Annotated in this window: 57 protein-coding genes, 1 tRNA gene and 3 pseudogenes (1 of these 61 only partly in view); 34 read left to right on the top strand and 27 right to left on the bottom strand. The window is 45.2% G+C overall.

Going from position 1 to position 56,352, the window contains the following annotated elements; genetic code table 11:
- The 20 genes and pseudogenes from rplE to JCM15548_RS09370 all read left to right on the top strand — a co-directional run.
- Nucleotides 1-536: the 3' portion of a 50S ribosomal protein L5 gene (rplE, locus tag JCM15548_RS09460; RefSeq protein WP_062124706.1), read on the top strand. The gene continues 22 nt to the left of window position 1, outside the view; 536 of the gene's 558 nt are visible here — the last part of the coding sequence; its start codon lies beyond the left edge, outside the window; the stop codon is at nucleotides 534-536.
- 4 nt (nucleotides 537-540) lie between these two features.
- Nucleotides 541-810, top strand: a complete 270-nt coding sequence (gene rpsN, locus JCM15548_RS09455; RefSeq protein WP_062124704.1) for a 30S ribosomal protein S14 — start codon at nucleotides 541-543, stop codon at nucleotides 808-810.
- Between the two features lie 63 nt (nucleotides 811-873).
- Nucleotides 874-1,269: a 30S ribosomal protein S8 gene (gene rpsH / locus JCM15548_RS09450; protein ID WP_062124702.1), complete on the top strand. Its 396-nt coding sequence runs from the start codon at nucleotides 874-876 to the stop codon at nucleotides 1,267-1,269.
- A gap of 14 nt (nucleotides 1,270-1,283) precedes the next feature.
- Nucleotides 1,284-1,835 carry a 50S ribosomal protein L6 gene (gene rplF, locus JCM15548_RS09445; protein ID WP_062124700.1) on the top strand — a complete coding sequence of 184 codons (552 nt, stop codon included), beginning with the start codon at nucleotides 1,284-1,286 and terminating at the stop codon, nucleotides 1,833-1,835.
- A 21-nt stretch (nucleotides 1,836-1,856) separates the two neighbouring features.
- Nucleotides 1,857-2,213 carry a 50S ribosomal protein L18 gene (gene rplR / locus JCM15548_RS09440; protein ID WP_062124698.1) on the top strand — a complete coding sequence of 119 codons (357 nt, stop codon included), beginning with the start codon at nucleotides 1,857-1,859 and terminating at the stop codon, nucleotides 2,211-2,213.
- A 6-nt stretch (nucleotides 2,214-2,219) separates the two neighbouring features.
- Nucleotides 2,220-2,738 carry a 30S ribosomal protein S5 gene (rpsE, locus tag JCM15548_RS09435; RefSeq protein WP_062124697.1) on the top strand — a complete coding sequence of 173 codons (519 nt, stop codon included), beginning with the start codon at nucleotides 2,220-2,222 and terminating at the stop codon, nucleotides 2,736-2,738.
- 11 nt (nucleotides 2,739-2,749) lie between these two features.
- The gene (gene rpmD, locus JCM15548_RS09430; protein WP_062124696.1) at nucleotides 2,750-2,926 is read left to right on the top strand and encodes a 50S ribosomal protein L30; all 177 of its coding nucleotides are present in this window, start codon (nucleotides 2,750-2,752) and stop codon (nucleotides 2,924-2,926) included.
- 30 nt (nucleotides 2,927-2,956) lie between these two features.
- Nucleotides 2,957-3,403, top strand: a complete 447-nt coding sequence (rplO, locus tag JCM15548_RS09425; RefSeq protein WP_062124695.1) for a 50S ribosomal protein L15 — start codon at nucleotides 2,957-2,959, stop codon at nucleotides 3,401-3,403.
- 120 nt (nucleotides 3,404-3,523) lie between these two features.
- A complete protein-coding gene (secY, locus tag JCM15548_RS09420; RefSeq protein WP_262486976.1) occupies nucleotides 3,524-4,801 on the top strand; it encodes a preprotein translocase subunit SecY in 1,278 nt (425 codons plus the stop codon).
- Nucleotides 4,802-4,818: 17 nt separating this feature from the next.
- The gene (gene map, locus JCM15548_RS09415; protein WP_062124692.1) at nucleotides 4,819-5,598 is read left to right on the top strand and encodes a type I methionyl aminopeptidase; all 780 of its coding nucleotides are present in this window, start codon (nucleotides 4,819-4,821) and stop codon (nucleotides 5,596-5,598) included.
- A 38-nt stretch (nucleotides 5,599-5,636) separates the two neighbouring features.
- Nucleotides 5,637-5,837, top strand: a complete 201-nt coding sequence (gene infA / locus JCM15548_RS09410; RefSeq protein WP_227625648.1) for a translation initiation factor IF-1 — start codon at nucleotides 5,637-5,639, stop codon at nucleotides 5,835-5,837.
- A 20-nt stretch (nucleotides 5,838-5,857) separates the two neighbouring features.
- Nucleotides 5,858-5,974: a type B 50S ribosomal protein L36 gene (ykgO, locus tag JCM15548_RS21075; RefSeq protein ID WP_015361145.1), complete on the top strand. Its 117-nt coding sequence runs from the start codon at nucleotides 5,858-5,860 to the stop codon at nucleotides 5,972-5,974.
- Nucleotides 5,975-5,984: 10 nt separating this feature from the next.
- Entirely contained in the window at nucleotides 5,985-6,362 is a 378-nt protein-coding gene (gene rpsM / locus JCM15548_RS09405) for a 30S ribosomal protein S13 (protein WP_062124688.1), read from the top strand.
- A 10-nt stretch (nucleotides 6,363-6,372) separates the two neighbouring features.
- On the top strand, nucleotides 6,373-6,762 hold the full coding sequence (rpsK, locus tag JCM15548_RS09400) for a 30S ribosomal protein S11 (RefSeq protein WP_062124686.1): 390 nt from the start codon (nucleotides 6,373-6,375) through the stop codon (nucleotides 6,760-6,762).
- A gap of 144 nt (nucleotides 6,763-6,906) precedes the next feature.
- Nucleotides 6,907-7,512, top strand: a complete 606-nt coding sequence (rpsD, locus tag JCM15548_RS09395) for a 30S ribosomal protein S4 (protein WP_062124684.1) — start codon at nucleotides 6,907-6,909, stop codon at nucleotides 7,510-7,512.
- A 9-nt stretch (nucleotides 7,513-7,521) separates the two neighbouring features.
- A complete protein-coding gene (locus JCM15548_RS09390; RefSeq protein WP_062124682.1) occupies nucleotides 7,522-8,514 on the top strand; it encodes a DNA-directed RNA polymerase subunit alpha in 993 nt (330 codons plus the stop codon).
- Between the two features lie 6 nt (nucleotides 8,515-8,520).
- Entirely contained in the window at nucleotides 8,521-9,069 is a 549-nt protein-coding gene (gene rplQ, locus JCM15548_RS26595) for a 50S ribosomal protein L17 (RefSeq protein WP_062124681.1), read from the top strand.
- Between the two features lie 119 nt (nucleotides 9,070-9,188).
- Nucleotides 9,189-10,492: pseudogene (eno, locus tag JCM15548_RS09380) on the top strand (phosphopyruvate hydratase).
- Nucleotides 10,493-10,723: 231 nt separating this feature from the next.
- Complete coding sequence (locus JCM15548_RS09375; RefSeq protein ID WP_062124742.1) at nucleotides 10,724-12,037, top strand: citrate (Si)-synthase; 1,314 nt, start codon at nucleotides 10,724-10,726, stop codon at nucleotides 12,035-12,037.
- A 210-nt stretch (nucleotides 12,038-12,247) separates the two neighbouring features.
- The gene (locus JCM15548_RS09370; RefSeq protein WP_062124679.1) at nucleotides 12,248-15,547 is read left to right on the top strand and encodes a ligand-binding sensor domain-containing protein; all 3,300 of its coding nucleotides are present in this window, start codon (nucleotides 12,248-12,250) and stop codon (nucleotides 15,545-15,547) included.
- Here JCM15548_RS09370 and JCM15548_RS09365 read toward each other — a convergent pair.
- The 3 genes from JCM15548_RS09365 to JCM15548_RS09360 form a co-directional block, all read right to left on the bottom strand.
- The gene (locus tag JCM15548_RS09365) at nucleotides 15,537-17,258 is read right to left on the bottom strand and encodes an ATP-binding response regulator (RefSeq protein ID WP_227625642.1); all 1,722 of its coding nucleotides are present in this window, start codon (nucleotides 17,256-17,258) and stop codon (nucleotides 15,537-15,539) included. The two genes, JCM15548_RS09370 and JCM15548_RS09365, sit on opposite strands and share 11 nt — an antisense overlap.
- Before the next feature lie 138 nt (nucleotides 17,259-17,396).
- Nucleotides 17,397-17,570, bottom strand: a complete 174-nt coding sequence (locus JCM15548_RS23580) for a hypothetical protein (protein ID WP_262486975.1) — start codon at nucleotides 17,568-17,570, stop codon at nucleotides 17,397-17,399.
- Nucleotides 17,510-19,465, bottom strand: a complete 1,956-nt coding sequence (locus tag JCM15548_RS09360) for an alpha-amylase family protein (protein WP_062124677.1) — start codon at nucleotides 19,463-19,465, stop codon at nucleotides 17,510-17,512. The genes JCM15548_RS23580 and JCM15548_RS09360 overlap by 61 nt, the downstream gene beginning before the upstream one ends.
- Before the next feature lie 319 nt (nucleotides 19,466-19,784).
- Here JCM15548_RS09360 and JCM15548_RS09355 point away from each other — a divergent pair, with 319 nt between their 5' ends.
- Nucleotides 19,785-20,507: a hypothetical protein gene (locus tag JCM15548_RS09355; RefSeq protein WP_227625641.1), complete on the top strand. Its 723-nt coding sequence runs from the start codon at nucleotides 19,785-19,787 to the stop codon at nucleotides 20,505-20,507.
- 114 nt (nucleotides 20,508-20,621) lie between these two features.
- Complete coding sequence (ettA, locus tag JCM15548_RS09350) at nucleotides 20,622-22,313, top strand: energy-dependent translational throttle protein EttA (RefSeq protein ID WP_062124675.1); 1,692 nt, start codon at nucleotides 20,622-20,624, stop codon at nucleotides 22,311-22,313.
- Nucleotides 22,314-22,389: 76 nt separating this feature from the next.
- On the opposite strand, the gene JCM15548_RS09345 is transcribed toward ettA, so the two are convergent.
- Nucleotides 22,390-23,319, bottom strand: a complete 930-nt coding sequence (locus JCM15548_RS09345) for an adenylate/guanylate cyclase domain-containing protein (protein ID WP_157482595.1) — start codon at nucleotides 23,317-23,319, stop codon at nucleotides 22,390-22,392.
- On the bottom strand, nucleotides 23,247-23,492 hold the full coding sequence (locus JCM15548_RS21605; RefSeq protein WP_157482593.1) for a hypothetical protein: 246 nt from the start codon (nucleotides 23,490-23,492) through the stop codon (nucleotides 23,247-23,249). Before JCM15548_RS21605 ends, JCM15548_RS09345 begins: the two co-directional genes overlap by 73 nt.
- Before the next feature lie 124 nt (nucleotides 23,493-23,616).
- Here JCM15548_RS21605 and JCM15548_RS09340 point away from each other — a divergent pair, with 124 nt between their 5' ends.
- Nucleotides 23,617-23,949: a DUF4870 domain-containing protein gene (locus tag JCM15548_RS09340; RefSeq protein WP_062124673.1), complete on the top strand. Its 333-nt coding sequence runs from the start codon at nucleotides 23,617-23,619 to the stop codon at nucleotides 23,947-23,949.
- Entirely contained in the window at nucleotides 23,946-24,428 is a 483-nt protein-coding gene (locus tag JCM15548_RS09335) for a WbuC family cupin fold metalloprotein (protein ID WP_062124671.1), read from the top strand. Before JCM15548_RS09340 ends, JCM15548_RS09335 begins: the two co-directional genes overlap by 4 nt.
- Here JCM15548_RS09335 and JCM15548_RS09330 read toward each other — a convergent pair.
- Genes JCM15548_RS09330 through JCM15548_RS09320 form a run of 3 tightly spaced genes read right to left on the bottom strand, consistent with a single transcriptional unit; the run spans nucleotide 24,397 to nucleotide 28,150 of the window.
- Complete coding sequence (locus JCM15548_RS09330; protein WP_062124669.1) at nucleotides 24,397-25,482, bottom strand: ABC transporter ATP-binding protein; 1,086 nt, start codon at nucleotides 25,480-25,482, stop codon at nucleotides 24,397-24,399. The two genes, JCM15548_RS09335 and JCM15548_RS09330, sit on opposite strands and share 32 nt — an antisense overlap.
- Nucleotides 25,479-27,137 (bottom strand): ABC transporter permease, encoded by a 1,659-nt coding sequence (locus JCM15548_RS09325; protein WP_083985068.1) that lies wholly within the window; start codon nucleotides 27,135-27,137, stop codon nucleotides 25,479-25,481. The genes JCM15548_RS09330 and JCM15548_RS09325 overlap by 4 nt, the downstream gene beginning before the upstream one ends.
- A complete protein-coding gene (locus tag JCM15548_RS09320) occupies nucleotides 27,128-28,150 on the bottom strand; it encodes a Fe(3+) ABC transporter substrate-binding protein (RefSeq protein ID WP_062124665.1) in 1,023 nt (340 codons plus the stop codon). The genes JCM15548_RS09325 and JCM15548_RS09320 overlap by 10 nt, the downstream gene beginning before the upstream one ends.
- Before the next feature lie 223 nt (nucleotides 28,151-28,373).
- Here JCM15548_RS09320 and hisS point away from each other — a divergent pair, with 223 nt between their 5' ends.
- Complete coding sequence (gene hisS / locus JCM15548_RS09315) at nucleotides 28,374-29,738, top strand: histidine--tRNA ligase (RefSeq protein WP_062124663.1); 1,365 nt, start codon at nucleotides 28,374-28,376, stop codon at nucleotides 29,736-29,738.
- Nucleotides 29,739-29,759: 21 nt separating this feature from the next.
- On the opposite strand, the gene JCM15548_RS09310 is transcribed toward hisS, so the two are convergent.
- The 3 genes from JCM15548_RS09310 to JCM15548_RS09300 form a co-directional block, all read right to left on the bottom strand.
- Nucleotides 29,760-30,242 carry a hypothetical protein gene (locus JCM15548_RS09310; RefSeq protein ID WP_062124661.1) on the bottom strand — a complete coding sequence of 161 codons (483 nt, stop codon included), beginning with the start codon at nucleotides 30,240-30,242 and terminating at the stop codon, nucleotides 29,760-29,762.
- Between the two features lie 27 nt (nucleotides 30,243-30,269).
- Nucleotides 30,270-30,599 (bottom strand): hypothetical protein, encoded by a 330-nt coding sequence (locus JCM15548_RS09305; protein WP_162198205.1) that lies wholly within the window; start codon nucleotides 30,597-30,599, stop codon nucleotides 30,270-30,272.
- A 163-nt stretch (nucleotides 30,600-30,762) separates the two neighbouring features.
- A complete protein-coding gene (locus tag JCM15548_RS09300) occupies nucleotides 30,763-31,314 on the bottom strand; it encodes an RNA polymerase sigma factor (protein ID WP_062124658.1) in 552 nt (183 codons plus the stop codon).
- 147 nt (nucleotides 31,315-31,461) lie between these two features.
- On the opposite strand from JCM15548_RS09300, the gene ychF reads away from it, so the two are divergent.
- The gene (gene ychF / locus JCM15548_RS09295; protein WP_062124656.1) at nucleotides 31,462-32,562 is read left to right on the top strand and encodes a redox-regulated ATPase YchF; all 1,101 of its coding nucleotides are present in this window, start codon (nucleotides 31,462-31,464) and stop codon (nucleotides 32,560-32,562) included.
- 480 nt (nucleotides 32,563-33,042) lie between these two features.
- Here the strand turns inward: ychF and JCM15548_RS09290 are convergent, their stop codons facing one another.
- The 8 genes and pseudogenes from JCM15548_RS09290 to amrB all read right to left on the bottom strand — a co-directional run bounded on the left by JCM15548_RS09290 (nucleotide 33,043) and on the right by amrB (nucleotide 43,801).
- Nucleotides 33,043-33,432: a DUF3859 domain-containing protein gene (locus tag JCM15548_RS09290; RefSeq protein ID WP_062124654.1), complete on the bottom strand. Its 390-nt coding sequence runs from the start codon at nucleotides 33,430-33,432 to the stop codon at nucleotides 33,043-33,045.
- 1 nt (nucleotide 33,433) lies between these two features.
- Nucleotides 33,434-35,638 (bottom strand): tetratricopeptide repeat protein, encoded by a 2,205-nt coding sequence (locus JCM15548_RS09285; RefSeq protein WP_062124652.1) that lies wholly within the window; start codon nucleotides 35,636-35,638, stop codon nucleotides 33,434-33,436.
- Nucleotides 35,639-35,642: 4 nt separating this feature from the next.
- Nucleotides 35,643-38,867 (bottom strand): translocation/assembly module TamB domain-containing protein, encoded by a 3,225-nt coding sequence (locus JCM15548_RS09280; protein WP_062124651.1) that lies wholly within the window; start codon nucleotides 38,865-38,867, stop codon nucleotides 35,643-35,645.
- Nucleotides 38,868-38,977: 110 nt separating this feature from the next.
- Nucleotides 38,978-39,496: a DUF748 domain-containing protein gene (locus JCM15548_RS09275; RefSeq protein ID WP_162198204.1), complete on the bottom strand. Its 519-nt coding sequence runs from the start codon at nucleotides 39,494-39,496 to the stop codon at nucleotides 38,978-38,980.
- Between the two features lie 10 nt (nucleotides 39,497-39,506).
- A complete protein-coding gene (locus JCM15548_RS09270; protein WP_227625645.1) occupies nucleotides 39,507-40,700 on the bottom strand; it encodes an autotransporter assembly complex protein TamA in 1,194 nt (397 codons plus the stop codon).
- A gap of 77 nt (nucleotides 40,701-40,777) precedes the next feature.
- Nucleotides 40,778-41,368, bottom strand: coding sequence for a POTRA domain-containing protein (locus JCM15548_RS09265; protein ID WP_062124645.1), 591 nt, complete (start codon nucleotides 41,366-41,368; stop codon nucleotides 40,778-40,780).
- A 42-nt stretch (nucleotides 41,369-41,410) separates the two neighbouring features.
- Entirely contained in the window at nucleotides 41,411-42,421 is a 1,011-nt protein-coding gene (amrS, locus tag JCM15548_RS09260; protein ID WP_083985067.1) for an AmmeMemoRadiSam system radical SAM enzyme, read from the bottom strand.
- Nucleotides 42,422-42,437: 16 nt separating this feature from the next.
- Nucleotides 42,438-43,801, bottom strand: a pseudogene (amrB, locus tag JCM15548_RS09255) (AmmeMemoRadiSam system protein B).
- A gap of 285 nt (nucleotides 43,802-44,086) precedes the next feature.
- Between amrB and JCM15548_RS09250 the strand changes: the two are divergent.
- A tRNA-Lys gene (locus JCM15548_RS09250) sits at nucleotides 44,087-44,162 on the top strand.
- A 96-nt stretch (nucleotides 44,163-44,258) separates the two neighbouring features.
- Nucleotides 44,259-44,393 carry a DJ-1/PfpI family protein gene (locus JCM15548_RS26265; RefSeq protein WP_157482597.1) on the top strand — a complete coding sequence of 45 codons (135 nt, stop codon included), beginning with the start codon at nucleotides 44,259-44,261 and terminating at the stop codon, nucleotides 44,391-44,393.
- A gap of 40 nt (nucleotides 44,394-44,433) precedes the next feature.
- Here the strand turns inward: JCM15548_RS26265 and JCM15548_RS09245 are convergent.
- From JCM15548_RS09245 to JCM15548_RS25305, 4 genes and pseudogenes are all read right to left on the bottom strand, one after another.
- Nucleotides 44,434-45,245: pseudogene (locus JCM15548_RS09245) on the bottom strand (family 1 encapsulin nanocompartment shell protein).
- 17 nt (nucleotides 45,246-45,262) lie between these two features.
- Entirely contained in the window at nucleotides 45,263-45,553 is a 291-nt protein-coding gene (locus JCM15548_RS09240; RefSeq protein ID WP_062124636.1) for an encapsulin-associated ferritin-like protein, read from the bottom strand.
- A 257-nt stretch (nucleotides 45,554-45,810) separates the two neighbouring features.
- A complete protein-coding gene (locus JCM15548_RS09235) occupies nucleotides 45,811-46,338 on the bottom strand; it encodes an HAD family hydrolase (RefSeq protein ID WP_262486971.1) in 528 nt (175 codons plus the stop codon).
- The gene (locus tag JCM15548_RS25305) at nucleotides 46,310-46,471 is read right to left on the bottom strand and encodes an HAD hydrolase-like protein (protein WP_262486970.1); all 162 of its coding nucleotides are present in this window, start codon (nucleotides 46,469-46,471) and stop codon (nucleotides 46,310-46,312) included. The genes JCM15548_RS09235 and JCM15548_RS25305 overlap by 29 nt, the downstream gene beginning before the upstream one ends.
- Nucleotides 46,472-46,669: 198 nt before the next feature.
- Between JCM15548_RS25305 and JCM15548_RS09230 the strand changes: the two genes are divergently transcribed.
- The 6 genes from JCM15548_RS09230 to JCM15548_RS09210 all read left to right on the top strand — a co-directional run bounded on the left by JCM15548_RS09230 (nucleotide 46,670) and on the right by JCM15548_RS09210 (nucleotide 53,651).
- Nucleotides 46,670-46,906 (top strand): putative signal transducing protein, encoded by a 237-nt coding sequence (locus JCM15548_RS09230; RefSeq protein ID WP_062124634.1) that lies wholly within the window; start codon nucleotides 46,670-46,672, stop codon nucleotides 46,904-46,906.
- A 35-nt stretch (nucleotides 46,907-46,941) separates the two neighbouring features.
- Nucleotides 46,942-47,460 carry a metallophosphoesterase family protein gene (locus JCM15548_RS23575; RefSeq protein WP_227625640.1) on the top strand — a complete coding sequence of 173 codons (519 nt, stop codon included), beginning with the start codon at nucleotides 46,942-46,944 and terminating at the stop codon, nucleotides 47,458-47,460.
- Nucleotides 47,461-47,533: 73 nt separating this feature from the next.
- Entirely contained in the window at nucleotides 47,534-48,160 is a 627-nt protein-coding gene (locus JCM15548_RS23570; RefSeq protein WP_227625639.1) for a metallophosphoesterase family protein, read from the top strand.
- Nucleotides 48,157-51,237, top strand: coding sequence for an AAA family ATPase (locus JCM15548_RS09220; protein WP_062124632.1), 3,081 nt, complete (start codon nucleotides 48,157-48,159; stop codon nucleotides 51,235-51,237). Before JCM15548_RS23570 ends, JCM15548_RS09220 begins: the two co-directional genes overlap by 4 nt.
- 75 nt (nucleotides 51,238-51,312) lie before the next feature.
- Complete coding sequence (locus tag JCM15548_RS09215; protein WP_062124630.1) at nucleotides 51,313-52,320, top strand: virulence RhuM family protein; 1,008 nt, start codon at nucleotides 51,313-51,315, stop codon at nucleotides 52,318-52,320.
- An 89-nt stretch (nucleotides 52,321-52,409) separates the two neighbouring features.
- Nucleotides 52,410-53,651 carry an APC family permease gene (locus JCM15548_RS09210; RefSeq protein ID WP_062124628.1) on the top strand — a complete coding sequence of 414 codons (1,242 nt, stop codon included), beginning with the start codon at nucleotides 52,410-52,412 and terminating at the stop codon, nucleotides 53,649-53,651.
- On the opposite strand, the gene JCM15548_RS25300 is transcribed toward JCM15548_RS09210, so the two are convergent.
- The 4 genes from JCM15548_RS25300 to JCM15548_RS09195 all read right to left on the bottom strand — a co-directional run bounded on the left by JCM15548_RS25300 (nucleotide 53,638) and on the right by JCM15548_RS09195 (nucleotide 56,330).
- A complete protein-coding gene (locus JCM15548_RS25300) occupies nucleotides 53,638-53,781 on the bottom strand; it encodes a HAMP domain-containing histidine kinase (protein ID WP_162198203.1) in 144 nt (47 codons plus the stop codon). The genes JCM15548_RS09210 and JCM15548_RS25300 overlap by 14 nt on opposite strands.
- Complete coding sequence (locus JCM15548_RS25295) at nucleotides 53,751-55,565, bottom strand: tetratricopeptide repeat-containing sensor histidine kinase (protein ID WP_062124626.1); 1,815 nt, start codon at nucleotides 55,563-55,565, stop codon at nucleotides 53,751-53,753. The genes JCM15548_RS25300 and JCM15548_RS25295 overlap by 31 nt, the downstream gene beginning before the upstream one ends.
- A 147-nt stretch (nucleotides 55,566-55,712) precedes the next feature.
- Entirely contained in the window at nucleotides 55,713-55,925 is a 213-nt protein-coding gene (locus tag JCM15548_RS09200; RefSeq protein WP_062124624.1) for a hypothetical protein, read from the bottom strand.
- A gap of 42 nt (nucleotides 55,926-55,967) precedes the next feature.
- On the bottom strand, nucleotides 55,968-56,330 hold the full coding sequence (locus tag JCM15548_RS09195) for a hypothetical protein (RefSeq protein WP_062124622.1): 363 nt from the start codon (nucleotides 56,328-56,330) through the stop codon (nucleotides 55,968-55,970).
- Nucleotides 56,331-56,352: the final 22 nt, after the last annotated feature.

The raw sequence follows: 56,352 nt of genomic DNA, 5'->3' as shown, positions 1-56,352 counted from the left end.
AAAGCAAGTACAATGACGAGATTGTAGCTAACCTCAAAAAGGAGTTTAGTTACAAAAGTGTCATGCAGGTGCCACGCTTAGAAAAGATTGTTATCAACCAAGGAGTTGGTGCAGCTGTGGCCGATAAAAAACTGATCGAAACATCCGTTAAGGAGCTGACAGGAATCACCGGACAGCAGGCGGTAGCTTGTTATTCAAAAAAGGATATTTCTAACTTTAAGTTAAGGAAGAAAATGCCTATTGGAGTGAAGGTTACCCTACGTCAGGAGAAGATGTATGAGTTCCTCGAAAGACTTGTGCGTGTGGCTTTGCCACGTATCCGTGACTTTAAAGGTATTGAAAGCAAATTGGACGGACGTGGAAATTACACTCTGGGTGTGACCGAGCAAATCATTTTTCCTGAAATAAATATCGATAATGTAAGCAAGATTATGGGTATGAATATTACCTTTGTGACCTCAGGAAAAACTGATGAGGAGGCGTTTGCCCTTCTGCGTGAGTTTGGATTACCGTTTAAGAACTTAAAAAAGAACTAGTTATATGGCAAAAGAATCAATGAAAGCCCGCGAAGTAAAACGGGCCAGGCTTGTTGCCAAATATGCTGAAAAACGCGCCAAGCTTAAAGCTGAAGGTGACTATGAAGGTTTACAAAAGCTTCCCAAGAATGCTTCTCCTGTGCGTATGCACAACCGATGCAAATTAACCGGAAGGCCTAAAGGTTACATGCGCCAATTCGGTATAAGCCGTATTTCATTCAGAGAAATGGCTGCAGCAGGTTTAATACCAGGAGTTAGAAAGGCCAGTTGGTAGAGACCAACTGGTAGTATTTAAATATTGTTCCGACTTGTCGGAATCAATTTAAACTATAGTAATATGACAGATCCTATTTCGGATTTCCTGACGCGTATCAGGAATGCCATCATGGCACGACACAAGGTTGTTGAGATACCAGCCTCCAACCTTAAGAGGGAAATGACCAAGATCCTTTTGGAAAAAGGTTATATCCTTAATTATAAATTTATGGATGACGGTAAGCAAGGCATCATTAAGATTGCCTTGAAATATGATCCCGTTACCAAAGTTCCCGCTATCAATAGCTTGAGCCGTATATCTTCTCCAGGATTGCGTAGATATACCGGTTACAGAAATGTCCCCAGGGTTTTAAATGGTCTTGGTGTGGCAATTCTTTCGACTTCCAAAGGCGTCATGACCGACAAGGAAGCCAGGAACGAGAAAGTGGGTGGCGAAGTATTGTGTTACGTTTATTAAAAAGGAGGTAAGTCATGTCTAGGATAGGAAAATCACCCGTAAACATACCAGCCGGCGTAAGCGTAACGGTTAAAGATAGTTTGGTCACCGTAAAGGGTGCCAAAGGAGAATTGGAACAAGCCATCCACCCTGATATTAAAGTTGAAGTTAAAGATGGTGAAGTTCAGTTGACAAGACCAACTGATGAGAAGAACCACCGCGCTATGCATGGTTTGTATCGATCACTGATCAATAATATGGTGATTGGTGTGTCAGAAGGCTACCAGAAAAAAATGGAATTGGTTGGTGTCGGTTATCGTGCCACATCTACTGGTCAGATTTTGGAATTGTCTCTGGGGTATTCACACGCTATACATATGCAGTTGCCTAAAGAAATTAAGGTGGAAGCAGTTACAGACCGGAAAAGTAATCCGATCATAACACTTGAATCCATTGACAAGCAACTCTTGGGGCAGGTTTGTGCCAAAATTCGCGAATTGCGTAAACCAGAGCCATATAAAGGTAAAGGTGTTCGCTTTAAAGGCGAAGTAGTAAGGCGTAAGGCCGGTAAGAGTGCAAAAGTTTAATTTGATTAATTAGTAAGTGTTATGGCTTTTTCGAAATTAGATAGGCGATTTAAAATAAAAAGACGCATCCGTAGCAAAGTCGAGGGCACAGCCGAACGACCACGGATGACCGTTTATAGAAGCAATAAGCAGATATCTGTTCAATTGATTGATGATAAATCAGGAAAAACACTGGTTTCCGTATCTTCGTTGTTGAAAGATATCGCTGCTGAGAAAGTTACCAAAACAGAACAAGCAGCCAAAGTTGGTAAACTCATTGCAGAAAAGGCCCAAGCGGCCGGTATTTCTGGAGTGGTTTTCGACAGAAATGGTTATTTGTATCATGGTAGAGTAAAACAATTAGCGGACGCTGCTCGTGAGGCAGGTCTTAAATTCTAAATAATTATGGCAGGAAATACAAATAGAGTCCGTACAACAAATGACCTCGAATTGAAGGACAGATTGGTAGCCATTAATCGCGTTACCAAAGTTACCAAGGGTGGTAGAACTTTCAGCTTCTCGGCCATTGTTGTTGTAGGTAATGAGAATGGTATCGTGGGCTGGGGCCTGGGAAAAGCCAATGAAGTGACCACCGCTATTGCCAAAGGAGTAGAAGCCGCTAAGAAAAATTTGGTGAAAGTTCCTATTGTCAATGGTACCATTCCACATGAGCAGATTGCCAAGTTTGGCGGAGCCCGTGTTTTTATGAAGCCCGCTTCTCATGGTACCGGTCTTGTAGCAGGTGGTGCGATGCGTGCCGTACTTGAAAGTGCTGGTGTGGTGGATGTATTGGCGAAGTCGAAAGGCTCAGCTAACCCGCACAACCTGGTTAAGGCTACGATTGAAGGATTGTGCGAAATGCGTGATGCTCATACAGTAGCTCAGCACCGGGGAGTAACTCTGGACAAAGTGTTTAATGGTTAAGCAATAAAGTTATGGCTAAAATAAAAGTAACTCAGGTTCGCAGTAAAATCAGGTGTACCAGTCGTCAGAAGAAGACTTTGGAATCACTTGGTTTGAGAAAGCTAAACGCCACCGTTGAACATGAGGAAAATCCTGTGATTATGGGAATGGTGGACAAAGTAAGACACCTTGTGAGTGTCTCAAAATAATTGTTTTAACGAAGTTTATCACGATAAGATATGAAACTTAATGAGTTAAAACCTGGTGAAGGCGCAACGCATCACGAAAAGAGGATCGGCCGGGGACAAGGTTCCGGACATGGCGGAACTTCTACACGTGGTCATAAGGGTGCAAAGTCCCGATCAGGTTATTCAAGAAAAATCGGATTTGAAGGTGGTCAAATGCCACTTCAAAGACGGGTTCCAAAGTTTGGTTTTAAGAATGTCAACCGTAAGGAGTATAAGTCAATCAACCTCAATGTTCTTCAGATTTTGGCTGAGAAGAACGGATGGAGTGTTATTGCCCCCGAGAATCTTATTGAGGCAGGATATGTCAATAAGAATGACCTGGTAAAAATACTGGGAAATGGTGCAATCAGCTCGAAAGTTGAAGTTAAGGCTCATGCTTTCTCAAAATCTGCTGAAGCAGCTATTGAAGCGGCTCAGGGAACTGTTGTGAAACTGTAATTTGAATCCTGTCCGCTCTGGCGGGCAGGATCAAATGACCTTATAAATCTAATTTAAGATATGAAACTTTTCGAAACCATCCGTAATATCTGGAAGATCGACGACCTCAGAAGCAGGATTATGACCACTTTGGGATTAATTCTGATTTATCGTCTGGGTTCTAAAGTCGTTTTACCGGGTATTGATCCAACTCAGTTAGCAAACCTTGCCGCCCAAACCGATCAGGGAGTTTTGGGATTGCTTAACATGTTTTCAGGGGGAGCATTTGCCAATGCTTCTATTATGGCATTAGGTATTATGCCTTATATCTCGGCTTCTATTGTTATCCAGTTATTGGGTATCGCCGTTCCTTATTTTCAGCGTTTACAACGTGAAGGAGAAAGTGGCCGTCGTAAAATCAATCAGATAACCAGGTATTTAACTGTGGTTATTCTGTTGTTTCAAGCCCCGGGCTACATCGCAAACCTTCACGCCCAATTGCCCGAATCTGCCTTTGTTAATGCCGGATGGAGTTTCACTGTCATGTCAACCATCATTCTCACAGCAGGAAGTATGTTTGTGATGTGGCTAGGCGAAAGAATTACGGACAAAGGTATTGGTAATGGTATTTCTTTGATCATCATGATTGGAATTATTGCCATGCTGCCCTTCTCCCTTTTCGCAGAATTTGTTTCCAGACTGGAAGAAGGAGGTGGTTTGGTGATGCTGCTGATTGAATTTGTTGTTCTGTTCTTTGTGTTTGAAGGTGCTATTTTGCTGGTGCAGGGAACACGCAGAGTGCCTGTTCAGTATGCCAAGAGAATTGTTGGTAATAAGCAGTATGGTGGTGTTCGCCAGTATATTCCTTTGAAGGTGAATGCAGCTGGAGTTATGCCTATCATTTTTGCTCAGGCGATTATGTTTATTCCAATTACTTTGGCCGGTTTTGTAGACAGCGAAGCTGCTACAGGATTTGCCGCTGTTTTTTCTAACTTTACAGGGTTTTGGTATAACTTCTCTTTCGCTTTCCTGATTATTTTATTCACCTATTTCTATACCGCTATCACTATTAATCCGACGCAAATGGCGGATGACATGAAGCGTAACGGTGGTTTTATTCCCGGCGTTAAACCTGGAAAGAAAACGGCAGAGTTTTTAGATTCTGTGATGTCTAAAATTACATTACCCGGGTCTTTCTTCCTTGCTTTTGTGGCTATTTTACCAGCTTTTGCCATGTTAGCAGGAATTGATCAGAATTTTGCTCAGTTTTATGGCGGAACCTCACTGTTGATTTTAGTGGGTGTTGTTTTGGATACTTTGCAACAGATTGAGAGCCATTTGCTGATGAGACATTATGATGGTCTGTTGAAATCAGGAAGAATCAAAGGCCGGACCGGTGGTGGTGCAGCTGCCTTTTAAATGATTTTTACACTGGCATGGTTTATTTAAAGACTGACGAAGAAATAGAGTTGTTAAGGGAGAGTAATCTTCTGGTAGGAAAAACACTGGGTGAAGTGGCTAAGGCTGTGAAACCTGGTGTGACTACACTTGACCTGGATAAGATAGCTGAGGAATTTATCAGAGATCATAAGGGTGTACCGGGTTTTTTGAACTATCAGGGATTTCCCAATTCATTGTGTACTTCTGTTAACGAACATGTGGTACATGGCATACCCAACAAAACACCCCTTAAAGAAGGGGATATTGTCTCTATTGATTGCGGGGTTTTATTGAATGGTTTTTTCGGGGATAGTGCCTATACTTTTGAAGTCGGGCAGGTTAATCCTGAAGTGAAAGCTTTATTGGAAGCCACCAAAGCCTCCTTGTATGCAGGCATTGAAGCCGCAGTGGAGGGCAATAGAATAGGGGATATTGGCTATGCCGTTCAGAATTATTGTGAGTCAAGAGGTTATTCTGTGGTACGTGAAATGGTGGGGCACGGAGTGGGCAGGCAACTGCACGAAGCGCCGGAGGTTCCGAACTATGGACGTAAGGGCAATGGCGTAAAACTGCGTAAAGGTATGGTTATTGCCATTGAACCAATGATTAATCTTGGGAAGCGCCAAATTATTTTGGAAGATGACCAATGGACCATTAGAACTGTTGATAGAAGTGTTTCAGCTCACTTTGAACACACAATTGCTGTGGGGAAAAGTAAATCTGATATACTTTCCAGTTTTAAATTTGTAGAAGAAGTGTTAACTTTGCAGTCTTAAAAAAATTAAAGTGATAGAGTTATGGCTAAACAAGCTCTATAGAACAAGACGGTACAATTATCGAAGCACTATCCAACGCCATGTTTCGCGTGGAGTTGGAAAACGGACATGTGATCACCGCACATATCTCCGGTAAAATGCGTATGCATTATATTAAAATTCTTCCGGGAGACAAGGTTAAGGTGGAAATGTCACCTTATGATTTGACCAAAGGCAGAATTAGTTACAGGTATAAATAACATACTCAATACTTAAGACAATGAAGGTAAGAGCATCAATTAAAAAGCGAAGTGCCGACTGCAAAATCGTACGGCGCAAGGGACGCTTGTATGTAATCAACAAGAAAAATCCCAAGTTTAAACAACGTCAAGGATAAATTATAGAATATGGCAAGAATTGCAGGAGTAGACATCCCGGCTAACAAAAGAGGCGAAATTGCTTTAACGTATATCTATGGCATCGGCCGTAGCAAAGCAACTTCACTGCTACAAGAGGCTGGTATTGATGTCAGTTTGAAAGTAAAAGAATGGAACGATGACCAGATAACTGCCGTTCGTGAGTTAATTGGTTCAACCATCAAAACCGAAGGTGAATTGCGTTCTGAAGTACAATTGAACATTAAGCGATTAATGGACATCGGTTGTTACAGAGGTATTCGTCACCGTATTGGTTTACCGGTTCGCGGTCAATCAACCAAGAACAATGCCCGTACCCGTAAAGGAAAGAAAAAGACGGTTGCGAACAAAAAGAAAGCTACTAAATAATCATTGAAACATGGCAAAAAAGGCAGGATCACAAAAGAAAAGAGTTGTGAAAGTGGATGCCTTGGGGCAAGCCCACATCCATTCATCATTCAATAACATCATCGTTAGCCTGACCAATTCAAACGGACAGGTGATTTCCTGGTCAAGTGCCGGCAAAATGGGGTTCAGAGGTTCTAAAAAGAACACCCCCTATGCCGCTCAGACAGCTGCAGCCGATTGTGCTAAAGTGGCTTATGACTTAGGCTTGAGGAAAGTGAAAGCATATGTAAAAGGACCGGGTAATGGTCGGGAATCAGCTATTCGTTCCATTCATGCCACCGGCATTGAAGTCAGCGAAATTGTTGATGTAACACCAATGCCTCACAACGGTTGTCGCCCTCCCAAAAGACGTAGGGTTTAAAATATTATAACTAGTTATTAACCATAAGTTTTTGGTTTTAATTTTGAATAATGGTAGGTTATAACACCAACCTTCCTTCTATAATCTTGCGGCTGTCATATTCAATCTTTAAAATCAAAAATTTAAAATCAAAAATTTAGTAGAATGGCTAGATACATAGGTCCAAAGACTAAAATTTCTCGTAAATTCGGTGAGCCCATTTATGGCCCCGATAAATATTTTGAAAAGAAGAATTATCCTCCCGGCCAGCATGGTAACAACCGTAGGAGAAAAACAAGCGAATACGGCGTTCAGCTTAAAGAAAAGCAGAAAGTAAAATATACTTACGGCGTTTTGGAAAAGCAATTTCGCAATTTGTTTGAAAAGGCCAACAGCCATCATGGTATTACCGGTGAGGTATTATTGATTCTTCTCGAATCGCGTTTAGATAACGTGGTTTACCGTATGGGATTGGCTCCTACCAGAGCTGGTGCCCGTCAATTGGTTTCTCACCGTCATATTACTGTTGATGGATCAATTGTTAACATTCCTTCTTACAGCTTAAAGGCTGGTCAGTTGGTAGGTGTTAGAGAAAAATCCAAATCGCTGGAGTCGATAAATGCTTCATTATCAAGTTCAAGTGTTCATAAGTTTTCCTGGTTGGAATGGGATCAGCAGAGCATGGTCGGTAAATTCCTAAATGCGCCTGAAAGGTCTGAAATTCCTGAGAACATCAAAGAACAGTTGATTGTAGAATTGTACTCTAAATAATTTATTCTTATGGCAATATTAGCGTTCCAAAAACCTGATAAAGTTATCATGCTTGATGCTGATGACAAGTTCGGTCGTTTCGAATTTCGTCCTCTTGAGCCAGGATATGGTATTACTGTTGGAAATGCCTTAAGAAGAATCTTGCTCTCTTCTTTAGAGGGCTTTGCAATAACTACTGTTAAGATTGAAGGTGTCGATCACGAGTTTTCCAGCATACCCGGTGTGGTAGATGATGTTACAGAAATAATTTTGAACCTGAAGCAGGTACGGTTGAAAAAAATCGTGGACGAAGCTGACAGCGAAAAAATCACTGTTAATATTTCCGGTAAGGAGACCTTAACCGCAAGTGATTTTAACAGTGTCATGTCTAATTTCAAGGTGTTGAATCCTGATTTAGTCATAGCTCGCATGAATCCTGAGGTTAACCTGCAAATGACACTTACAATTGGTAAGGGCAGAGGTTATGTACACGCCGAAGAGAATCGGACTACAGAGCTGGAATTTGGGACTATTGCTATAGATTCCATTTTTACGCCCATTCGAAATGTGAAATACGAAATTGAAAATTTTCGTGTAGAGCAAAAAACCGATTATGAGAAGTTGTTGTTTGAAATCTCCACCGATGGTTCAATTCATCCCAAGGATGCATTGAAAGAGGCTTCAAAGATTCTTATCTATCACTTTATGTTGTTTTCGGATGAAAAAATCACTCTGGATTCTGACGAAAAGTTTGGTAATGAAGAATTTGATGAAGAAGTGCTTCACATGCGTCAGTTGTTGAAAACTAAACTCGTTGATTTGGATCTGTCAGTTAGAGCACTCAACTGTCTCAAGGCTGCTGATGTAGAAACATTGGGCGAATTGGTGCAGTACAACCGGAACGATCTATTAAAGTTCAGGAATTTTGGTAAAAAGTCGCTCACTGAGCTAGATGATTTACTGGTTAATCTGAGCCTAAATTTCGGTATGGATATTCAGAAGTATAAATTAGACAAGGAATAAGTAACGATGAGACATAGAAAGAAATTCAACCACCTGGGCAGAACCAGTTCACATAGAAAAGCGATGCTTTCTAACATGGCTTCTTCACTAATCGTGCACAAAAGAATTAAAACGACCGTTGCCAAAGCCAAAGCGTTGCGAATGTATGTAGAGCCTTTGATCAATCGTTCAAAGGAAGATACCACGCATTCACGTCGTGTTGTATTCAGTTACCTGCAGAATAAGGATGCGGTATCTGAGCTTTTCCGTGAAGTTGCTCAAAAAGTAGCTACGCGTCCCGGAGGTTATACACGTATCCTGAAATTAGGAAACCGTTTGGGAGATGCCGCTGAAATGTGCTACATCGAATTGGTGGACTATAATGAGAACATGTTAGCCGCTTCTGGTGAAGCTGCCACTGGCGAGAAAAAGAAAACCACACGTCGTAGTCGTCGTGGCGGAAAGAAAACTGCTGAGGAGACTGTTGCTGCCGCTGAAACTGCAAAACCAGCTGCTGCTAAGGCTGAACCTAAAGAAGAGGATCAGGCCCCTGAAGCAGAGAAAACTGAAGAATAGACTAGAAGCAGATTAAAACTGTTTTTTAGATAATGTTCTTGAAAAAGGGGATAAAGACGTTATGGCTTTATCCTTTTTTTTTGCTGATTTTATTCATATTACTATAAACAATTATCATTATGGGATTAATTGCTAACATCCATGGACGTGAGATTCTAGACTCACGCGGTAACCCAACCATTGAGGTTGAGGTAACATTAGAAAGTGGAATTATGGGTCGCGCTGCTGTGCCTTCTGGCGCTTCAACCGGCGAAAACGAGGCGCTTGAGCTTCGTGATGGTGATAAAAGCAGATACCTGGGAAAAGGTGTTTTGAAAGCTGTCGATAACATCAACAATGTTATCGCTCCGGCTTTGATTGGTTTTAATTCATTGGATCAGGTAAGCATCGACCATAAAATGCTGGAGATGGACGGTACTAAAACCAAAAGTAAGTTGGGTGCCAACGCCATGTTGGGGGTTTCTCTGGCTGTGGCCAAAGCTGCTGCGGAATACTCTGGCATGCCGCTATATCGCTACATTGGAGGTACAAATGCCAAGACTTTACCTGTACCCATGATGAATATTATTAACGGAGGATCTCATTCTGATGCCCCTATTGCGTTTCAGGAGTTTATGATTCGTCCGGTAGGTGCTTCCAGCTTCCGTGAAGGTTTGCGTATGGGTGCTGAAATTTTCCATGCGCTTAAGAAAGTGTTACACGACCGCAACCTGAGCACTGCTGTTGGTGATGAAGGCGGTTTTGCCCCAGCGTTGGATGGCACTGAGGATGCCTTGAACAGCATTATTAAAGCCATTGAGCTGCTGGCTATAAGCCGGGCCGTCTGGCTGAAGGTGGTCAGGTTTCCATCGCGCTTGACTGTGCTGCTTCAGAATTCTTCAAGAATGGAATTTATGACTATTCATTGTTTGAAGGTGAGAAAGGCATCAAGAGAAATGGTGCTGAGCAGGTAGCTTACCTGACTGAATTGGTTGAGAAATTCCCCATTGACAGTATTGAAGATGGTTGTGACGAAGGCGACTGGGATGGCTGGGTTCTTTTGAACAAGGCTATTGGCGACAAGTGTCAGTTAGTCGGTGACGATTTGTTCGTAACCAATGTGGAGTATCTTAAAAAGGGTATCGAGTTGGACGCTGCCAATTCGATTCTTATTAAAGTGAACCAAATTGGTACGCTCACCGAAACTTTGGATGCCATTGAAATGGCCCACCGTGCCGGTTATACTTCCGTGACTTCTCACCGTTCAGGTGAAACGGAAGATGCTACCATTGCTGATATTGCTGTGGCAACCAACAGTGGTCAGATTAAAACTGGTTCATTGAGTCGTTCAGATCGTATGGCTAAGTACAATCAATTGCTTCGGATTGAAGAGGAGCTAGGAGCAGCTGCTATTTATGGCTATCAGAAAGTTATTAAGAAATAATTTTTAGATCACTTTCAAGTTTTTATAAAGCCACCCGATTGGGTGGCTTTTTTTGCTTTAAAATTAGTAGTTGTATTTAAAATTTCCGAAATTGATTGGTGTTGACCGCTGATAAGTGACTTTGTTCATGGTATGCTATGTGGCTTGTAGAACAAATAAGCCACTTTACTGTTTAAAATATGCCCTCGATGTTATGAAATGTTAAGTAAAATGTATAATCAGGATAAAATTATGGATCAAGTAAAACAGAGATTAAAGGAAGTTGGCGAAAAAAGAGCCAATGTGTTGAAAAAACTTGTTCGCGAGCATGGCGATAAAGTGATTCAGGAAGTAACCCTTGAGCAGGTTATTACCGGAATGAAAGGTATTGTCGCCTTGTTAACCGACACTTCCAAGCTCGATCCTGAGGAGGGTATTCGGTTTAGGGGTCATTCCATACCAGAGCTGCGGGAGAAATTGCCAAAAATGAATGAAGATGGGGAACCTTTGCCGGAAGGTCTGTTTTATTTGATGTTAATTGGAGAACTCCCTTCTCAGTCAGACGTAGAGTTTATATCGAAAGACTGGAGCAGACGGGCTCAGGGAATTCCTGAGCATGTTTTTGACGTTATCAACGGCTTACCCAAAAGTGCCCATCCAATGATTCAATTTAATACCGCTATCCTGGCTATGAGTACGGAGTCGCACTTTCGAAAGGCCTATATGGAGGGGATGGACAAAAAAGATTATTGGGATCCCATGTATGAAGGTGTTATGGACTTGATTAGTCGTCTTCCTGTCATTGCCGCCTATATTTACCGACGTGTTTTTCACGATGAAAAGTATATAGACATTGATCCATCGTTGGATTGGGCGGGAAATATGGCCCATATGATGGGTTTTGAAAGTGTCGAGGTCAAGCGTTTGATGCGCTTGTATATGGTGCTGCATGCCGATCATGAAGGAGGTAATGTTTCCGCTCACACTACACATCTCGTAGGAACAGCTCTTTCAAATCCTTATTACAGTTTTGCTGCCGGCATGAATGGGCTGGCTGGCCCGTTGCATGGTATGGCTAATCAGGAAGTTATGAGTTGGCTGGAGACCATGATACAAGAAATTGGTTCCGATAGGCCCAGTAAGGATCAAATTCGGGAATATGCCAGGAATACTTTGGCCAATGGTCGTGTTATTCCCGGTTACGGACATGCCGTTTTGAGGAAAACGGATCCTAGATTTACAGAGCAGTTGAATTTTGCGAACAAGTATATTCCGGATGCGCCTCTTATTGAGCTTATTAGGAATATTTATGAAGTTGTACCTGAGATTTTGCTGGCCACGGGTAAGGTTAAAAATCCCTGGCCGAACGTTGATGCCATATCCGGTAGCTTATTGTCCAGTTATGGGATAAAAGAGTATCGAATATATACCGTGCTTTTTGGTGTTTCCAGAGCACTTGGGGTGCTTTCTTCGCTCATATGGGATCGGATTTATGGACAGCCGCTTGAGCGGCCGACCTCACACACGTTGGAATGGTTTAAAGAGAAAGTTGGATTTAAGGAGTAAGTTATCCCGTTTTAGAGTAACTTATATGGACCTCTGCCGTTTATTTTACGTGCAGAGGTTTTTTTATGATGAGAATTTAAGGCTTTCTCTTATCTTTATATTTCATGAACAAAGATGCATTATAAGGGAGATATTTAAAACGTTTTTGAATAGATTACGTATAACTGCTCATCATTTACTTTTCTCCGCACATTTTAAACATTAGTTGTCGTGTACAAGCAGCATATAATAGCGATTTTAATATTCTTTTTTGTGTTTGGTAGCAAGGGTGATCTCTTGGGGGAAGTCTCTTCTGTGCAGCATTTTACCATTTCTCAGGGCTTGTCTAATCATTCGATTAATGTCGTGTTTCAGGATAGTCGCGGTTTTTTGTGGATAGGAACTGAGGATGGTCTAAACAGATACGATGGCTATTCCTTTGAAGTATTTAAATGTGGCGAAAATGGTCCACAAAATGTGAGTGGCAATAGGATTACCGCCTTAGCTGAAGATCGCAATGGAAACATATGGATTGGCACAAGAGAAAATGGAATTAGTGTGTTGCAGTATGATACCGGAAAGTTTATTCACTACCGGCATGAATCGGGAAACCTGAGGTCTTTGCCAGAAAACGCTGTCTATGGATTTTATCTGACCGCTTCAGGTGAAATGTGGGTTAAATTGGGGAATCATTTATCCCGTTATATGGAAGACTCCGATAGTTTTCAATCCTTTGGTCATTTTTCGAACGTCTTTAAACCATCTGATTATAAGGGTAACCCCATCGTTCAGGAGACTGACAGCACTTTTCTGGTGGGAACTAAGGATGGACTTAATCGGTTTTATATGGCAAATGGGGTTTATGAACGTTTGCATATTTATGAGGAGCAGGGGGTGGTTTTTCAGGAAGACGTCAATCAAATTCAGGAAGTGATAAAAAATCATTTTTTAGTGGCCACCCAAGGAGGCCTTTTTCTGTTTGAACCTGGAAAGAGCATTATGAAGGTGAGGGCCAATTTGAATTTTGGAGCGACCATTGCTGCCAATGCCATTAGTGAAGACAGGGACGGAAATATTTGGATTGGGACCAATCGGGGATTCGAGAAATTTGATCTCTCCACTGTCACCCATAGTGTTTACAGTTGGACTGATAGTGGATTAGAATCGATTATCCCCCATGAGATAACAGTTATGTTTGAAGATGCTTCCGGATTATTTTGGGTAGGCACCCGGTTCAATGGTCTTTTTAAAGTCAATCTGGACCCTTCAAAATTTTCTTTTATTGGTGAAAGTAAACAGGAGGAATGGCCCATGCGTTCCTACAATATAAGTTCCGTTTTTGCAGATCGTAATCACAATATCTGGCTGGGAACTTTGACTAGTGGTTTATACAGAATAAACCGATTCAACAATACCATCCGACATTTTATTCTTAATCAGGAAAACTATCGAAACGGCGATGATGCCGTTGAGGCATTGTTTGAGGACCCCAATGGGAATTTATGGATTGGCTCGAATAGCGGCATTTACTTTTTGGATATCAACAGACAAACAATCAGAGAGTTCCATTACACCTATGATACAAAGTATACCACCCTTTTACGGAAAAACAGGATCACCTGCATAACAGGCGATAGTGCTGATGGTATCTGGTTCGGTACCCGGTTTGGGTTGTATCGTTTTTCCGGGGGAAAGCTATTTAGCTTTTTTAAAGGAGCAGATGACAAGGGCTTGGTTTCGGATGAAATCACAGCTTTGTGTACCGATAGGAAGGATAATCTGTGGATTGGTACGACCAGTGGTATTAGTTATTATAACAGAGCTGAGGGCCAAATAAGCGCCATCGAAGAAATCGGACTAACCGGGCAGGTGGATAAACAGGTCTTGTCTATGGCCATAGATGCAGTCGGGAAGTTATGGGTGGGCACGCGATCGGGCCTGTATGTCATTACCCGTGAATCTCAAGACTCCCTCGTTTCGGAGCGCGTTAAAGGGCTGGAAGGTGAAATGATTACAGCCATACTGCCAGATGAAAAAAGGAGAATTTGGGTCAGTTCCAGCAAGGGCATATCCATGTATTCTCCGGAGGGAACCATTAGAAGTTTTGATGAGTTGGATGGATTGCCCGGACAGTTGTTTAATCCCGGAAGTGCTTTTCGGGCCGATGATGGCACCTTGTATTTTGGAAGCGTCAGTGGCCTGTGCTGGATACATCCGGATTCCATCAGCTATAACCTTTATCAGCCCAGAATTGCCATAACAGGCATCTCTCTTTGCCATCGTGGCGACTGCGAGGATGTGATGCAGAGTGCGCTTAACGAACTTACTTTTAAGTATAAGCCAGGTATCATGCTTGAAATTAATTATGCGGCACTTGAATTTACCCAGCCCAGCAAGAATAGCTACAAAGTCATGTTGGAGGGGTATGACGATGATTGGAGAGCAGTCACCAATGACAATAGTATTGGTTTCTCTAATTTAATGCCTGGTAAATACAAATTGCGCATAATGGCATCCAACAACGACTTTACTTGGAATAATAAGCCATTGGAGTTGCCAATAGTAATAACTCCGCCTTTATGGATGACCAAATATGCCTATGCCTTTTATTTGTTGTTGATTATCTTCACCATGCAATTATTGATCAATTACCGCATTCGCCATTATAAAAAAGCGAACCGTTCGCTGACTGAAAAAAATGTAGATAAGCAAAAACTTCAGGAACAAAGAGAAATATTGACCCGTATTAATCAAAACCTGACCGATAGTATTAACTATGCCACTCGCATACAGTCTGCCATGATTCCTACAGAAACCGTTTTTAGGAAGGTGTTGCCCCATTCTTTTGTGTACTTCAGGCCCCGTGATTTGGTAAGTGGCGATTTTTATTGGATGCATGAGCGTGATAACAAAATTTTTGTCGCCGCAGTTGACTGTACCGGACATGGTGTTCCGGGTGCGTTTATGTCAATTATTGGCATGGATTTGCTGAAAAATATTGTGGCGGGACAAATGGAAGATGACCCAGCCCGGATATTGGAAAAACTGAGTCAGGAGCTTGACCAGACCTTACGGAAAAATGACCAGACCTTTTTGGATGCAGAGTCCATCAAGGATGGCATGGATATGGCTATATGCGTGATTGATAAGGAGAACCATACATTGGGATTTTCCGGTGCCGTTAATGGTATTTATCTTGTAAAAGACAATGAACTACATAGTTTTAAAGGAGATCGTTTTTCAATTGGGCGAATTACTGGTGGGAAAATTCCGGAATATACCAAAAATATGATTCCGATAGGGGAGGATGATATGCTGTATCTCTTTACAGACGGTTATGTGGACCAATTTGGGGGGCCAGATCACAAGAAGTTTAAATACAGACGATTCAGGCACCTGTTATTGAATATTCACAAGTTGCATCCGGACGATCAAAAAGCCATCCTTCATCAAAAGATGGAAGAGTGGCGGGGAGAAGAAGAGCAGGTTGATGATATTTTAGTCCTTGGTTTTAAAGTGCTTAACTATTAAGGTGCTGTCTTATTTTTTCGAGCAACTCATCGGGTTGAAAAGGCTTACTTATATAGTCGTCCATGCCCGAAGCCAGACAACGGTCCTTATCTTCAGGGAAAGCGTTGGCTGTTACAGCAATAATTGGAACTCTTGTGTTGGTGCTTTTCTCTAATTCTCTAATTTTTTGGGTGGCCTTAAAACCATCCATAACGGGCATTTGAACATCCATTAGAATGAGGTCGTACTTGGCCATCCCAAATTTCTCAAGCGCCTCCTTACCATTAAAGGCCACATCAATTTTTCTTACATCATTTTTAATATAGAGATTGATGATTTGTTGATTGCTGAAATTATCTTCCACCAGTAGAATGGAAGCATCTTTTAGATCAATATTGCTTTTGAAGATGTTCTCGGACCGTTTTGTTTTTTGGGTGTCAGATGTCGCAATGAAACTAGAGGATGCGGTCGTATAGGAAGCCCCGAATTCAAATATCGTATGGTTCGGATGTGCTATGATGTTGAGGGTGTGGCCATCTATCTCAATCATTTTTTGGGTAATCCCCAGATCTAAAAAGCTGATTATTTTTCCGGCGTTGAGTTTTACCAGATCCTGATAGTTAAAAAATCCTTCCCTGGAATGCGGGTCGCTCTTAGAATTTTTATAAATAAAATCGCTGATAATGCGAAAGATCAATTCTATTTTTCCAGGCATGGATTCAAGCTTCTGGACTTCTATGGTGATGTGTTTATGATCCAGTTGATTCTGGCGAACAATGCTGTTGATAAGGTTCAGCAGTATTTGTTTAATCTTAATACTGTTGCCGGTGATTTGGCCGGGAATGTCAGGTGCCAGTGATAAGTTAAATCTCACCTGACTGTGTTCGTAAGGGAAAAGCCGAAGAACATTGTTCAGCGTGTTGTACAGATTAAAGTTGGAGATGTCCTGATTCTCATGCATGCCACTTTTGGAAGCCATCACCAGATTGTTGACGACACTGACCAAATTATTGGCAGAGGCATGTATGGTGTTGATGTAGTCCTTTTGTTCTTCGTTCAAGGGGGTTGCTTCCAGTATGTCAAGGATGCCCGTAATGTTGCTCAGCGGGGTTCTTATCTGGTGAGAAAGGCGCGATAGTAAATCCTCCTGAGCTTTGTTTTTATTCTGCGTGTCAAGAATGATTCGTTCTTTTTCGAGAAATACTTCCGATCGGATGAATTGAAATGCATAGGCCACGAGGATGGAAACCAGATAAATCACCAAAAGATAAACGCCCTGATTGGAATTGTAACTTTGAAAAAATGGTTTTAAATCCTGAAATAGGTACAGATGGATAACGATAACAATAGCCAGTGCCAGGGACCAGTATGTGCCGGTGTTACGGCCCCTTAGGGCCGTGGCGTAAAAGGGGAAAACAAAGGTCCAGACCATGCCTAATCCGGTATTGCCTCCAAACATAATAAAAAAGGCACAGGTGATGAAAAGGGCGCTTAGCAGATAGTTCTGGTGCAGAATGGTCGTGAATTTTCTTAGATAGAGATGACTGATGGCCAGAATAAAACTCAGGGACAAAAAGGGGATGGCCAGTTCCACGCGTTCAACCGCTAAAGACCAAATGCCTTCAGCCAGAACGATTAAAGTGAAAGAAAGGCTGGCCAGGTTTACCAACAGGGACTTTACTCTGGTATCCATATCTGCTTTTTCATCCTGTTCAGATATGAAGAGCGCCATTAGGCGATTTAAAAAGTCGGTTAACATATGATAGGTTAATAAGTTCAGAGAATTAAAGTGCAAAATAGTTAAAAATGTTGTTTAAATAAAAGAACCTAAGTTTTTTATTTAGATGTTGAGAGCGCGGTCAAAAGCCTGTTAACGCTTCGCAGGTTCAAATTCTTCTTGAAGGACATAAACAGAATAGCTTCTGGGTGGCGAATCCAGCCAGACGCGACCATCTTCATGGACTTTGGTGGTATGTGTGGGGTTCAGGGCATTGACCAGTTTCTTACCCGACCAGGAGGTCCATCCATCCGGGGACGCATCCACCCAGAGTCCTTTTGTTGAGTGGCTGTTGTTGATAACGACGATGGCCCCTTGCTTGGTCTCATTGCCTTCCGGCGTGCCACGTATACGTCAGATGCCTCTTCTGCGGGGTACGGGCGACCAACCTGACTTAGAACGGTGAGTGCCCCGTCGAGATAGGTGGATCGAATAAACAGAAGATCAAGCAGCTCTTTTTGCAGGGAAGGCGGAATGGCAACATGGTGGGCGGAATTTTGATTATCCTGAAGTTGGACACCATAAAGGTGCGGATAAAACAAGCATGGACGCCCCTCATGCGTCAGTATGTAGGCATAGCCCAAATGCCAGTCTTTGGTCACCCATTTGTCGTGTTCTTTGCCCGTGTCATGGTTTTCCAGAAAAGTAACCACTGCAGAGGATAGTATATGCAGGCCCTCATTGTTACGGACCAATCCAGCATGGTTCAGTTGGCGCATATCAAAATCTTCGCCCTTGTTACAAAGTTCTGTGAGGACGCTCTTTAGGGGAAAGTCGAAGGCGCTCGCCCTGGCGCCGTGGGCATCCAGAGTATGCACCCAATCTTGGATGCTTTGAGCAGATCCCCAATACTCACCAACAATAAATCGTTGCTGCGAATTTTTTGGCGGAAGACTGTTGATCCAGTCGGCGGCGTAACTTTCCTGAAAGCCCCGGACAAAATCCAGACGAAAACCATCAAATTTCATCCGCTCCACCAGCCAGACGCCCCAGGTGTTCATGCGCTGCTGCACTTCCTCTGAAAAAGTATTTAAATCATTCCCATAGCCTTTGGTGTTAGAAATGATCTCGTCCCCATTGCCCCAATTGCCCAACCAATCGTTGTGGTCAACCGGATGAAAATGGGAATAATTCCACTTCCAGTTTTGTTCAGACGGGCCGGTATGGACAGGGAATGTCAGGGAAGTGTTGGTGTGCGCCTCCAGTATAGAGACGGTCAGGTTGACACCGTTGTGCCAAATTTCAACGGGGTAATAACCTTTGGTTTGGTCGCCCCAGTTCCAATCACCGTTAGATTGTTCCCGGGAAGTCAATTTTATAATAATATTTTGGTCTCCGGGCGCGGTCACTTTGAATTCATCGACATCGCTTTTATTATCCATGAAAGCCCGGATCGATGCCCCGGAAGCGGGAAATGCATTGAATTGTCCGTCTCCGTTATTGGGTTCTTTTTCCCATGAAAATATTTCGTTAAAACCAGAATTCTGATAATCGATTTGAAGGTCATAGCCCCTGTTGTCAGCGGCTGTATCAAAGTTGAGACAGTAACCTTTGATTTTTATGAAATAATCGCCCGCCCTTGCATTGGGTAAAACCCAGGTTATTTCGTTGCTGGGATAGGGCGTGAACTGGGACCCATTTCGAAAAGCTTCATCAAACACATACTGTTTGACGGCGGGATTCGCTTCGGCGTTTTCATCTGATCCGTAAATGTGGTTCAGTATTATGTCGGCATACACTTCAATGGGGGCTTGATGGTTGGTGGTGTCCTGCATGCCGGCGATCATGATTTCCAGCTCAGAACGGCTGCCAAAACGCGTTTCAACGCTTCCCTTTTGATCGTAATCCCCCAAATCAAAATGGTCGTATATGCCATAGCCCATATCTGTAATTCCCCAATTTCCTTTTGCGGGAGAAGGCACCCAGATGGCCGTAATGCCCATGTTTTTTAATTCCTGTGCTTTACTGGTCAGATTGTCCCACCAAAAGCCATTTTTCATTTCCGTATCAACCGGAACGTCCCAATAGAAGGCCTGAAGCATGACATCCTTTTGTGCCATAGAATCAACTGTTCCATTGAAAAGGAGGACAAGAAAGAAGGGTTTAAGCCATTTTAGCGTTCCCAAACGGCGGGTGAATCGGTTCAAATAAATGGTAAACATTAGAGGGGGATTTTAATTGAAAATTAGATGTTCGTAAGTCTTTGCTAATTTAATAAAAATGAGGCATGTGTTGGCCAGAAATTACTACCGTTTAATTTTTCGGGTTTTTATGGGAGGCTTAACGCAACAATCTTTTAAAAAAAGGGTATAACTCTTGAACGTAGAAAAGACTTATATTTTGGACCTAAAGGATACAACTGATGAAAAAATTTCGTTTAATAACATGGATTTTCTGTCTGCCATTATTGGTAGCTGCTCAGCAACACATTCCGGAAATGGATGATTACCATCGGTTTTTGAAATCAAAAACATGGTGGTGATGGATGATGCTCTGATGAGCGAGTACAATATGATCATTCAGGAAGTGATGAAGCGGTCATGGACCATTACACCTTATGAAATCATTTCCTCTAAAGAGTTTGATGAAGTCAAGGACAATCCCGATTTGTCCTTTTTGATGACCACCATTGTCTCCTTTGCCAAGGATAAAACCAAGGCAAGATACAATTTTATCAGTCTCTTGATGGGCGAGCCCAAGGCAGATGTCCGTACCATGCCTGATTTGTGTTCTCTGCCACTTTCCTACACCCGTGTGGAAGAAGCCAGTTACCACTATAAACTGGAAGCTTTTGTGCTTTTTATTCAAAACCACGTTAAAAACGTACTTGAAAATGATAAGTTAATTGGGGAACGGGGGTTTCGACATTACAATAAGGACCAGGGATCGCTGCAAGGAAAAAAACTCTTATTGACCAAGGAGGATCTGGCCAAAGATCTGCAAACTCCGCAAGCCGTTAAGGCCATCTATCCTTACGATTTTGAAATTGTTTCCCGGGAAGACATTGCCGATGCCATCAAAAGACAGGATCCGGATGTCGTCTTTTTACATAAAGTCGGTCCGGAAGGCACCCGCATTCGTGCGCGCGTTTACAAACTGCTGGTGGGGGCTGCAGATTCCAAACTGTATTATTGGGACTATGGCATGATTAAGCATGTCAGTGACGATGCTTTTCAGGAAAAGGATTTGAAAAAATTGAAATAGATCTGAGCCATTTAGCTTCATTCCTTTTCGTCGTCCCAATGGCTTTGTCGTCTCTATATCTTTTTAGTTTCCGGTGCTTTTTGATAAATTTGCACAAATTTAATTTGGAAAAGCATGGCAGACGATAAAAAGATTATTTTTAGCATGGTGGGGGTCAGTAAGGTGTATCCACCACAAAAAAAAGTGCTTAACAATATTTACTTGTCCTTTTTCTACGGGGCAAAGATTGGCGTTATTGGTCTCAATGGCTCCGGTAAATCAACCTTGTTGAAAATTATTGCCGGATTGGAGAAGAACTATCAGGGAGAAGTGGCCTTCTCACCCGGTTATTCCGTCGGTTATCTGGAGCAGGAACCGCATTTGGATGAAAGCAAAACGGTGCGTCAGGTAGTTGAGGAAGGCGTTCAGGAAGTAGTGAATGTGCTGAGCGCCTACGAAGCTGTTAACGAACGCTTTGGTGACCCCGAAGTCTTGGAGAATCCTGATAAAATGCAGGCGTTGATGGATGAACAGGCCCAGTTGCAGGAAAAAATCGATCAGTTCGATGCCTGGAATCTTGATTCAAGGCTCGAACGCGCCATGGATGCCTTACGCTGCCCGCCAGAAGATCAGATTATTGCAGAGCTCTCGGGTGGTGAGCGCCGTCGGGTAGCCTTGTGCCGCTTATTGCTTCAGGAACCCGACATTTTGCTGTTGGATGAGCCCACCAACCATCTGGATGCTGAATCTGTTCAGTGGTTAGAGATGCACTTGCAACAATACAAAGGAACCGTTATTGGTATCACCCACGACCGTTACTTTTTAGATAACGTTGCGGGATGGATACTTGAACTGGACAGGGGAGAGGGGATTCCCTGGAAGGGCAATTATTCCTCCTGGCTGGATCAAAAATCCAAACGCCTTCAGCAGGAAGAGAAGCAGGCTTCTAAACGACGACTCACCCTTGAGCGGGAGTTGGAATGGGTCCGTATGGCTCCCAAAGCCCGTCAGGCCAAATCGAAAGCCAGATTGGCCGCTTACGAAAGTCTGCTCAAAGAGGATGTGAAGCAGAAGGAAGAGAAGCTGGAGATATTTATTCCTAACGGACCACGCCTTGGTGATAAGGTCATAGAAGCACATGGCGTCTCCAAAGCCTTTGGAGACCGGCTGTTGTTTGAAGGTTTGGAATTCACCCTTCCACCCAACGGAATTGTGGGGGTGATTGGCCCCAACGGGGCTGGTAAAACAACTTTGTTCCGCATGATTATGGGACAGGAAGGAATTGATAAGGGAACCTTTGAAGTGGGAGAGACGGTCAAGATTGGCTATGTCGATCAATCCCATGCCGGCATAGATAATAACAAGAGCGTTTATGAAGTGATTTCGGGTGGACAGGAAACCATTCGCTTGGGCGGCCGGGAAATTAATGCAAGAGCTTTCTTGTCCCGTTTCAACTTTGCCGGTGCCGACCAGGAGAAAAAATGTGGTATGCTTTCGGGAGGAGAGCGAAACCGACTTCATTTGGCCATGACTTTGAAAGAGGAGGCCAATGTATTGCTGTTGGATGAGCCAACCAATGATATAGATGTGAATACTTTGCGTGCACTGGAGGAAGGTCTGGATGATTTTGCCGGTTGTGCCGTTATTGTGTCTCACGACCGTTGGTTTCTGGATCGTGTGGCCACCCATATTCTGGCCTTTGAAGGTAATTCTACCGTTTATTATTTTGAAGGTGGATATTCTGATTATGAAGAGAACCGCAAAAAGCGACTGGGAAATGCCGGTCCCCAAAGAATCAAATACCGCAAACTGGTCAAAGACAGCTAGTCCATCACCCATACATTCCCAGGAAAGCCCGGAGGACATGTTCTTCGGGCTTTTTGTTCCTATTAACGTTAATCGTTTAAATTTCCGACAGGGGTTGTAGTTCCTTTACGCGACTGAGGCGGGACAAAACTGGCCGGTGCAGATAATACATATTCAAGGCCCCTTTTCCCTTCACTTTCCGGGAAATACGCTTGATCATGTAGTAATGGTCCCGTATTAAATCATAGGTGTTTTGCGATACATTGATTTGCATGGGGTTGGAGTAGCTCTGCATGCGGGAGGCTGTGTTAACCGTATCACCAAAGATGTCAAATGACAGATTACTGTCACTAACAATGCCGGCAACAATGTCCCCGGAATTAATGCCTATTCTTATTTCCCAGTCGATTTTGTGACGGTGGTTATGTTCAATGATGTATTGGCGCATGCGTTCGGCCATTTTGGCGGCCATCAATGCATGGTTGCTGGTGTTATTCCACATGCCACTCACAGCCAGATAAGCATCGCCAATGGTTTTGATGCGGGTACAATTGTATTTTTGGGTGATTTGATCGAAGGCCGAAAAAATGGTTTGCAATTCATGGAGCAGTCTTTTCGGCGACATTTTTTGCGATTTAATGGTAAAATCCACCAAATCGGTCATGATAACCGTTACATTGCGAAAGCGACGGGGCGCGATCTCGCCGGTAGATTTCATGGTTTGGAGAATTTCATTGGGCAGTAACCCCTTTAAGAGGTCGTTGCTTTTGAGCTGTTCGTTTTCCAGCTCTTTTTTTTGTTGACGAAGCTGGTGGAGTGTGTTGGCCAAGGTGATGGCCGTGCGCACACGGGCCAGCAATTCATCCGGTTCAATGGGCTTTTTAAGATAGTCAATGGCCCCTGCTTCCAAAGCCACTCTGACGTGATCGGGCTGCGTAAAGCCGGAGACCATGATCACCGGGATGTCTTTGGTCGCCTGGTGTGCCTGCAAAGTCTGGAGCGCATCCATACCTGAAAACTCGGGCATTTCCCAATCCAGTAAAATGAGATCGGGTTGCTTAGCATGGCCAGAGTAAATACTTCATAGCCATTGCGGGCCCTGAAATAGGTGGCGTCGGTCAACATCTTATCCAGATGGCTGATCATGTACTCCACCAGATAATCGACATCATCTGCTATTAGTATTTTTGGTGCGTTCATCTAATTTTCTAAGGCAGGCAAAATTAGTGTTTTTTATGTTTTTATTACAATATCTCTCAATCTTATACTTAAAAAATGGCTGTTTTGTTTTAAATTTAGCCTTTAATATCTAAAAGTATTTGTCATGAGTGATAATAATTGGGCATTGTTATGCCATTTGTCAGCTTTGGCCATGTTTGTTTTCCCCTTGGGAAACGTGGTTGGTCCATTGGTTGTTTGGTTACTTAAAAAAGATGAAATGCCCGTGGTGGATCGGGAAGGCAAGGAATCCCTCAATTTTCAGATAACCATAACCATTTTTGCGTTTGTGGCGGGACTGCTGAGTTTTATTCTTATTGGCATCCCCTTATTGGTCCTGATTGGCATTGCCGATCTGGTATTTATTGTGCTGGCCTCTTTGGAAGTCAGCAAGGGGCGTTCCTATACCTATCCTTTTAATCTGCGTTTGATCAAATGATGTTGATTCACGATGATTTATTGGACAGTCTTTCTCAGGAGGCAAAGGACCATCCACGGAAGCGCAGGAATCATAACTTTCACACCTCTTTGGCCGACCCCATTAACCGGATGCTGAATGCACTGGAACCGGAAAGTTACGTTTGCCCGCATAAGCACGAAGGGCCTGATAAACGCGAGGTCTTTATTCGCTTAAAAGGGCGACTGGCGGTCTTTTATTTCGATGATGCCGGAGCGGTAACGGACCAGGTGGTGTTGGGTTCTGATGAGGGCAATTATGGCGTTGAAATTCCGGCAGGCACCTGGCATACCATAGTCGCACTAGAATCAGGCACCATCGTTTATGAAATAAAGGATGGTCCCTACCACCCTGAGGATGATAAGCATTTTGCGCCATGGGCCCCCCGGGAGGGGAGCGCTGAGGCGTCCGTTTATCTGCAAAAGCTGCTTAGTCTTTTAGGCGCGGATGGCCATGTGTAGGCGATTCCGGAAGGAGATGAAGGTCCTTCTCTGATATTTGGATATAGGTGGTTTTGTTTGGAACGGGCTGGTTGGGGGGCACATGAAAAAGGAGGCGGGTTCCGGAAGCGACCAGCCTGCATTCTACTTCAGTGAACTCTCCCATAAAGCGCTGTCGCTCTATTTGAACGGGAATGGACTGCCCATCCTTTTCATTGGTGAGTGATATGTCTCCCGGACGAAGGGAGAACAGAACTGGCTGGTCCTCGGTCAGGCCCACCGGGGCGTCCATGGCCAATGGGCCAAGATCGGTTCGTATTTGTCCGTTGACCATGCGCCCTTCAATGAAGTTGGTGTTGCCAAAGAAGCCCGCCAGATAAGCGTTTCGGGGTGATTTAAAGACGGCTTGCGGTGTCCCCTGTTGCAATACCTGTCCCTCTTTCATGACAATCACTTGGTCGGCCATGGCCATCACATCCCGGGTATCATGTGTGACAAAAATAACGGTGGAACCGGTTTTCTTTAACAGACTGTGTAGTTCCTGCCGAATTTGGTTCTTTTTCACCGTGTCAATATTGGAAAAAGGCTCATCCATTAACAGAATTTTTGGTCGGGGCGCCATTGCGCGGGCCAAAGCCACCCGTTGTTGCTGACCTCCGGACAACTGATGGGGGTAGCGGTTGTCATAGCCTGCTAAGCCCACCAGATCCATCATCTCAGAAGCCAGTTTCCTTTGGTTTTTCCCACTTTTTTTATTCAGTCCGAAAGTGATGTTTTTCCACACCGTCAGGTGCGGAAAAAGGGCATAATCCTGAAAAATGATGCCGATATCCCTTTGGGTAGGATCTGTAAATTGCTTGTTGTTAAAAGCGATCTTGTTCTGAATGGTCAGCGTTCCATGGTCGGCTGTCTCAAAGCCGGCAAGAATTCGCAAGGCGGTGGTTTTTCCGCAGCCACTTTCTCCCAATAAGCCAACAATTTCTCCCGCTTGAATGTCCAGCGAGAATTGACTCAAGGCGGGAAAGCGCGATCCGGGGTAGGTTTTGGAAATATGGCGGGCACTTAAAATGGTCATCGGACTGGGTTTTTAGTGATTTTACTGAGCAGGTAAACAGCGAGCAATCCCATGAATATGATAATGAGTGCGGAGGGCGCAGCCTCCGGCACGCGCTCGTCCGTGGCATATTCATAGGAACGGATGGCCAGGGTGTCAAAATTGAAGGGGCGCAATATAAGCGTCAAGGGTAACTCTTTGAGCACATCAATGAAAACCAGTAATCCGGCCGCCAAAACTCCGGGGCGAATCAATGGTATTATGATCCGTACAAGCGTGGTTCGGTAGGAATGCCCCAGCGACCGGGCGGCTTCATCCAGAGAGGTGGAGGTTTTTGTGAGACTGCTTTCGATGTTATTGAAACCTACTGCCATGAATCTTACCAGATAGGCAAAGAGGAGGGTTAACCAGGTGCCGGTTAAAATCAATTGACGGCCATTTTGGGTCAACAGGTTGAGTTGCGTGTCCATCCATAAAAAGGGAACCATGATGCCTATAGCTAATACTGCTCCGGGAATGGCATAACCCATGTTGCTAAAGCGCACCAAAACCTGGATCCATTTGGAGGGAAAGGACCGAAGTGTGTAACTGGTCAGGATGGTGGCCAGAACCACAATGCCGGCGGCAGAAGCAGCCAGCATAAAGCTGTTGATGATCAAGGGCAGGAAAGAATAATCCATGACCAACGGGAGGGTCAGGATGGCCCAGTAAATGAGCATGGCAGCAGGGATGGCGAATCCTAAAAGAACTGGTAAGGCGATTAATAGGCTGGTGGCATAGGCCCGGAAACCTTTTAGTTTGGTTTTTTGGTAGGGCCGGTATTGACCTTTAAGTGTGTCATATCTTTTGTTTCCCCGTTGCATGCGTTCAACGATTAAAAGGGCAAAAACAAGTATCATCAGGTATCCGCTGAGCTTTATGGCAGAAATTTTACTGCCAAATGAAAACCAGGCCGTGAAGATTCCGGTGGTAAAGGTATCTACACCAAAGTAGCTGACAACGCCATAATCGTTAAGCACTTCCATCAACACCAGGGAAACACCGGCCACCATGGCCGGACGGGCCATAGGAATGGCCAATCGCCAAAATTGACTCAGGCGACTGTGGCCCAGAGAGGCAGCTGCCTCAAATACAGTGGCCGATTGATTGGAGAACCAGACATAGGCGGATAGATAGACGTAGGGGTATAAGGAAAGTGCCAGAATAACGATGGCTCCCGGCAGCGAAAGGATGTTGAAGAACAAATAGGGACCCGTTTCCACCCCCCATGTGTTTCTGACGAAAATAGAAACAGGGGAGGTGTAATCAAGCAGGCCTGCCCAGGTAAACCCCAGTATGTAGGCAGGCATGGCAATGGGGAGAATAAGCGCCCATTGCAGGATGTTTCGCCCGGGGAAATCAAAAACACTCAGGACCCAGGCTGAGCCAACCCCGATGATGAGCACCAGCAATGACACTCCCAGCATTAACAATAAGGTGTTATAAAGATATCCCGGAAGCAATTCTTCTGTTATGTGCTGCCAGGCCAAATCGCCTGCCGACAAAAAGCCGGAAAAAATGGAAATCAGCGGAAGGGCCACCGTTGCAGCCAATAGAAGACTGCCAGCTACCCAGCCGTTGAAGTGCCGGCGTCGGAAAGTCGGTGACATCCTGAAACGACCGGGTCTCACTCCCATCCCACTTTGTTAAATATCAGGAGTCCCTTATTCAGACTTTCGCCCAATTGAAAAAGCGGTAAAGTATCGCTTTTGAACGTTCCCCAGCTTTGTAAAAGTTTGGGCCATTTAACTTCCGGATGAACCGGATATTCATAATTGAGTGCTGTAAAGGTCCTTTGGGATTCTTCGGTGAGCATGAATTCTATCAGGCGTACGGCGTTGTCATAATGGGCAGCATGGGCGGTTATCCCAATACCGCTTATATTAACATGCGTTCCGCGGTCCTGCTGATTGGGAAAAAACAGGCCCATTTCACGGGCCACAGCTCTTTCTTCCTGATTGGCGGAATGGAGTAAAAGTCCCATATAATAAGTATTGATAATGGCGATATCGCCCAGCCCTGCAGAAATAGCCTTCACCTGATCCCGATCGTTGCCGGTGGGTTGGCGCGCCATGTTTTGCACCAATTGAGCCGCCCACGCGGTGGCCTCTTCTTCACCCAATGCCGCTACCATTGAGGCCATTAAAGTTTGATTGTAATGGCTTTGGGAAGATCGAACCAGCAGGCGCCCCTCCCATTTGGGATGGGCCAGATCTTCATAAGTAGACAACTCCGCCGGGTTGACTCTGTCCCTGTGATACACCACAATGCGGGCCCTTTGGGTAAAACCCGTCCAGTGGCCATCTTTATCGCGAAGATGGGATGGTACGATGTTTTCCACATTTGGGGATGGCATGGGCTGGAGCAGGCCTTTGTTTTGGGCGTGAATCAGGCGTCCGGCATCGGCCGTGATCAGTACGTCGGCCGGACTGAGCGGGCCTTCCATTTCTAATCGGTTGATCAATTGATCAGAGTTGGCTTTTACCAGGTTTACTTCAATGCCGGTTTCCTCGGTGAAGCGTTTGAAAACCGCTTCATCGGCACGGTAGTGACGACTGGAATAAACGTTAACGATGTCTGCGTTGTCCTGGCAAGCCGTCGTAAACAGGAGTATCAAAATACTGACAGATAGAAGTTTGTAAATTTTCATGGTTTTGCTTTAATGATTCCTGATTGGGCATCCGAGGGCTGTATTTTCTAGGGGCAAAGTTAATTAGAATGATTCTAAATAAAAAGCAGATTTTTGTTAATTGATGGAATGGGCGGCTGGGGCCTTAAAAAATGAGTTGTGCTCATTTTTTCCGATTCTTTTTTACCTTTGCAGCTTGTAAACAAGTTAACAGATAGCCTTCGGCTAACAAATATTTCTATACATGGCTCAGAAACCATCCATTCCAAAAGGAACACGCGACTTTTCACCTGCTGAAATGGTTCGGCGCAATTATATATTCGATACCATTAAGGACGTTTTTCAATTGTACGGCTTTATGCCCATTGAAACACCCGCCATGGAAAATCTGGATACCCTTTTAGGCAAGTATGGTGAAGAGGGAGATAAGCTTCTGTTTAAGATCCTTAACTCAGGCGACTTTTTGGCCAAGGCTGATAAAAGTTTGCTCGCTGCCGGAGATTCTAACCGGGTCACCGGGCAGATCAGTGAAAAGGGCCTGCGCTATGATTTAACTGTTCCCTTTGCGCGTTTTGTGGTGCAGCATCAAAATGAAATAACCTTCCCCTTTAAACGGTTTCAGATACAACCGGTTTGGCGGGCCGACCGGCCCCAAAAGGGCCGTTATCGTGAATTTTTTCAGTGCGATGTGGATGTGGTGGGCAGTGACAGCCTGCTGAATGAGGTGGAACTCATCCAGATTGTGGATGAGGTATTCCGCCGGTTAAATATCCGGGTAGTTATCAAGTTAAATAATCGCAAAGTGCTGGCCGGAATAGCTGAAATCATCGGCGAATCTGACCGGATGGTAGATATTACGGTGGCCATTGATAAACTGGAGAAAATAGGGCTGGAAAAGGTCAATGCAGAACTCCGTGAGCGGGGGCTAAGCGCAGAGGCCATTGAAAAACTACAGCCCATTCTCGCTTTATCCGGTAACAATGCCGAAAAGTTGTCCGCTTTGGCTGGAATACTCGCGTCTTCGGAAGTCGGCAGCAAGGGGGTGGAAGAGCTGAACAAGGTATTGGATTTGGTGAACGGCCTGGATTTGCCGACTGATGTTGAGGTGGACTTAACCCTGGCGCGTGGACTGAATTATTACACGGGAGCCATCTTTGAGGTAAAGGCTTTGGATGTGGAAATTGGAAGTATTACAGGAGGCGGACGGTACGATGACTTAACCGGTATATTTGGCATGAAGGGTGTTTCGGGGGTAGGTATTTCCTTTGGCGCCGATCGTATTTTTGATGTGATGAATCAGATGGATCTGTATCCGGATGATGTTACCGCCGCTACCCAATTGTTGTTTGTCAACTTTGGTGAGAAAGAGGCAGCGCACTGCCTCCGTCTGGCGGCCGGGTTGCGCCAAAAAGGTATCCGCACCGAGATTTATCCGGATGCGGCCAAAATGAAAAAGCAGATGAGCTACGCCGACAAAAAGGGGATCCGTTTTGTAGCCATGGTTGGGGAAGATGAAATGACAAAAGGACTCATCACCCTGAAAAATATGCAAACGGGTGAGCAATCCGCCTTTGGTTTGGATGAGGTGGCCGACGTTGTGGGAAGATAGTTCGCTTTGAGGATGAAGCTATCAGGATGTCCTGTTGTGGCCTTTATCCCCTGAATGCTCCGCTTTTATTTCCCTTATTTGACGAATGAGTCTCATTTTAAATTCATGTTCGGCATCGTAGAGTTTGATGACCTGGTCGATGGACAGTATTTTCTTAAACTTTTTATGGTAATCATATTCCATCTTTTCTTCTTCCCATTTTAATTGTATTTGCTTGTCAATAGACTTTTCTTTTTCGACGGCCGAAAGTTGGTCGAAGTCTTCCTTGAGTTGATTCCTTTCCCTCCAGCGCGCTTCGCCCAGGCTGTCTTTCTTTTCTGCATATTGATTATACACCGGCCAGAATATTTGGGCATCGGCACTGGAAAGTCCAATCTTTTCTGTTAAAAAGGCCACTTTCTGAGCTTTTAGTTGTTCAATTTTATCGTGTTTGGAGCGATCATCCTGCGCAATCATCAGTTGCGTAAGAACGGATAGGAGCAGTATGGTTATAAATCGGTTCATAGTGTGGTTGGTTTAGTTGTTTATGATTTACCGAATAGACGTCAGCATGACGATATCTTCTTCATCAATGCCTATGAAAAGCAGGCTGTCAGGGTAGAGCTCGAAGTTGCTGTGGGCTTCATTGGTCAGCAACTTCATCAATTCGAATTCATCCAGGTCGTCGGCCGTTGAAAATTCATAAATCAGCGCTGCTTCACTTTGGCCGACCATTTGATTGGTCATCATTTTTTGAGGAAGAAGCTGATAGATAAGGGCAATGATTAAAAAGGCGGCAGCCAGGCCAATCCAGGGGGCCACCACTTTGGATCTTTTGATCGATCGAAAGGGTGTGTTTTCATTTTGAATCTTTTGCATCATCCGCGATTCAAAATGATCAAAATAGCCATCAGGTACTCTGAAGTCATTTTGCCGTAGGTGTTTTTATGCGCTTTTGCCATATGTAGCAGTTTTTGTGGAGATTTTTGTTTTTAGACAAGGTTGAGTGTTAAAGGTTTAATTGGGTTATGGATGATTGTTATCATTAGAACAATTCTTGTTTTATAAGGGATTCAATTTTTCGTACCGCATGAAAATAGGAGGCTTTAAGTGCTCCCACAGAGGTGTCTAATATTTCAGCCATTTCTTCATATTTTATATCGTCAAAGTATTTCATGTTGAAAACCAGTCGTTGCTTATCCGGTAAAGAAAGAATGCTTTTTTGCAGTCTGCTTTGTATTTCATCGCCTGAAAACAACGGATCCATGTCCAGCTTGTCGGAGAGTAAGTATTCCAGGTCGTCCGGAGAATTAATCAATTCTGCTCTTTTTTTATTCAGGTGGTTGAGTGCCTCGTTGGTGGCGATGCGATAAAGCCAGGTGTAAAAGGAGGAGTCTCCTCTGAAATTTTCCAGATTTTGCCAAACTTTAATAAAGGTGTTCTGAAGTAAATCATCTGCATCTTCGTGCACGATTACCATTTTCCGCAAATGCCAATACAAACGTTGTTGATATTTTTTTATCAGCATCGCAAATGCCCGTTCTTTTTCTTTCGGAAAACGAGCCATTGACAGTATCTCTTGATCGGATAAGTGCATGATTGATTTTTCTGGTTGTGAAGGTATAAAAAAAAGGATTACTTTTGCACCCTCAATTTGGACATTGAAAATTAGGGGAAATTGAACCTCCGTCTAAATGTGATGTTCCAAATGTTTTGATATGTTCCATAAAATAGTAAAATAGAAATGGCCTTAAAATGCGGTATTGTGGGTTTACCCAATGTTGGTAAATCTACCCTGTTCAATTGTTTGTCAAATGCCAGAGCGCAATCGGCTAACTTCCCTTTTTGTACAATTGAACCCAATGTGGGGGTCATTACGGTGCCTGATGACCGACTGGTGGAGTTGGAGCGTTTGGTTAAACCACAGCGCGTTCAGCCAACAACTGTTGAGATTGTGGATATTGCCGGACTGGTGAAGGGTGCCAGTAAAGGGGAGGGCCTGGGCAATAAGTTTTTGGCCAATATCCGGGAGACCGATGCCATTATCCATGTGCTGCGCTGTTTTGAGGACGAGAATGTCACACATGTGGATGGGTCGGTGAATCCTGTCCGTGATAAAGAAGTGATAGATATTGAGTTGCAATTGAAAGATCTGGAGACCGTCGAAGCCCGTCTTCCCAAAGTGGAGAAAATAGCTAAAACCTCCAAGGACCAGGATTCTAAGAAACTCTATGAAGTTCTGGTTAAATATAGGGAGGCCCTGCTATCCGGCAAGTCTGCCCGGACCGTAGAACTGACCGATCCGGAAGCAAAGGTAGCACGTGACTTGTTCTTGCTGACCAATAAACCGGTGATGTATGTTTGCAATGTGGATGAGCCGTCCGTTGTCCAGGGCAACCACTTTGTTGAAGCCGTGAAAGACGCAGTGAAGGATGAGAAGGCCGAAGTTCTGGTGATTGCTGCTCAGACGGAGGCAGAAATAGCCGAGTTGGAATCCTTCGAAGAACGCCAGATGTTTTTGGAAGATTTGGGCTTAAAAGAGTCGGGCGTGGCCAAGTTGATCCGGACGTCCTATAAGCTATTGGAACTGCAAACCTTTTTCACGGCAGGAGAAAAAGAGGTGCGTGCATGGACCTTTCCCAAAGGTGCAGTGGCTCCTCAGGCAGCGGGTGTCATACATACCGATTTTGAAAAAGGATTCATCCGGGCGGAGGTCATCAAATATGATAATTTCCTGAAATTTGGCTCAGAGCAGGCCTGCAAAGAGGCCGGAAAAATGAGTGTGGAAGGCAAGGAATACGTTGTTTGCGATGGAGATATCATGCATTTTAGATTCAATGTGTGATGTTGTTTTTTGAAGTTATTCCCACTTTTAATTTTAAGTTGTCAGTTAAAGATAGTATTTGGTTTTGATTAGATAGTACCAGTAAGTACATATCTAATGAAAAAATAGTTAAATAATCCTAAGGGCCAAGTTCATACGTTGGTGGTATGAAAATTAATGGTTTTCTTTGTATCAACGTTTAATAATAAAAAAAGTACAATTGACCACTAAAAAGAAAAAGAAAGTGAGATTTAATGTATTAAGAACAGAGGAGAAGGAGACCGAAGCCATTGCAAGTTGAAGAGAAAGATTTTTATCTATTCTGTGGTGGAGGTCATTATCGTGCTCGTTTTGATCGCGTTTGGTACTTTCCTGTTTAGTATCACCCTTTCATAAGCATACAGGAACTTAGGAATTAAGCTTCTACTATTAATAATAGTTAGGCATGTAATACGTATTGATGAAATGCGGTCATTACATGTCTTTTTTTTGTCTTTTCTTTTACGCCAGAAACAGCTCAAATTGTTTCCGGGCAATTTCCTTTCCGTCCAACCATGTAATGAGTTCCCAGGTCCCTGCTTTATCTTCATAGGGGGGCCACACGGTGTCTCCAAGAAAAAAGGACCAGTCGTTAGCGGGTACCGTCTCCTCACCTTCAAAGGGAGGTGCTGGTTCTCCCGCGTCATTTAAAAACGGTGGGTGGTGAATGACGAAGGTCAGGATGCTGCCTTTGGCCTTTTTTAGTTTGAGCACATAGCCAAATTCGATATCCTGTTCTACCGGAATTTGCGTGGTAATCTGCCTTAGCTTTGGGAGATTTTTGGAGGTCCGGTTCCATGGCTCGTAAATGCCATGGCTGTAGAGTTCTATTTCGGGACGTCTTTTAGGCATTTTACTGCAGATGGTATCTTAATTGGTCCAACATGATCGGAATGTCTGTTTCTTCAACTTCATGGTTCACCAGCATTTCTTTGTCGTTGTTGAACGACTCGAGAAAGGCATTAAAAGAGTGACCGGGAAAAGTGACGCATTTTTGGTACCATTCCAAAGCCAATTGTCGATGTCCCTGGCACCACATGATGTGTCCCATGTTGAAATAATCGTGCTGGGTTGGTTTTTCCGCTAAAATTTTCTGGCTGTATTTTTGCGCCTGATCAAATTTGCCCAGAGCCAGGGCACACCAGGCAATGGGTCGCCATACTTTTTGGTTGCCCGGATCCAGATATTCAACTTTGAAATAGTATTTCAGGGCCTGCTCAAAATTCTTTAATTCCAACAGGCAGTGCCCAATACTCACCTGTGTGTGGAGATTGTCCGGTGCTGATTTCTCGGCTTCCATATAGTATTCCAGGGCCTTCTCAGGGTTTTTCAGATAGCGATAGCACAGGGCTATTTTCTTGAGATTCCAAACCTGACCATGGTCAAATAGATCTGCCTGCAGATACAAATCCAAAGCCAGATCATAACGGTTCAATTGTTGCTGACAAAAGGCTTGCTTTTGCAGTATTTGCATGGAGGGTTGGGTCTTTTCAGACAGTTTGCCAAAGGCCTCGAGGGCCTCTTTGAAGCGATCTTTTTCAAAAAGATAGGCCCCCAACTTTCTCAGAAAGTCTTCATCGGGAAACAGGGTCTCAATAAAATGGCAATTGTGAAAATCCAAAGGTGTGGAAAAGGGGTCCTGGAAGCTGCTCCGTCTGGGATGAACCTTGAAAAACCGGTATAAATCCTGTATGTATTGATTGGAGATGGCCAGTGCTTTTTTATCCGCATCAATGAGTTCGTCGCTCTTTTCAACTTCCCGAATCGCTCCCAATTCAGCCATAAACATTTGGCCCATCATTTCCTTTTGTGCAGCCGGCATCTGCGGGATGCTCAAAATAAGCGAGTACTTATCCGAGTTGCAGAGGATGCCTGATTGGGCCATGCCTTTAATCAGATCCGGATTCCTGAAAGGCCCGGATTCATTCTTAAGGACATCGTCCACAATGGGATTGGGCCAGGGAAAGGGCATAAACCAGTTTTCCGTGTTGTTGAAAAACGGAAAATGCTTCAACATTCTGAAAGTAGATAAAAACAAGTCGGCTCCCTCCATCTGCAAACGAGAGAACTCCTCCAGCTTACCCATCAATTCAGGTGAATCGGAAAAAATATCCTCCCAGTCGGGGTTCTTGCCCTCCTTAAAACCATCTCCGATTATGTTGTCCAGGTCCAGCCGATCCCTTAAGTTGGGATGGATACGGGCCACCTCAGGCAATATTTCATCCGTTAATTTCCGGGCCAGTTTTTCTGTTTCACTGGTACGCATGATTTGAATAACCATGTTTCGCAAAGCATCTTTGTGCGCGGACTTTTCTTTCAGTCGGTTTAATTGATGGCCAATTTCAGGATAGAGCGCCAACCGTTGATCATATTTGTACAGATTGAGCAGCAGTCCCACCAGTGCTCTTTGCGATACTTCCTGATGTGGATGGGCCACCAGTTTGAACAAAAGCAGAAAGGCCTCCTCGTTAAAATGGTGCAAAAGATGCACCGTGGCAGCACTTACCAAGACGGATTGTTGTGGCCAGGGCAGACTTCCTTCGGTAAAGATATGGGTGATGACTGTGTTTTGTGTTTTGTATAAATGGCTTTGGGTTAAGAGACGTTCAAATATTTCACGAACCCCTTCATTAAAAACCTCAGAGGGACCGACTTCCTTATCCTGCATCAAGAGTGAGCGATCCATTTCCTGACGACATTTTTCCATGTTTTCTTCCAAGGCTGTATCAGAGCTTCCCTGATGCTTGCGCAGCACTTCAAAAAACAGGCCTTCTCCCAGTCGGCTATAAAGTGACAGGAAAATTTCGTCCGCTACGGATAAGATATCTGTAACCAAGTGGTTGTAAATCTTTTGTCTTTCGGGGTCGGCAAAACCTTCCACCGTATAGCGGAGCATGCTTTTGTAGGTGATTTCAATATTATAGAGGGTGTCGATTAAATCGCCCTTGTGCGTTTCCTTAACCAGTTCCTGCAAACCATCCAGAGCCTCTTTTAATCTTTTGTTGTTAAGCAGGCCATTGATTTTGGTTTGTTCCTGGCGTATTGAAGAATGGTTCATTGTTTTACTTTTCAAATTTCAAAATAACATCAACACCTGATTCTTTTACCTCCCCTTGTATCAACCGGATGGATAATCGGCGACTGATTTCGTATTCAAGGGTAATGGTCTCAGGTGTAATGGATTCATTTTCTGCTTGACCAAAGCTTCTTTGGTAAGTCACAAACAGGTCGTTGGTAATATATTTACCCACCATAAAGGTAGTGTTTTGCCAGTTATCTCCGGCATCAATTTCTATCATATCCAGGTTAAAGGTAGACCCAATGGTTTTGCTCAACTGGGAGGACAGCAATCCGGTCAGTATGCGGGAAGGCATGGCGTTGGAGACGCCTTCCTGGTTGCCATAGTTGAGGTCATCAAAGGGTTGGCCAAAGAGCAGATAGGCCATGGCATCCGCTTCAGGAAGGGGGACATCGTCCAATACAAAGCTGATTTGCGGGTCTTTGGCCGTACCTCCAACCGAAAGCGTCAACACCCTCTTGAGTCGCTCCTTGTCTCTAAAGGTATAATCGGCCTCAAGGTCCACCGAAGGATTTAGTGTTTCGCCTCCGGTGAAGGTCAGTTCTCCTTCCTGAATCACCAGTTTTTTTCCATACAGCGTATAAAAGCCACGATGAATCCCCAGAGAACCGAATAACTCAAACACCCTGCTGTTCTTGACCACATCTAGGTTTCCGTACAATTCCATTTGCATATCGGGCGAGTGGATCCATGTGTTGCGGGGTACATCCAGGCGAATGGTTCCGGTGAGTTGGTCCATCAAAACAGTAGGCTTCTGAGGCAATTCCTGGACATTCTGTGTAGTATCTAAAGCTTCGTCTTGTTTTTTTCTTTCTCCGTCTTTTAGGGATTGCACCAACAGCGGGTCGTTCAGCTTACCCCGATCCTCCGTCATTTTCAGCAGGGCCGGGAGGTTAAAACTGGAACGCAGCACTTTGACTTTTCCGCCAAAGGTGGGATCGTTGTCCTCATCTTTAAAAAAGGCATCCGCATCTATCTGTACTTCGTAGTCGCGGTGACGGGTCACAAAAAACTCTCTGGCTTTTACGGTCATGTTGGTGGAGGTTATTTTGCCCTTTAGCAGCGACGTATCCATGGCCAATGCCCCCTGAGCTAAAAACGTGCCCTTTAAATGGCGAATAAATAACGAATCCAGTTTAACGTCCGTGTCGTCCACCGATAGTTTTAATCGGATATCTTTATAGTTAACCCCATATTCGGGCAGTGGCAGTTCTCCTTTTTCGATGTCCAGAGATCCTTTGAAGTGCGGATTGCTGACGCCACCCTCTATATCCATATTGATGGTTAGCAGTGCTTTTGGCAGATCCAGATCCTCTTTTTCCAGGAAAAAGCCCCCCAGTCTTGTTTTTCTGGTTTCAATATGGCCCCTGAAGGTTTGCGGCCAGTGGATGAGCAGACTGTCCGCCAGTTGCATCCGGAGCGGCGTGATGCCGTTGATAGTAATAGAATCGCCTTCTATGTTATGGATGGCCACATCAAAGGAGGCGGTATCGCCGGGGTAGTTAAAGCTGGCAGAAATGGTGGACAGGGCGAAGGGTGCCATCTCCATTTCGCTGAGGGCGGCGTTGCCATCCATGACAAAGTTATCTTGATGACCATCCATGTTCAGCGACAAGGAGGCCCGGCCTTTTAGCGGCTGGTCGGTTAGACCAAAGTGAGACAATAATTCAAGATTAAAATTTTGGATATCCGCCTGCAGTCTTATAGTGTCGGGCATTTGAAGGAGCGCCTCCGTATTAAAAACAAACAGGGAATCGCGCTGGTCTGACAACCCGAAGTCTTTCATCGAAATCAGGGAATCACTGTAGGTGATATAAGCCGTATCGGTATTTAGTTTTAGGTTGGCATGGGGGGAATTGAAATCAAATCGGCTCAGTTGGGCGGCCAGGCCAGCGCTAAAGTCGCCGGATGCCGTCAAAAGAAGTTCCAGTTCCTCCGGCAGGTAGGCATCTATATCTACCCGCCAAAGTGCGTCCTTAAGGGTGCCATCCACAAGCAGAGAATCCACTGGCTGGTCGGCCGCCTCAATCATCCCGGCCTGTAAATGGACATCCACTTCCGGGCGGTTGTTTTGGATCAGTCCCCGCGCCGACAGCAGCATGGTATTGACTGCCAGAGTGGTGTCTAAGCGCAGACTGTCGGTCTCCATTGAGAAATCAATGGACAAAGAGTCTGTAGCGCCTTCTGCCTCAGCGTTAAAAGAGAGGTGCTCCCATTCGGCAGGCTGTGAAAAATAATGTTTAAAGGCCCCGGTGTTGAATACGTCACCCCGGAGATGCAAAGATAACTCACCGGATAGTTGGTAATCACCTTTCAGGCCCGTTTGAAGCGATTCGTTGGACAGGTTCAGTGTATCCAGTTGGAGGTGCTTGTCGGCATAGCTTCCGGCCAGCCAAAGTGTATCCATGGGAATGTATTCTGCAACGGATTCCCAAAAACTTCCTGAGAACCTGGCTTGCGGGTGATCGGTACCCAGACCGCGTCCATCCACCTGAATGGATAAATTGACCACACTGCTGTCTAAAACTTCGGGCAAAATTTGGTGGACGGCCAGATTCTTGGTGGTGACATGGGCCCGGAAGGGACCATTGGGGGTGTTCAGGTTCAACTCCGCAGAAGTGGTCAATTGGCCGAATTCTCCATTCAGCCCAATATTCGCCACTGTTTTTCCGGCCAAATAACTGGCGTCGATGTCCCCCTTTTGAATCAGGTAGTTTTCCCATTTCGAGTCATGAATGGATCCTTTGACGATCAACTTCGGGGAGGAAGCCTTTAAGCCATTTCCTGAAATGGCCAGACGGGCATTCAACAGCAGGGGCAGCGTGTCTGTTTCCAACCAATTGTTCGGGTTGAAGTTTTTGACATCCAGGATAAGATCCACCGGAACGGTATGCCGCAAGCTGTCGCTGAGTAACCCTTCAAAATTTTCAATGTTGCCCGAAAGGTTTATGGATTCCTGGTTATGAGCCAGTTGAATGTTTAGATCCAGCTGGCCATCCTTGGAGGCGACATTTAAAAGCAGCTCAGGATGTGCCGGTATTTTGATGTCGGGCAGCACAAAAACAAACTCTTCCGTATGAACGGCCGGCCATTCCAGATCGGCCTTAAAATCCTTTAAACCGGCATATTCACCTTCAATAGACAGCTCATTGAGTCGGGTGACCATTTTAAAATCCCGAACCGTCCATTCTTTAAAGTCGGATTGCAATTTGACCTGCAGCGATTTCAGGTTAAAGTCGGGTTGGTGACTGGTAAAGGAAAGATCGTCGAGCTGGGCAGAGAGCTCCTCGGTAGCATATCGGCCCTTGATATCTATATTTAAGGCTTCAACCTTTCAGGAATAAGGGAATCGCTTGAGTGGACAGCTATTTGTCCCTCCCGGAGAAGGAGTTGGTCCAGTATGACCACAAAACCAAAGGGTTTTGTGGTTTTCGGTTCCTTCGCCTCTTTTTTCGGCCATATCTGGCTGAAGTTCCAGATGCTGTCCTGGTCGCGGCTCAATCTGATATCGGGGTGGTCCAGCAAAACAGAACGGACTTTTATCTGCTGGCTGAGCAGGCGCAAAGGGGCGTATTTCAGACTTATTTCTTCGATGGTTATCAGGGTGTCTGAATTTTCCTCAAGGAGGGTGACGTCCAATAGCTGAAGGTGGGTGAAGAAATTGCCATTCAATTCGCCTACCGACAGGGTGCCGTGGATGTTTTTGTTGGCCAATTCGAGGGCCTTGTTTTTAACGGTCGACCTGAACCAGGGGGTCTGCGTAGCCACCAGCAAGCCCATCACTATAAAGAATAGCGCAAAGAGAATCCATAATAATATGTTGAGTGTTTTCTTCATAAGTGCTTTCTCAGAATGCATGACCAATATTAAAATGAATTTGCCACTGGTTGTCGGTGTCCCACACCGGCCGGGCCGCATCAATACCTACTGGTCCGATAGGTGTCGTAAACCTCAGCCCCCCGCCGGCTGAGAAACGTATTTCATCGATTGAAAGGTCCTCTGTCTTTTGCCAAACATTACCCACGTCCATAAAAACCACCATGCTTAAGGGGCCAAAAAGGCGGATCCTGGGCTCAATGCTGGCCTCCACAGTGCTAAATCCACCAGTTGGCGTATTTTTATCATCCTTTGGCCCCAGCTGTTGTCGGGCCCAGCCCCTGACAGAGCGACTGCCACCGGCAAAGAAGCGCTCTTCAACCGGTATGACATTATTGCTACCTGAACCGGGATGAATGATACCAAACTTTATGCGTGAAGCCAAAATAAGGTCATCTCCCATCTCTTGATAATTTTTAGCCTCTAGCTGAAATTTAATAAAGGGGTATCTGCCCGGTAAAATCATGCTGTTCGATTTGGCATTAAAGGCCACCGTGAAGCCATCGGATGGATTGAAACGCGGACTGGCATTATCGAATAGCACACCGGCTGTAACACCTCCCTTTGAGTAATTGTCCAATAAGATACCGCCATCACTGACTTTGGCAATTGAAGTGGTGTCGAGATCCACCTTTTCGTAATAAAGGCTGAAAGAGCTGTTGAGCGCATCGGTTAGACGTTGCAGCAAGGTCAGTGTGGCCGAATAGGAAAACAGCTCATATCCCGATTCTTTAAGTTTCTTCACCGTAGGGGCGAGGGCCAGAGAGGAATTGGGACTAAAAACCGCCGGCTGTGTCAGTTTGACTTCAAAACGATAGGGTTCCAAAGCAGAATGTTTGGCATAAAAATTTAGTCTTCTGGCGCCCCCGGGAAAGTTCAGTACCCGAAAATTGACGAAAGTCCGGAAGCGATCCTCCCGACCAAATCCAACACCCAATCGGGTAGTCGTGGCCGGCGCCTCCGTAATGTCAATTTTTACCGGGATGGTATCTTTTTTGTCGCGTGAAAGTTGCGCCTTCATAGAGGCAATGCGGAAAGTTCCCAATTGATAAATCTGCTGCTGGGAGCGATTCAGCTTATCCCGGCTATACACATCTCCTTGTTTAAAGGATAGTTGCTGGCGGATTAATTTCTCCGGTGTCCTTTCCTGGCCGGTGAGGGAAATGTTTCCGAAATAGCTGAGCGGTCCGGCATCGGTATTCCAGATAATGGTGGCCTGGTTGGCAGCGGTGTCTGTTTGGATCAGCGGTTCCGTTTCAGCGTAGGCGTAGCCTGGTCCACCATCAGGCGAACAATGTGATCGCGATCGTTCCAGACCAATTCATCACGGAATCTTTTTCCTGGTAAGGCTTCCAGTACTTTTTTACCTTCATAGGCCATTTTTATTAACTGGCCATTAAACACGGAATCCTGTCCCGAAAAAATAACTGAATCAATGGTGATGGGTTCGTTTTCTTTCACCACAAAAGTCAGTTCAACTTTAGAATTCCGCTTTTTGGTTTTAACAAGGGGCTCCTCTATTTGAACATTTAAGAATCCTTCTGATTGGTAAAAATGGGTGAGCTCTCTGATGTTCATGCGGGCAGCCTCTTCTGAATAATAGGAGGGGTCTTTTCCAAAGATCTTTTGACCCAGCCATTTGTTCGCAGAAAAGGAAATGGCCTCTTCCAGATCTTTGTCGGAAAATTCCTGGTTGCCTTTGAATTTAAGTTTTCGAATTTGTTGGGAATGGCCTTCTGTTGAGAAAATGGCAAGTCCGTTTTGCCCTGCCGTTGGACAGGGCAGAACCCAAAGTATGGACAAAAGTATTTTGAGAATAAGTATTTTCTTCAAGTGCTGTGCTGTTTTGAATCAAAGATAAGGAATATTGGGGGTTTAATTAAAAACCCCGGGGATGAATTGTTGGCAATCGGGACAAATATTGGTGGTCAATCTGCAGGTGATTAATCGGTTTCCCATGCGGTTGATCAGTGGTTCGCCGCAGTGGTGACACAGGGTTATTTCCCGGTGATGGATGGGAAGGTTACCAGTATAAACATAGTGGATGTTGGCATCCTTTGCCGTCTGAGCAGCCTCTTCGACTGCTTTTACGGCGGTTGGCGGAACGCCTAATAGTTGATGGGTGGGAAAGAAGCGGCTAAAATGGAGAGGCGTATGACTAAAGCCATTGTCTGCCAACCAGGCACACATTTTTTTGATGGCGTCTAAATCATCGGTCCACCCCGGTATGATGAGGTTCGTTATTTCGAGCCAGACTTTTTCTTTTAACAAAAGTTGCAGGGTCTTTAATACAGGTTGGAGTCTGGCAGAACAAAGTTTTTCGTAGGTGTCGGCGACAAAGCTCTTCAAATCGATATTGGCGGCATCCAGATAGGGGATTAGTTCTTTGAGGGGTTGGGGATTGATGTAGCCCGATGATACCATGATGTTTTTAAGTCCAGCTTTGCGCGCCAGGCGGGCTGTGTCGAGCATCAACTCGTAATATACGGTGGGCTCGGTGTAGGTGTAGGAAATAGATGAACAGCCGATTTTTTGAGCCATCTCAACTATTTGAGCAGGTGTCATGGTTTGCTCCGGCCTGAAGCCGGAGGGAGCCACTTGCGAAAGGTCTGCATTCTGACAGTTCAGACATCTTAGATTACATCCTCTGGTGGCTATGGAAAGGGTTTGACTCCCAGGTAAAAAATGGAAGAGGGGCTTTTTTTCCACGGGATCGATGTGCCATGCCGCTACCTGGTGGTAGGCATGCGTCACCAATTCGTTATTAAGATTTTGGCGCGTGCGACAGATGCCTGTCTCATTGGGTTGGAGAAGGCAGAAATGAGGGCATAGCAGGCAGCGGACGCCTGACGCTTCGGTTTTCCACCAAGTGGCAGGGTGTGTCATATCTTAAGCGGTTTTCTTAAGCGGTTTTATCACTGAAGACAATGGCTTCATAGATATATATATCGGCCTCCTTCCATCCATCTGCGCCGATTTTAGCTTTATCGCGTGCGCAATGTTCCAGCATTTCCAGAGTGCTCCAATTCATACGGGCGGCTACCTGAGGCAGGAAGGTGCCTGATGCTGGTCTTTTTTGATCAATATGCCATGCTTTCCGGGGATGATCTCTCCGATGTCTTTAATTTTCCGGGTCGGCGTCAGGACCGAAATTTCAATTTGTATGTCGTGATACTCCTCACGTTCCAGCGGCTTAAAGCGCGTGTCCTCGATGGCAGCAGATTTGGCCACTCGGTCGACCACCTGCCAAAGGGGCTCATCCTCGCCTATATGACCTATGCAACCAGCCAGGTGGTTGTCCCGGTAAATAGAGACAAAAGCGCCGGTGCGCGTTTTAAGGGCCAGCGGCAAGGCAGATGTTTTGGTGGTGATGACTTTTTTGGTGAAGATGGAGCCAATGCTCTCTCTGGCTCGCTTTATCAAGAGGAATTTTTCAGCCTCTGATAGATTGAAACATTTGGTCTTTGGTGAAGAAATAACCATGGCATCATAACCTACCACCCGCTCTTTATCCCCCAACGGTGAATCCCCGGAATTCTCGTAAAGAATTTGATGAAACTGTAAGTCGCTGTCGTGTTCCGTTATATTTAGAAGGGTTAAGGTGGCCGACCAGCCACAGAGGGAGGTCGCTAGGTTGGGAATGTCTTTGTGTTCGTTGCCATGGAGGGTCTCCATAAGTTTGGCCGGACTGTTTTTCAGGATGGCTTGTATGGTGGCATTATCCACCGTTTTGGCTGCTTGATAGTCCGGATAGTGCGAAAAATCAGTACTGATGATAAAAAGGTTTTCATCGGTGAACCAGGCTTGCAATATTTCAGCAATGTCCTTGGTGGTTTCAGCGTTGTGGGTGCCGATGAGGATGGGGACTATTTTAAACGGCCTTTGCAGGTGGTATTGCAACAGTGGCAGGTGGACTTCCAAAGCGTGTTCCTTGTTGTGCGGTTGTTGACTAAAAGCGAAGTAGGGCGAAGCCAGCGTCAGTCTCTCTGCTGTTTCGACATCTACCGAAACCAGACCCAGAGGGGTTTCAAAGGCCCTTCCCCTATACACGGATGCCCCATCGAAGTTGGCCCGATGACTGGAGCCAATGATGAAAATGGTGGCATAGTCGGCATTGGGGTTAAGCTGATTAACACCTGATGCGGCCACTTTACCCGAATAAGGATAGCCTGCATGTGGTAACAGGAGGGCTCTGGCTTTTCGGGAGCTTGAGATCAGTGGGTTTTTGGCCCCATCAAAAAGTGCTTTTATTTGTTGACGGAGCATCTCCGGATCCGATTCGTAGAACATTCCGGCAACGGCTGGTTGTCTAATGGTATCCATTTTGCTGTATTTTTGGGTGGTTTCTCTTAAAGGTACAAAAAAAATGCCGTCATGGCTAAAAAAAAATGGCTGAGCCAATTTTCTAAAAACTATAAACTTAGGAAAGGTGAGGGGAGAGATGAAGGAAAAAATATCATTTTTTTTGTTTTGTTTTGTTGCAGGTTCCAAAATAAGCCCCTATTTTTGCAGCGCATTTGAGAGGAACACACACCAATCAAAACACATGTTGACTCAGTAGCTCAGTTGGTAGAGCACATCCCTTTTAAGGATGGGGTCCTGGGTTCGAACCCCAGCTGAGTCACCACTCAAGAGAGATCATCATAGCGATGGTCTCTTTTTTATTTTATTGTTGATGATAGCAGTTAGAGTGTCTTGACCTCCTTTTTCTCAATCAAAAAAGATTTGCAAAAATGCCGGAGCTCATTGGATAGATGAAGCTGTTGTGGAAGATGGTAATCTCATTACTTCCAGAAATTCCGGAGATCTGGAAGCTTTTAATCAAAAAAATATTGCAAAAAAAACAGGCAGCCTTTAATAAGGACTGCCTGTTTTTTTCTTAAAAGTTGCTGAATCTTTTAGGAGGAGGTGCTGCGGGTGAAAACCACAATGGCTTCCGGACTTAATACCCTAAAGGTATAGGAACCCGTGATGAACATTTTCACTTTTGATGAGGTATGACTGTCGTAACCCACTGAATAGTCCTGACCAACCACCAGTTCATAATCACCTCCCTTTGGGAGAGCAGAAAAGAGTTTTTATTGTAATGGTTTATCAAAACTTTTCCTCCGTCAAGGAGTGTTTTTAGTTGTTTCTGAATGGGGTATCCTTCAGATAGTTTTATTAACTCAAGCCATTCATTTTCGCTGATCACTAAAGTATAGGGGCCTTGGACGGCTTTTCGGTCGAGCTGAAAAATCTGGTTCCCAATTTCTTTTAAGAAGGCATTGGCATCGGTCGGCATAGCCACGGAACCAGCTTCGGCTGCTTCCTCCAGACCCACTATTTTGGCAGATTTAAATCCCTCATAAATGGCATTCTCTTCAAAAGCTGCGACCTCCCGTGCCGCTGTTTCCAAGGGGGCCAGGTCAATATCTTTTGCCCCTCTTTCAACGTTATCCAGTTCCCACAGGTCGAGCTCAAAGGGTTTTCGTATTTCTATCAGAGGTAAAAATTCTCTCACTCCGTAATTTATTCCCTCCGGGGGCTGGTTGTCCGGAATGTCAAGCCTGCCGGTTGAAATTCCACCCATTTCCAATCCGTTAGGACCGTTGATGTCAACAAATTTGCGGGCTGTCAGGTAGTTTCCAAAAAGTTCTTTCGTTCTATCCGTTATTTCCTTCCATGCTTGCTCCGTTATCGGAGCAAGTGGTTTTCTTAGAATACTCATGTTTTTATTTTTTTGATTTATTCATCTTCTATTTTTACTATATCCTTTTCTGTAAAAAAATACTGCCTCATCTTTTCATCCCAACCATCCATGTTTCTGCGCAGCCACTCCAGCGTCATACAGGCATGTTCCATTTCTTCCACCTGATTATGATGAAGTATCTTTTTCAACTGCTGATCAGAGGTAACACTTAAGCGTTGTTGATACCAGTCAATGGCTTCAATCTCTTCTTTTAAACTGACCAATGCACGTACATAATCGCGTGTTTGTGATGATAGTTCCTCCGGTGGCTCGTGATAATTTTCCATATTGTTCGTTTTAGTTTATCAGGATTATATACCCTAATTGGCAAAGGCTGTGCTTGATCAAAGCCTGAAGTTTTAAAACAAAATGGAGTCCTTGATTAATAGGTGTTTGTAGCCTTCCAGGGGGCTCTTTTAATAAGAAAAGCCAGCGGTCATTGTGGAAAATGGAAGAATTTTGGGGAAGTTTTTACACACGAAGTTTTAGGGATCATTATGGGATTTTCCCTTCTTATTTTTGCAATATAGGTGATTCTAGAATTTTACTTTGTCTGCAACAAAACCTTTCGAAGTTCCGCGGTATTATCCACCAGAAAGTCCGGCTTATAGCTTTCGAGTTCGCTGCGGGGCCGCAAGCCCCAGCTTATGCCACAGGCGATGGTTTGGCTATTGATGGCCGTTTGCATGTCCACTCCTGAGTCGCCAACGAACACCGTGTTCTCTGCCGGAATTCCGCTCTTGTCGAGTATCTCCTGAACAATGGAAGGATCGGGTTTGGTCGCTTTACCTTTTTGGTGCCCTATGACTGCCACAAAGGGCAAATCGGGAAAATAATGAGCCACCAGCTGTTCAGTGGCTGCGTGGTATTTGTTGGAGGCGACGGCCAGTTTTAGGCCTTTTTGGTGCAGCTCTGACAGCAACTCTGGCACACCCGCATAGGGTCGGGTAGCATCTGTCATGTGATCCTTGTACCGGGCCGTGAAGCAGGCCCGCATACGGGCAATGTTCTCGGCAGAGGCTTCCCCTTCGGGCAAGGCCCGCTCAAAGAGTCTGGCAATGCCATTTCCCACAAACCAATTGTAGCTGCTTACAGGTGGTGGGGTGACCCATTTGCTGCAAAGCGAAATTGGTGCTTGCCGCCATGTCCTCCACCGAGTCCAGCAAGGTGCCGTCCAAATCAAAAATCACCAGTTTTATTTTCATGGCTGCAAAAATACAAAAAGCTTTTTACAAATAGGCCCGTGGTTGATTGCGTACAATAGGATCTATTCTAATTGCCTGACCGATTATTTAGATTTTATTTAAATTTGGACTTTTGCCCAAACAGAGTTTCAATAAAGTTGTATCTTGGAGTAGCATAGTTTGGGATAGATTAATTAATTGGACATAAAACAGAGCCTTATGGATGAAGATAAAGGTGTTGTAAGAGTTTATACCGGCCGGGAGGTGCAGGTGGGTATTTTGAAAGGCGTTTTGGAAGAGGCCGGCATTACTTCCATGGTAAGGGATGAGTTTCAGGCCAGTATATCTGCCGGTTTTGTGAATGGCGTGCCTTCTGCGCTGGACCTTTATATACAGGAAGGAGATTTGGCGGCAGCCGAACCCATCATTAATGATTTCTTAAAGAATAATGCGTAAAAGCCCGGCTTTTACGAAAAAGACCCCATCGTTGAATGAGATTACTTCATACCTCTGACTGGCACCTGGGAAAGCGGCTGGATGATTTTTCGCGCCTGGAAGAGCAGCAGGCCGTATTACAGGAAATAGTTGAGATAGCCGAGCAGGAGCAGGTCGATGCCGTTTTGGTGGCAGGTGACCTTTTCGACACCTTTAATCCACCCACCGAGGCCGTCGAGATTTTTTACCGCAGCTTGAAACGGCTCTCTGATAATGGTCGGCGACCGGTGATTGTTATTGCCGGCAACCACGATTCCCCCGATCGCATAGAAGCCCCGGATCCCCTGGCACGTGAGTGCGGGATTGTTTTTGCAGGATACCCCAACTCCAGTGTAGTGCCTTTTGAGCTGGAATCCGGATTGAAAGTCGTGCAAAGCAGTGAAGGCTTTCTGGAGCTCAAGCTTCCGGGTGCCGAAGTCGCCTTGCGGCTCCTTCTCACCCCTTATGCCAATGAGTACCGACTAAAAGCCTGCCTCGGCGCAGAAAACAGCGAAGAAGCTGCGGGATGTCCTTGAGCAAAAATGGAAGGCCCTGGCCGATCAGTTCTGCGACAGTGCGGGCGTCAACATCCTGGCCAGCCACCAGTTCATGGTCCCCCGTGGCGCTGAGCTCCCCGAAGAACCGGCCGATGAAAAGCCCATCTTGCATGTGGGCGGGGCGCAAGCTATTTACACCGATAACATTCCCCCTCAAATTCAATACACCGCTTTGGGCCATCTGCACCGCATGCACCGGGTAGGCGACCATCCCGGTCCTGTTTACTACAGCGGCAGTCCCCTCTCTTACAGCTTCGGCGAGGCCAACCAAAAAAAATATGTACTGTTGGTTGATGTCCAGCCCGGAAATGCCGCTGAGGTGCGGGAAATGGAACTGACCAAGGGCAAGCGACTGTTGCGAAAGCGGGCTCAGGGCATGGAAGAAGCTTTGGCATGGCTGTCGGACAACCCCAATGCATTGGTGGAGCTGACGCTGGTGACCGACACCTTCCTGACCGCCCTGGAGCGCCGGCAGTTGAATGCTGCCCATGCCGGAATCGTGGCCATTATTCCTGAAGTAACCCATGCCGACCGCTTGTCCACCCACTCAAAGCAGATCGACCTGACGCAGAGCATGGAAGATCTTTTTCGGGATTATTTCCAGCACGAGAAGGGCCAGGCGCCCAACGACGACATCATGCAATTATTCACCGAGATATTGGCCCAGGAGGAAGAATGATACCCATACAACTCACCATACAAGGCTTATATTCCTATCAGGAAAAGCAGACCATTGATTTTACCCAGCTGACCTCGGCTAAGCTATTTGGCATTTTCGGGTCTGTGGGCAGCGGCAAGTCCTCCATTCTGGAGGCCATTACCTTTGCCATTTATGGGCGGACCGACCGGCTAAACCTTTCAGGCGACAACCGGAATTACAACATGATGAATTTGAAAAGCCATGAGCTGCTCATTGATTTCATTTTTGAAACCGGCAAGGAACAGACCGCCTATCGGGTGACAGTAAAGGGGCGGCGGAACAGCAAAAAGTTTGAAGACGTCAAGGCCCTCGACCGTGCAGCCTACCAAAAGGTCAACGGGGAATGGCTGCCCATTGCGGCCGATTCCATGGATGAGGTGATCGGACTCAGCTACGATAACTTTAAGCGGACCATCATCATTCCCCAGGGACAGTTTCAGGAGTTTTTACAGCTGGGGAATAAGGACCGGACCCAAATGATGAAGGAGCTTTTCAACCTCGGGAAGTATGATTTTTATTACAAAGTAGCGGCCCTTGAATCGGAAAACAATGGCCAGCGGCAAAACACTGAGGGACAATTGCAGCAGTTGGGCGCCGTTGATCCCGAGCTTCTAAAGGGTTATGGGACGCGACTGGAAGAACTCAAAAAGGAGCTGGAGGAGCAAAATAAAAAGTTGGAGGCACAGCAAAAGGAAGAAGAGCAATACCGTCAGCTACAAGCACTGACTCTCAAGCTGGCTGAGGCCGGAAAGGCCTTTCAGGCGCTTCAGGCTCAGGTACCGGCCGTTCGCGAGATGGAAAAAAAGATGCTTCGCTTTGAGCAGTGCGTCCACCAGTTTAAGCATTTGTTGGAGGCTGTGAAGTCCGCCCGCAGCAAACTGACAGAGCGGGAGCAGCAAATTGACAAGGACGCCCTACAACTCAAAAAGGAGGAGGCAGCCATTGCTCAGCTGGACAAGGCTTTGGCGGAGCTAAAGCCGGCCTATGATAAGCGGGAAGAACTGAAACAAAGGGCCGCTGAAATGGACCTGCTGCTCCGCATCAAAGCCCTTGAAAAGGAGGTCGCCACCGAAGCAGAGCGACTCAAAAAAGGCGCGGAAGTCTGCGCACAGACCACCCAAAAACTTGAAGATTTAAAAAAGGACCAGTCCAAACAGGAAACCCTCCTTAAAACTTTGCGGCAAAAGCAGCCGGACTGGTCGCTGCTCTCGAATGTGAAAACCTGGCATTCGGAGAAAAAGCAGTTGGACGAGCAGCTTAAGGAGATGGATAAGGATGGGGAGAAATGCCAGCAGGATGTGATGGCTGGCCAGAAAGCCTTGCTTGAAGTATTAAAAGATCCCCTTTTGAACCAGTTGCCGTCGGAGTCAGACCATGCTGCCTGCCTCCAATGCTTGCAGGAAAGAACGGGCACCCTAAAAGACAAAATCAAGCAATTGGACGAGCAGGGCAACCACCTGCGGGTAAAGGCGCAGTTGAAAGACTATGCCGACCAACTGGAGAATGGTGCTCCTTGTCCCCTCTGCGGCTCCGAGCACCATCCCGAACTGTTCAATGCAGCAGATTTTAAGGAGGCCCAGGCGCAATTGACCAAAGAGCGTGGGTTAATGGAGGCCGAACAGGAAAAGATAAGCGCACTGCGCGAGCAACTCAATACCCTGCACCAACAACGCGAATTCACCATGCAGCGTCAGAAGGAGCTGGAAGCGCGAAAGTCCGCTCAGCTAAAAAGGATAGAGACACATGCGGGGTTATTTGTGTGGGACAAATACCGCGATGCCAACGAACTGACCAAGGCTTTTCAGGAAGCAGAATTGTTGAAGGCCGATATAGAAAAGCAGCAAGCAGCGCAGGAACTTATGAACCAGCAAGTGGGCCAGGCCGAAAAAAACAAAGAGCGCTACCAGGGCGAAGTGGAGAAAATACGCAATGCCCTCACCGTGCATCAAACAGAACTAAAAACCATTGCTGGTCAGTTAAAATTGGTGGATGCAGCGCTTTATAAGGAAACTGGTGTGGCGGTTATTGAAGTCGAGCAAGCCCGTTTGCTGGCCGAGTACCAGCGCATTGAGAAAGCCTACACCGAGCAGTCGGCACAGCTTCAGGAACGAAACAAGGCGAAAGACACCCTGATGGGTACCCTGACTGTCAACCGTCGAGAGCTGGAGCAGGAAAAGAAAGCCCTCGAAAAGCTCCAAAATCAGATCGATGAGCAGCTCGAGAAGTCCGCCTTCTTCTCCATTGATGAGGTGCTGCAGGTTCTCGCAGAGCCACTCGATGTAGAAGCGGAAAAGAAAAAACTGGCACGCTTTAATGAGCAGTTGTTGCAGCAGCAGTCGCTTTACAACCAGTTACAAAAGGAGATGGGCAGTCAGGTCTATGATGCCGCCAAGCACCAGCAACTGACGCGCGATATGGTGAGCCTGAAAGCGCAATTGCCCCAAAAGAACCAGGAGGTCGGGAAGATATCTGAAATGCTCAAAAAGCTACAGAAAGATTTGGCGCGGCAGGCAGAATTAAAGAAAGTTTTGGATGCATTGAACCTGCGGGCCGAGAATATCAAGACCATGAAAGGCCTCTTCAAGGGCAGTGGCTTTGTCAATTATATCTCGTCCGTCTATCTTCAGAATTTGTGCAACGCTGCCAACGACCGCTTCTTTCAGCTGACGCGACAAAAGCTCAGTCTGGAAATTACCCCCGACAACAGTTTTCAGGTGCGCGACTATATGAATGGGGGCAAAGTACGCAGCGTCAAAACCCTTTCGGGGGGACAAACCTTTCAGGCCGCCTTGTCGCTGGCCCTGGCCCTGGCCGATAACATTCAGAAGATTACCCAGTCCAATCAGAACTTCTTCTTTTTGGATGAGGGTTTTGGCTCGCTCGACAAGGACTCCCTGTCCGTTGTCTTTGATACCTTAAAGTCGCTGCGACAAGAAAACCGGATAGTGGGTGTGATTTCCCATGTGGAAGAGATGCAGCAAGAAATTGATGTGCATTTGAGGATTGAGAATGATGAGGAGAAAGGGAGTATCGTTGTGGCGAGCTGGCGCCGGTAGATTGAAATTGAGGCAATGGTGGCTGTTATGCACAAAAGAAGAATAAATTATATCTTTGGTTCATAAAAAACAATAATGACTAAAGAATCAGACATAATATTCTATCAGGGAGAAGACGGAAACATTAAAATAGAAGTCCTTTTTAGGGATGAAACATTTTGGATGCCCCAAAAGAAAATCGCTGAATTATTTGGTGTGCAAAGACCTGCCATAACCAAACACTTAAAGAATATTTTTGATAGTGGCGAATTAGTCGAAAATGCAGTTAGTTCCATTATGGAACATACTGCCGAAGACGGAAAAAATTACAAGACGACCTTTTATAGTTTAGATGCGATAATCGCAGTTGGCTACAGAGTAAACTCCAATAGAGCCACGCAATTTAGAATTTGGGCAACAAAGACACTCAAAGAATTCATTATAAAAGGATTTGTAATTGATGATGAAAGGCTCAAGCAAGGAAAACACTTTGGGAAAGATTATTTTGATGAACTGCTTGAGCGGATCCGAGAAATTCGAGCCAGCGAAAGACGATTTTATCAAAAAGTGACTGATATATATGCACTTTCGATTGATTATAGTAAGTCAGATCATCTCACTAAAGCGTTTTTTGCCACGGTCCAAAACAAATTGCATTGGGCAATATCTGGCAAAACAGCCGCAGAAATAATATATACAGCCGCTGATGCAACTAAACTCTATATGGGTTTAACTAATTGGAAGCATGCACCTGATGGGAAAATTCTTAAATCGGATGTCATTGTAGCTAAAAACTATCTGAATCAACAACATATCAAAGAATTGAATCGAATTGTAGCGGCCTACCTTGACTTAGCAGAAAACCGTGCAGAAAGACAAATCCCTACTTCAATGGAAGATTGGACCACTTTCCTTAACCAATTCCTTGAATTATCAAATTACCCTATATTACGGGATAAAGGCCAAATAAGTGCCTTGGAAGCAAAGATTAAAGCGGAACAAGAGTTTGATAAATACAGAATTGTTCAAGATAAAAATTACATTTCAGACTTTGATAAAGAGGTAAAGCGGATTAAAGGAGATGGCAATTACAAGGAGGAATAATGGTCCACGAACGCTGATTAAAAAAAGTAATATTTTGGCCTTGAATTTTCATCTTCGGATTTAAGCAAATACATAAAAAGTTCAGTTTTATGAGGGAACATGGATTGGTTCGGGCATTGACGTTGAAGGATGCGGTGGGTGTGGGATTGGGTGCTATTATTGGAGCGGGGATTTTTGTGGTAACGGGTGTGGCGGCAGGGGTGTCGGGACCGGCTTTTTTGGTGGGGTTGTTGATAGCCGGGGTTATTGCGACTTTTAACGGACTCAGTTCGGCGCAGTTGGCGGCGGTTTATCCACAGTCGGGCGGCACCTATGAATACGGCTACCAGTTGTTGACGCCCGGATTTGGCTTTGCTGCGGGATGGATGTTTTTGTTGAGTAAATTGTCGGCTGCCGGAGTAGTGGCCATCGGTTTTGGCAGTTATTTTTCTCAGTTGTTACCTATAGCTTCGCCCCTTGCTTTTTCGGTGGGGGCCGTGGTTTTGCTCACCATCGCCAATTTGTTCGGCATTCAAAAAGTGGGGCGCATCAATCTGGCCATTGTGGCCGTTACCCTCTTGTCCCTGCTATACCTTGTGTTTTCAGGAATTCCGGCCATGGATGCGGGCCATTTTGAGCCCTTTGCGCCTTTCGGACTGGCAGGCGTGGCTGAGTCGGCCGCGCTGCTTTTCTTTGCCTTCACCGGATACGCGCGGATAGCCACGCTGGCGGAGGAGGTGCGGGACCCGGCGACCACCATTCCGCGGGCAGTCATCATAACTATTGTCACCGCCATCCTGCTCTATGCGGCGGTCTCCGTAGTGGCCATCGGTGTAGTTGGCACTGAAGCCATGGCTGCCGGCACCTCACCCTTGCAGACGGTGGCTGCCTCACTCACGGCGCCGGGCGTTCAGTTGGTCGTCACCATTGGCGCCTCCACCGCTATGTTGGGCGTGTTGCTCAGTCAGGTTATTGGCATCAGTCGCATGATGCTGGCCATGGGTCGGCGAAAAGATTTGCCGGCCTTTTTGCAGACCGTGCATTCAAAGACGCGTGTGCCCAATGTGGGCATAATCATAACCGGCCTAATAATTTTGTTGCTGACCGTTTTCGGCTCTTTTGAATTTATTGTTCGCTCCGCCACCTTCACCATATTGCTTTATTACAGTATAGCCAACTTGTCGGCTCTCCGGCAACCGTCGCGTCAGCAGATTTATGGCAAGGCAGTGCCGGTGCTGGGATTAGCAGGTTGTCTGCTAATGTCCGTAGCACTGCCGCTGAATGTCATACTTACAGGAGTGGTGTTGTTAGTAGTTGGTTTTGGGGTACGTGTAATGGTCAAAAAGCTTTAGCCATCACCTCTTTTTCCATTATTTGAACGGGGATGGTCACTCTAAAGAGCGACCCTTTGCCGGGCTCGCTGGTCACCGCAATCCGGCCTTTGCTGATGGTCACAAAGTCGTGCACCAGTGACAGTCCCAAGCCCTGACCCTTTTCATTGTTGGTACCCCATCCGGCTGGTTGCCCGTGAAGCTGAAGAGGCAATCGATTTGCTCGGGCGACATGCCAACGCCATTGTCCACTACTTCGAGCACCACCTGATTCTTTGACAGTGCGAATTTAACAATGACAAAGCCATTGGGGTGGGTAAATTTGAGGGCGTTGTTGATGAGGTTGCGGATAATGGTGCCCCAGCTATTGCTGTCCGATTGCACCTTGAGCCGCTCAAAAGGCGACTCCAAAGCCAGATTGATCTGCTTGGCCTTGGCCGTTTGGTCGTACATTTTTAATATACTGCGGGTCAGCTTTATCAAGTCGAAAGTCTCGTTGCGCGGCTCATAGATGTTTTGTTGGTTAATGCTCCAATGCAGGAGATTGTTCAACAAAAACTCAATCTGCCGGATGGTATCACTTATGGAATCGTTGAGTTCACCCGCCTCTTCCACCTGATTGTTCTTCAACATTTCGGTAAGCAGCTGCGACAAGCCGGAAAGCGTTCCCATGGGCCCCCGTAAATCATGGGAGATAATGGAGAACAAGCGATCCTTGGATGCACTGGCTTTCTCCAGCGCCTTTTTGCTTTCGCTGAGGGCCGCCTGATTTTCAAGAAGCGCCTTGTTCAAGGTTTTTTTACGACGTGCATCGCGGTAAACAATTATCAACAAAAGACCAACCATGAAAAGACTGATACCTGCAAGGATCGCAATGCGGGTCATCAACGTTTTAGCCTCAGCCATCTGCGTCACTTCCAACTCCTTCTGCTCAATCTCAAAATCTGCCCGCATATTGGCCATCTGGGTCACCGTTTCAATGTTGATGAGGCTGTCGCGCAGATGAAGGTATTTGTTTTGATAGTCGAAAGCCTGTTGGTAGTTGCCCATGGCTTCGTGGACTTTCATTAGTTGTTCAAAAGCGTGTTGCTTTCTCTCCGGGTTGTTTTCTTTTACGGCTGTTTTGTGGGCTTTTATAGCGAACGAAAGGGCCTTAGTAAAATTATTTGCCAAAATTTCATTCTTAGAAGCAATAATATAGTTAGGGATTAGAGCCTGAAGGTCTTGTATTGCCTCTAGGATTTCGATGGCTTGGTTAAGATTAAATCTCGCTGAATCTATTTGATTTTCTTGCATTTGGATATTTCCAATGTTTCCTTTCAGATAAGCAATAGCTTGGGTATTGTTAATTGTTAAATAATAGTTTTGCGCAGTCTGATAGATACGTTTGGCAGAATCAAGATTGTTCTGAATAAGATACAAGTTGCCAAGTTCCATGCGTGAACTGGCGATGTATTGTTGGTTTGCAATGATAGAAAACTTATCAATAGCATTGGAAAGAAAGTTTTTCGTATTTGAATAATTCTTAACCTGAAAGTATGCCTTGCTAAGCATATATGATGCGAAGCCCTCTTCTAACGTTAGTTGATTGGATTTTGCAATTTCTAAACTTTTTAAAAGAAGGCTAAGCCCTTCTTTGGTTTTACCAGTATAGAGAATATGGCATTGTCCTTTTTCGTAATAGCCGTAGAATAGGTGATAATTAGACTGGCATTTTCCGGATTCTTGAATTAGAAGGTTGGTGAGGCTGAGGAAGTTGTCTTCGTAGTTGAGGTTGTGAATGCTGGTTAAGAGAAGCTCGCATTTTTCGAGAGAAGAAAGTTTAGGGTCGCTGTTGAGGATATGTAAGCAACTATCGGCCACAGATCGTGAGCGGGCAATAATGGCGCTGCTTAAAAGAAACAGTCCGATCGTTAGAAAAAGGAGCCGCCGCATAGCTGAAGATTAAGAATGAACATTTACTTCACATTGATGTGGATGGCTGGGTTAAAGGAAGCCACCCTGATGGTGGGTGGTGCTTCCTTTTTGGTTTTCTAATGTTGTGAAGTGAAGTGTGTTTTTTTACATTTCACTTATGATTGTTTATGGAATTCTTATATATGGAGGCTTGGGATCCGAACGAAGGTCCTCTGTCTCAATTGAAATATCCTCATAATCCTGAGTTGTGGCAGCATCTTCCAATTCTATGGCTTCGATCATTTCCAACTCGGTTTTTTCGCAGGCAAAAAATACGCCTAACGAGAGGGCGCAGAATAATAGTAAGGGGCCTAATTTGGGTAGTGTTAGTTTTTTCATTTTCTAAAAATGTTAGTGATTATTTTGTGTGTTCTGTCTTGTTTAAGGAATTCTTAGTGTTGGTGGATTCGGCCCCTTCAACCCCTGAATTTCCACTCCCGCACCTATAACCCTTTCACACTTGACCACTTCCACAGTGTAGGACACTTCGCCCTCGCTTTCGTCCGCAGCGCGTACTTCCCACTGGTTGAAGTCCACCTTGCGAGGTTTTCCGTTGAGAATGTTGAGATCGCCCTGGAGTTTGATGCCTGTGATTTCGGAGATGCCTGAGCATTGGTCCAGTTTCCAGACGATTTTGCCGTTGTGCTTGGCGTGGGTGGTGATGGTATCACCGTGGTGTCCTTCTGAGTCGCGGTACTCAAGCGTACCGTTGTTAAGTTTAATGTAGATGATTGTTCCGTGCATTTTGAATTGAATTATGATTTAG

It is taken from the genome of Geofilum rubicundum JCM 15548, assembly GCF_000974365.1.
GTDB classification, from domain to species: Bacteria; Bacteroidota; Bacteroidia; order Bacteroidales; family Marinilabiliaceae; genus Geofilum; species Geofilum rubicundum.
Note: the sequence above shows the minus strand (reverse complement) of the source record. Positions and strands in the feature narration are given on the sequence as shown.

Bases quoted from the DNA above. Each gene is read 5' to 3' on its own strand.
- JCM15548_RS09195 (WP_062124622.1), bottom strand. From the start codon at position 56,330: ATGCACGGAACAATCATCTACATTAAACTTAACAACGGTACGCTTGAG.
- rpsM (WP_062124688.1), top strand. From the start codon at position 5,985: ATGGCAAGAATTGCAGGAGTAGACATCCCGGCTAACAAAAGAGGCGAA.
- JCM15548_RS09230 (WP_062124634.1), top strand. From the start codon at position 46,670: ATGGATGAAGATAAAGGTGTTGTAAGAGTTTATACCGGCCGGGAGGTG.
- rpsN (WP_062124704.1), top strand. From the start codon at position 541: ATGGCAAAAGAATCAATGAAAGCCCGCGAAGTAAAACGGGCCAGGCTT.
- map (WP_062124692.1), top strand. From the start codon at position 4,819: ATGGTTTATTTAAAGACTGACGAAGAAATAGAGTTGTTAAGGGAGAGT.
- JCM15548_RS09305 (WP_162198205.1), bottom strand. From the start codon at position 30,599: ATGATGCAAAAGATTCAAAATGAAAACACACCCTTTCGATCGATCAAA.
- JCM15548_RS09335 (WP_062124671.1), top strand. From the start codon at position 23,946: ATGATGTTGATTCACGATGATTTATTGGACAGTCTTTCTCAGGAGGCA.
- rplF (WP_062124700.1), top strand. From the start codon at position 1,284: ATGTCTAGGATAGGAAAATCACCCGTAAACATACCAGCCGGCGTAAGC.
- JCM15548_RS09290 (WP_062124654.1), bottom strand. From the start codon at position 33,432: ATGCCTAAAAGACGTCCCGAAATAGAACTCTACAGCCATGGCATTTAC.
- JCM15548_RS09345 (WP_157482595.1), bottom strand. From the start codon at position 23,319: ATGCCCGAGTTTTCAGGTATGGATGCGCTCCAGACTTTGCAGGCACAC.
- ettA (WP_062124675.1), top strand. From the start codon at position 20,622: ATGGCAGACGATAAAAAGATTATTTTTAGCATGGTGGGGGTCAGTAAG.
- JCM15548_RS09320 (WP_062124665.1), bottom strand. From the start codon at position 28,150: ATGAAAATTTACAAACTTCTATCTGTCAGTATTTTGATACTCCTGTTT.
- JCM15548_RS09355 (WP_227625641.1), top strand. From the start codon at position 19,785: ATGGATGATGCTCTGATGAGCGAGTACAATATGATCATTCAGGAAGTG.
- JCM15548_RS23570 (WP_227625639.1), top strand. From the start codon at position 47,534: ATGGTCCCCCGTGGCGCTGAGCTCCCCGAAGAACCGGCCGATGAAAAG.
- JCM15548_RS09220 (WP_062124632.1), top strand. From the start codon at position 48,157: ATGATACCCATACAACTCACCATACAAGGCTTATATTCCTATCAGGAA.
- JCM15548_RS09210 (WP_062124628.1), top strand. From the start codon at position 52,410: ATGAGGGAACATGGATTGGTTCGGGCATTGACGTTGAAGGATGCGGTG.
- rpsK (WP_062124686.1), top strand. From the start codon at position 6,373: ATGGCAAAAAAGGCAGGATCACAAAAGAAAAGAGTTGTGAAAGTGGAT.
- JCM15548_RS09215 (WP_062124630.1), top strand. From the start codon at position 51,313: ATGACTAAAGAATCAGACATAATATTCTATCAGGGAGAAGACGGAAAC.
- rpsE (WP_062124697.1), top strand. From the start codon at position 2,220: ATGGCAGGAAATACAAATAGAGTCCGTACAACAAATGACCTCGAATTG.
- JCM15548_RS09275 (WP_162198204.1), bottom strand. From the start codon at position 39,496: ATGAAGAAAACACTCAACATATTATTATGGATTCTCTTTGCGCTATTC.
- rplR (WP_062124698.1), top strand. From the start codon at position 1,857: ATGGCTTTTTCGAAATTAGATAGGCGATTTAAAATAAAAAGACGCATC.
- JCM15548_RS09240 (WP_062124636.1), bottom strand. From the start codon at position 45,553: ATGGAAAATTATCACGAGCCACCGGAGGAACTATCATCACAAACACGC.
- JCM15548_RS09285 (WP_062124652.1), bottom strand. From the start codon at position 35,638: ATGAACCATTCTTCAATACGCCAGGAACAAACCAAAATCAATGGCCTG.
- JCM15548_RS09390 (WP_062124682.1), top strand. From the start codon at position 7,522: ATGGCAATATTAGCGTTCCAAAAACCTGATAAAGTTATCATGCTTGAT.
- JCM15548_RS25305 (WP_262486970.1), bottom strand. From the start codon at position 46,471: ATGAAAATAAAACTGGTGATTTTTGATTTGGACGGCACCTTGCTGGAC.
- JCM15548_RS09325 (WP_083985068.1), bottom strand. From the start codon at position 27,137: ATGGGAGTGAGACCCGGTCGTTTCAGGATGTCACCGACTTTCCGACGC.
- rplQ (WP_062124681.1), top strand. From the start codon at position 8,521: ATGAGACATAGAAAGAAATTCAACCACCTGGGCAGAACCAGTTCACAT.
- JCM15548_RS09360 (WP_062124677.1), bottom strand. From the start codon at position 19,465: ATGTTTACCATTTATTTGAACCGATTCACCCGCCGTTTGGGAACGCTA.
- rpmD (WP_062124696.1), top strand. From the start codon at position 2,750: ATGGCTAAAATAAAAGTAACTCAGGTTCGCAGTAAAATCAGGTGTACC.
- JCM15548_RS09365 (WP_227625642.1), bottom strand. From the start codon at position 17,258: ATGGCGCTCTTCATATCTGAACAGGATGAAAAAGCAGATATGGATACC.
- rplO (WP_062124695.1), top strand. From the start codon at position 2,957: ATGAAACTTAATGAGTTAAAACCTGGTGAAGGCGCAACGCATCACGAA.
- JCM15548_RS23575 (WP_227625640.1), top strand. From the start codon at position 46,942: ATGAGATTACTTCATACCTCTGACTGGCACCTGGGAAAGCGGCTGGAT.
- JCM15548_RS09330 (WP_062124669.1), bottom strand. From the start codon at position 25,482: ATGACCATTTTAAGTGCCCGCCATATTTCCAAAACCTACCCCGGATCG.
- JCM15548_RS09300 (WP_062124658.1), bottom strand. From the start codon at position 31,314: ATGCACTTATCCGATCAAGAGATACTGTCAATGGCTCGTTTTCCGAAA.
- rpsD (WP_062124684.1), top strand. From the start codon at position 6,907: ATGGCTAGATACATAGGTCCAAAGACTAAAATTTCTCGTAAATTCGGT.
- JCM15548_RS21605 (WP_157482593.1), bottom strand. From the start codon at position 23,492: ATGAACGCACCAAAAATACTAATAGCAGATGATGTCGATTATCTGGTG.
- JCM15548_RS09340 (WP_062124673.1), top strand. From the start codon at position 23,617: ATGAGTGATAATAATTGGGCATTGTTATGCCATTTGTCAGCTTTGGCC.
- secY (WP_262486976.1), top strand. From the start codon at position 3,524: ATGACCACTTTGGGATTAATTCTGATTTATCGTCTGGGTTCTAAAGTC.
- JCM15548_RS09375 (WP_062124742.1), top strand. From the start codon at position 10,724: ATGGATCAAGTAAAACAGAGATTAAAGGAAGTTGGCGAAAAAAGAGCC.
- ychF (WP_062124656.1), top strand. From the start codon at position 31,462: ATGGCCTTAAAATGCGGTATTGTGGGTTTACCCAATGTTGGTAAATCT.
- JCM15548_RS09200 (WP_062124624.1), bottom strand. From the start codon at position 55,925: ATGAAAAAACTAACACTACCCAAATTAGGCCCCTTACTATTATTCTGC.
- JCM15548_RS25295 (WP_062124626.1), bottom strand. From the start codon at position 55,565: ATGCGGCGGCTCCTTTTTCTAACGATCGGACTGTTTCTTTTAAGCAGC.
- JCM15548_RS09310 (WP_062124661.1), bottom strand. From the start codon at position 30,242: ATGAACCGATTTATAACCATACTGCTCCTATCCGTTCTTACGCAACTG.
- amrS (WP_083985067.1), bottom strand. From the start codon at position 42,421: ATGACACACCCTGCCACTTGGTGGAAAACCGAAGCGTCAGGCGTCCGC.
- ykgO (WP_015361145.1), top strand. From the start codon at position 5,858: ATGAAGGTAAGAGCATCAATTAAAAAGCGAAGTGCCGACTGCAAAATC.
- hisS (WP_062124663.1), top strand. From the start codon at position 28,374: ATGGCTCAGAAACCATCCATTCCAAAAGGAACACGCGACTTTTCACCT.
- rpsH (WP_062124702.1), top strand. From the start codon at position 874: ATGACAGATCCTATTTCGGATTTCCTGACGCGTATCAGGAATGCCATC.